Annotated in this window: 56 protein-coding genes (1 of these 56 cut by a window edge); 30 read left to right on the forward strand and 26 right to left on the reverse strand. The window is 70.9% G+C overall.

What is annotated here, in order from left to right; translation table 11 throughout:
- Positions 1-217 precede the first annotated feature (217 nt).
- Positions 218-1,042, reverse strand: a complete 825-nt coding sequence (locus AC067Z_RS22005; RefSeq protein ID WP_478791266.1) for a transglutaminase family protein — start codon at positions 1,040-1,042, stop codon at positions 218-220.
- 17 nt (positions 1,043-1,059) lie between these two features.
- On the reverse strand, positions 1,060-2,055 hold the full coding sequence (locus AC067Z_RS22010; protein WP_478791267.1) for a GNAT family N-acetyltransferase: 996 nt from the start codon (positions 2,053-2,055) through the stop codon (positions 1,060-1,062).
- 114 nt (positions 2,056-2,169) lie between these two features.
- On the opposite strand from AC067Z_RS22010, the gene fdxA reads away from it, so the two are divergent.
- Positions 2,170-2,490, forward strand: coding sequence for a ferredoxin (gene fdxA / locus AC067Z_RS22015; protein WP_003985062.1), 321 nt, complete (start codon positions 2,170-2,172; stop codon positions 2,488-2,490).
- Positions 2,491-2,620: 130 nt separating this feature from the next.
- Positions 2,621-3,715: a bifunctional succinyldiaminopimelate transaminase/glutamate-prephenate aminotransferase gene (locus AC067Z_RS22020; RefSeq protein ID WP_478791268.1), complete on the forward strand. Its 1,095-nt coding sequence runs from the start codon at positions 2,621-2,623 to the stop codon at positions 3,713-3,715.
- A 76-nt stretch (positions 3,716-3,791) separates the two neighbouring features.
- Here AC067Z_RS22020 and AC067Z_RS22025 read toward each other — a convergent pair whose 3' ends face one another.
- Positions 3,792-4,220: an ATP-binding protein gene (locus tag AC067Z_RS22025; protein WP_478791269.1), complete on the reverse strand. Its 429-nt coding sequence runs from the start codon at positions 4,218-4,220 to the stop codon at positions 3,792-3,794.
- A gap of 310 nt (positions 4,221-4,530) precedes the next feature.
- Entirely contained in the window at positions 4,531-5,484 is a 954-nt protein-coding gene (locus AC067Z_RS22030; RefSeq protein WP_478791270.1) for a VldE C-terminal domain-containing protein, read from the reverse strand.
- A 39-nt stretch (positions 5,485-5,523) separates the two neighbouring features.
- On the opposite strand from AC067Z_RS22030, the gene dapE reads away from it, so the two are divergent.
- Both dapE and AC067Z_RS22040 read left to right on the forward strand, forming a co-directional pair.
- Positions 5,524-6,603: a succinyl-diaminopimelate desuccinylase gene (gene dapE / locus AC067Z_RS22035; protein WP_478791271.1), complete on the forward strand. Its 1,080-nt coding sequence runs from the start codon at positions 5,524-5,526 to the stop codon at positions 6,601-6,603.
- Between the two features lie 133 nt (positions 6,604-6,736).
- A complete protein-coding gene (locus AC067Z_RS22040; RefSeq protein ID WP_478791272.1) occupies positions 6,737-7,489 on the forward strand; it encodes an LOG family protein in 753 nt (250 codons plus the stop codon).
- Positions 7,490-7,605: 116 nt separating this feature from the next.
- Here AC067Z_RS22040 and folP read toward each other — a convergent pair whose 3' ends face one another.
- On the reverse strand, positions 7,606-8,466 hold the full coding sequence (gene folP, locus AC067Z_RS22045; RefSeq protein WP_478791273.1) for a dihydropteroate synthase: 861 nt from the start codon (positions 8,464-8,466) through the stop codon (positions 7,606-7,608).
- 119 nt (positions 8,467-8,585) lie between these two features.
- On the opposite strand from folP, the gene AC067Z_RS22050 reads away from it, so the two are divergent.
- On the forward strand, positions 8,586-8,939 hold the full coding sequence (locus AC067Z_RS22050) for a hypothetical protein (protein ID WP_478791274.1): 354 nt from the start codon (positions 8,586-8,588) through the stop codon (positions 8,937-8,939).
- On the forward strand, positions 8,936-9,520 hold the full coding sequence (locus AC067Z_RS22055; RefSeq protein WP_478791275.1) for a DNA-3-methyladenine glycosylase I: 585 nt from the start codon (positions 8,936-8,938) through the stop codon (positions 9,518-9,520). The genes AC067Z_RS22050 and AC067Z_RS22055 overlap by 4 nt, the downstream gene beginning before the upstream one ends.
- On the opposite strand, the gene chcB is transcribed toward AC067Z_RS22055, so the two are convergent.
- Complete coding sequence (chcB, locus tag AC067Z_RS22060; protein ID WP_478791276.1) at positions 9,517-10,317, reverse strand: 2-cyclohexenylcarbonyl CoA isomerase; 801 nt, start codon at positions 10,315-10,317, stop codon at positions 9,517-9,519. The two genes, AC067Z_RS22055 and chcB, sit on opposite strands and share 4 nt — an antisense overlap.
- Positions 10,318-10,626: 309 nt before the next feature.
- On the opposite strand from chcB, the gene AC067Z_RS22065 reads away from it, so the two are divergent.
- Positions 10,627-10,794, forward strand: coding sequence for a DUF3117 domain-containing protein (locus AC067Z_RS22065; protein WP_003966491.1), 168 nt, complete (start codon positions 10,627-10,629; stop codon positions 10,792-10,794).
- 204 nt (positions 10,795-10,998) lie between these two features.
- Here the strand turns inward: AC067Z_RS22065 and AC067Z_RS22070 are convergent, their stop codons facing one another.
- Positions 10,999-11,676, reverse strand: coding sequence for an O-methyltransferase (locus AC067Z_RS22070; protein ID WP_478791456.1), 678 nt, complete (start codon positions 11,674-11,676; stop codon positions 10,999-11,001).
- A 130-nt stretch (positions 11,677-11,806) separates the two neighbouring features.
- On the opposite strand from AC067Z_RS22070, the gene sigE reads away from it, so the two are divergent.
- The 5 genes from sigE to AC067Z_RS22095 all read left to right on the forward strand — a co-directional run bounded on the left by sigE (position 11,807) and on the right by AC067Z_RS22095 (position 16,735).
- Positions 11,807-12,577: an RNA polymerase sigma factor SigE gene (sigE, locus tag AC067Z_RS22075; protein WP_478791277.1), complete on the forward strand. Its 771-nt coding sequence runs from the start codon at positions 11,807-11,809 to the stop codon at positions 12,575-12,577.
- A complete protein-coding gene (locus tag AC067Z_RS22080) occupies positions 12,574-13,533 on the forward strand; it encodes an anti-sigma factor family protein (RefSeq protein ID WP_478791278.1) in 960 nt (319 codons plus the stop codon). The genes sigE and AC067Z_RS22080 overlap by 4 nt, the downstream gene beginning before the upstream one ends.
- 105 nt (positions 13,534-13,638) lie before the next feature.
- Positions 13,639-15,351, forward strand: coding sequence for a S1C family serine protease (locus tag AC067Z_RS22085; protein WP_478791279.1), 1,713 nt, complete (start codon positions 13,639-13,641; stop codon positions 15,349-15,351).
- 111 nt (positions 15,352-15,462) lie between these two features.
- Positions 15,463-15,924 carry a sec-independent translocase gene (locus tag AC067Z_RS22090; protein ID WP_478791280.1) on the forward strand — a complete coding sequence of 154 codons (462 nt, stop codon included), beginning with the start codon at positions 15,463-15,465 and terminating at the stop codon, positions 15,922-15,924.
- A 199-nt stretch (positions 15,925-16,123) separates the two neighbouring features.
- Positions 16,124-16,735, forward strand: coding sequence for a hypothetical protein (locus AC067Z_RS22095; RefSeq protein WP_478791457.1), 612 nt, complete (start codon positions 16,124-16,126; stop codon positions 16,733-16,735).
- Positions 16,736-16,829: 94 nt separating this feature from the next.
- Here AC067Z_RS22095 and AC067Z_RS22100 read toward each other — a convergent pair whose 3' ends face one another.
- From AC067Z_RS22100 to AC067Z_RS22110, 3 genes are read right to left on the reverse strand one after another with little or no spacing between them, the layout of a single operon-like run.
- Positions 16,830-17,963 (reverse strand): Mrp/NBP35 family ATP-binding protein, encoded by a 1,134-nt coding sequence (locus tag AC067Z_RS22100; protein WP_478791281.1) that lies wholly within the window; start codon positions 17,961-17,963, stop codon positions 16,830-16,832.
- A 44-nt stretch (positions 17,964-18,007) separates the two neighbouring features.
- Positions 18,008-18,598: a DUF1003 domain-containing protein gene (locus tag AC067Z_RS22105; RefSeq protein WP_478791282.1), complete on the reverse strand. Its 591-nt coding sequence runs from the start codon at positions 18,596-18,598 to the stop codon at positions 18,008-18,010.
- Positions 18,591-19,853, reverse strand: coding sequence for a magnesium transporter MgtE N-terminal domain-containing protein (locus AC067Z_RS22110; RefSeq protein WP_478791283.1), 1,263 nt, complete (start codon positions 19,851-19,853; stop codon positions 18,591-18,593). The genes AC067Z_RS22105 and AC067Z_RS22110 overlap by 8 nt, the downstream gene beginning before the upstream one ends.
- 178 nt (positions 19,854-20,031) lie before the next feature.
- Between AC067Z_RS22110 and AC067Z_RS22115 the strand changes: the two genes are divergently transcribed.
- Positions 20,032-20,799: a hypothetical protein gene (locus tag AC067Z_RS22115; protein WP_478791284.1), complete on the forward strand. Its 768-nt coding sequence runs from the start codon at positions 20,032-20,034 to the stop codon at positions 20,797-20,799.
- Between the two features lie 72 nt (positions 20,800-20,871).
- Here AC067Z_RS22115 and AC067Z_RS22120 read toward each other — a convergent pair whose 3' ends face one another.
- Together AC067Z_RS22120 and AC067Z_RS22125 are read right to left on the reverse strand one after the other, a co-directional pair.
- Complete coding sequence (locus tag AC067Z_RS22120; RefSeq protein ID WP_478791285.1) at positions 20,872-21,384, reverse strand: hypothetical protein; 513 nt, start codon at positions 21,382-21,384, stop codon at positions 20,872-20,874.
- 28 nt (positions 21,385-21,412) lie between these two features.
- On the reverse strand, positions 21,413-22,528 hold the full coding sequence (locus AC067Z_RS22125) for a magnesium and cobalt transport protein CorA (RefSeq protein WP_478791286.1): 1,116 nt from the start codon (positions 22,526-22,528) through the stop codon (positions 21,413-21,415).
- A gap of 444 nt (positions 22,529-22,972) precedes the next feature.
- On the opposite strand from AC067Z_RS22125, the gene AC067Z_RS22130 reads away from it, so the two are divergent.
- Positions 22,973-23,563 (forward strand): suppressor of fused domain protein, encoded by a 591-nt coding sequence (locus tag AC067Z_RS22130; RefSeq protein ID WP_478791287.1) that lies wholly within the window; start codon positions 22,973-22,975, stop codon positions 23,561-23,563.
- Between the two features lie 53 nt (positions 23,564-23,616).
- Here the strand turns inward: AC067Z_RS22130 and AC067Z_RS22135 are convergent, their stop codons facing one another.
- Complete coding sequence (locus tag AC067Z_RS22135; protein WP_478791288.1) at positions 23,617-24,867, reverse strand: MFS transporter; 1,251 nt, start codon at positions 24,865-24,867, stop codon at positions 23,617-23,619.
- A gap of 161 nt (positions 24,868-25,028) precedes the next feature.
- On the opposite strand from AC067Z_RS22135, the gene AC067Z_RS22140 reads away from it, so the two are divergent.
- The 3 genes from AC067Z_RS22140 (at position 25,029) to AC067Z_RS22150 (ending at position 27,325) form a co-directional block, all read left to right on the forward strand.
- Positions 25,029-25,667, forward strand: coding sequence for a DUF6758 family protein (locus tag AC067Z_RS22140; protein ID WP_478791289.1), 639 nt, complete (start codon positions 25,029-25,031; stop codon positions 25,665-25,667).
- A gap of 132 nt (positions 25,668-25,799) precedes the next feature.
- On the forward strand, positions 25,800-26,672 hold the full coding sequence (locus AC067Z_RS22145) for a PHP domain-containing protein (protein ID WP_478791290.1): 873 nt from the start codon (positions 25,800-25,802) through the stop codon (positions 26,670-26,672).
- Between the two features lie 47 nt (positions 26,673-26,719).
- A complete protein-coding gene (locus AC067Z_RS22150) occupies positions 26,720-27,325 on the forward strand; it encodes a MarC family protein (RefSeq protein ID WP_478791291.1) in 606 nt (201 codons plus the stop codon).
- 83 nt (positions 27,326-27,408) lie between these two features.
- Here the strand turns inward: AC067Z_RS22150 and AC067Z_RS22155 are convergent, their stop codons facing one another.
- On the reverse strand, positions 27,409-27,561 hold the full coding sequence (locus AC067Z_RS22155; protein ID WP_478791292.1) for a hypothetical protein: 153 nt from the start codon (positions 27,559-27,561) through the stop codon (positions 27,409-27,411).
- A gap of 175 nt (positions 27,562-27,736) precedes the next feature.
- On the opposite strand from AC067Z_RS22155, the gene AC067Z_RS22160 reads away from it, so the two are divergent.
- Positions 27,737-28,636 carry an NYN domain-containing protein gene (locus tag AC067Z_RS22160; protein WP_478791293.1) on the forward strand — a complete coding sequence of 300 codons (900 nt, stop codon included), beginning with the start codon at positions 27,737-27,739 and terminating at the stop codon, positions 28,634-28,636.
- On the opposite strand, the gene AC067Z_RS22165 is transcribed toward AC067Z_RS22160, so the two are convergent.
- Both AC067Z_RS22165 and AC067Z_RS22170 read right to left on the reverse strand, forming a co-directional pair.
- Positions 28,627-29,481 (reverse strand): alpha/beta fold hydrolase, encoded by an 855-nt coding sequence (locus tag AC067Z_RS22165; RefSeq protein WP_478791294.1) that lies wholly within the window; start codon positions 29,479-29,481, stop codon positions 28,627-28,629. The two genes, AC067Z_RS22160 and AC067Z_RS22165, sit on opposite strands and share 10 nt — an antisense overlap.
- A gap of 148 nt (positions 29,482-29,629) precedes the next feature.
- Positions 29,630-31,651: a DEAD/DEAH box helicase gene (locus AC067Z_RS22170; RefSeq protein WP_478791295.1), complete on the reverse strand. Its 2,022-nt coding sequence runs from the start codon at positions 31,649-31,651 to the stop codon at positions 29,630-29,632.
- Positions 31,652-32,153: 502 nt separating this feature from the next.
- On the opposite strand from AC067Z_RS22170, the gene AC067Z_RS22175 reads away from it, so the two are divergent.
- On the forward strand, positions 32,154-32,879 hold the full coding sequence (locus tag AC067Z_RS22175; RefSeq protein WP_478791296.1) for a ferritin-like fold-containing protein: 726 nt from the start codon (positions 32,154-32,156) through the stop codon (positions 32,877-32,879).
- 114 nt (positions 32,880-32,993) lie between these two features.
- Here the strand turns inward: AC067Z_RS22175 and AC067Z_RS22180 are convergent, their stop codons facing one another.
- The 4 genes from AC067Z_RS22180 to AC067Z_RS22195 form a co-directional block, all read right to left on the reverse strand.
- Entirely contained in the window at positions 32,994-33,263 is a 270-nt protein-coding gene (locus tag AC067Z_RS22180; RefSeq protein WP_478791297.1) for a hypothetical protein, read from the reverse strand.
- Positions 33,264-33,490: 227 nt separating this feature from the next.
- Positions 33,491-33,718, reverse strand: a complete 228-nt coding sequence (locus AC067Z_RS22185) for a DUF3107 domain-containing protein (RefSeq protein ID WP_478791298.1) — start codon at positions 33,716-33,718, stop codon at positions 33,491-33,493.
- A gap of 119 nt (positions 33,719-33,837) precedes the next feature.
- Entirely contained in the window at positions 33,838-34,479 is a 642-nt protein-coding gene (locus AC067Z_RS22190) for a TetR/AcrR family transcriptional regulator (RefSeq protein ID WP_478791299.1), read from the reverse strand.
- 183 nt (positions 34,480-34,662) lie between these two features.
- Positions 34,663-34,881, reverse strand: coding sequence for a hypothetical protein (locus AC067Z_RS22195; protein ID WP_478791300.1), 219 nt, complete (start codon positions 34,879-34,881; stop codon positions 34,663-34,665).
- Positions 34,882-35,017: 136 nt separating this feature from the next.
- Here AC067Z_RS22195 and AC067Z_RS22200 point away from each other — a divergent pair, with 136 nt between their 5' ends.
- The 7 genes from AC067Z_RS22200 to moeZ all read left to right on the forward strand — a co-directional run bounded on the left by AC067Z_RS22200 (position 35,018) and on the right by moeZ (position 43,797).
- Positions 35,018-35,983, forward strand: coding sequence for an alpha/beta fold hydrolase (locus AC067Z_RS22200; RefSeq protein ID WP_478791301.1), 966 nt, complete (start codon positions 35,018-35,020; stop codon positions 35,981-35,983).
- Positions 35,984-35,991: 8 nt separating this feature from the next.
- A complete protein-coding gene (locus tag AC067Z_RS22205; RefSeq protein ID WP_478791302.1) occupies positions 35,992-37,293 on the forward strand; it encodes a DUF3152 domain-containing protein in 1,302 nt (433 codons plus the stop codon).
- 220 nt (positions 37,294-37,513) lie between these two features.
- Complete coding sequence (locus tag AC067Z_RS22210; protein ID WP_478791303.1) at positions 37,514-39,184, forward strand: DUF3492 domain-containing protein; 1,671 nt, start codon at positions 37,514-37,516, stop codon at positions 39,182-39,184.
- Positions 39,181-40,713 carry a hypothetical protein gene (locus tag AC067Z_RS22215; protein ID WP_478791304.1) on the forward strand — a complete coding sequence of 511 codons (1,533 nt, stop codon included), beginning with the start codon at positions 39,181-39,183 and terminating at the stop codon, positions 40,711-40,713. The genes AC067Z_RS22210 and AC067Z_RS22215 overlap by 4 nt, the downstream gene beginning before the upstream one ends.
- 133 nt (positions 40,714-40,846) lie before the next feature.
- A complete protein-coding gene (locus AC067Z_RS22220; protein WP_478791305.1) occupies positions 40,847-41,806 on the forward strand; it encodes an NAD-dependent epimerase/dehydratase family protein in 960 nt (319 codons plus the stop codon).
- Positions 41,794-42,555 carry a spherulation-specific family 4 protein gene (locus tag AC067Z_RS22225; RefSeq protein WP_478791306.1) on the forward strand — a complete coding sequence of 254 codons (762 nt, stop codon included), beginning with the start codon at positions 41,794-41,796 and terminating at the stop codon, positions 42,553-42,555. The genes AC067Z_RS22220 and AC067Z_RS22225 overlap by 13 nt, the downstream gene beginning before the upstream one ends.
- Before the next feature lie 63 nt (positions 42,556-42,618).
- The gene (moeZ, locus tag AC067Z_RS22230; protein WP_478791307.1) at positions 42,619-43,797 is read left to right on the forward strand and encodes an adenylyltransferase/sulfurtransferase MoeZ; all 1,179 of its coding nucleotides are present in this window, start codon (positions 42,619-42,621) and stop codon (positions 43,795-43,797) included.
- A 326-nt stretch (positions 43,798-44,123) separates the two neighbouring features.
- On the opposite strand, the gene AC067Z_RS22235 is transcribed toward moeZ, so the two are convergent.
- On the reverse strand, positions 44,124-44,414 hold the full coding sequence (locus tag AC067Z_RS22235) for a hypothetical protein (protein WP_478791308.1): 291 nt from the start codon (positions 44,412-44,414) through the stop codon (positions 44,124-44,126).
- Positions 44,415-44,800: 386 nt separating this feature from the next.
- On the opposite strand from AC067Z_RS22235, the gene AC067Z_RS22240 reads away from it, so the two are divergent.
- On the forward strand, positions 44,801-45,568 hold the full coding sequence (locus tag AC067Z_RS22240; protein ID WP_478791309.1) for a hypothetical protein: 768 nt from the start codon (positions 44,801-44,803) through the stop codon (positions 45,566-45,568).
- A gap of 315 nt (positions 45,569-45,883) precedes the next feature.
- Here the strand turns inward: AC067Z_RS22240 and AC067Z_RS22245 are convergent, their stop codons facing one another.
- Together AC067Z_RS22245 and AC067Z_RS22250 are read right to left on the reverse strand one after the other, a co-directional pair.
- Entirely contained in the window at positions 45,884-46,105 is a 222-nt protein-coding gene (locus AC067Z_RS22245; RefSeq protein ID WP_478791310.1) for a hypothetical protein, read from the reverse strand.
- A gap of 17 nt (positions 46,106-46,122) precedes the next feature.
- The gene (locus tag AC067Z_RS22250; protein ID WP_478791311.1) at positions 46,123-46,671 is read right to left on the reverse strand and encodes a hypothetical protein; all 549 of its coding nucleotides are present in this window, start codon (positions 46,669-46,671) and stop codon (positions 46,123-46,125) included.
- On the opposite strand from AC067Z_RS22250, the gene AC067Z_RS22255 reads away from it, so the two are divergent.
- Positions 46,658-46,828 carry a hypothetical protein gene (locus tag AC067Z_RS22255; protein WP_478791312.1) on the forward strand — a complete coding sequence of 57 codons (171 nt, stop codon included), beginning with the start codon at positions 46,658-46,660 and terminating at the stop codon, positions 46,826-46,828. The two genes, AC067Z_RS22250 and AC067Z_RS22255, sit on opposite strands and share 14 nt — an antisense overlap.
- A 105-nt stretch (positions 46,829-46,933) precedes the next feature.
- On the opposite strand, the gene AC067Z_RS22260 is transcribed toward AC067Z_RS22255, so the two are convergent.
- From AC067Z_RS22260 to AC067Z_RS22270, 3 genes are all read right to left on the reverse strand, one after another.
- Complete coding sequence (locus AC067Z_RS22260) at positions 46,934-48,529, reverse strand: alpha/beta hydrolase (protein ID WP_478791313.1); 1,596 nt, start codon at positions 48,527-48,529, stop codon at positions 46,934-46,936.
- A 75-nt stretch (positions 48,530-48,604) separates the two neighbouring features.
- On the reverse strand, positions 48,605-50,164 hold the full coding sequence (locus AC067Z_RS22265; protein WP_478791314.1) for an alpha/beta hydrolase: 1,560 nt from the start codon (positions 50,162-50,164) through the stop codon (positions 48,605-48,607).
- Positions 50,165-50,323: 159 nt separating this feature from the next.
- Positions 50,324-53,164, reverse strand: a complete 2,841-nt coding sequence (locus AC067Z_RS22270; RefSeq protein WP_478791315.1) for a lysylphosphatidylglycerol synthase domain-containing protein — start codon at positions 53,162-53,164, stop codon at positions 50,324-50,326.
- Positions 53,165-53,370: 206 nt separating this feature from the next.
- Between AC067Z_RS22270 and AC067Z_RS22275 the strand changes: the two genes are divergently transcribed.
- Complete coding sequence (locus AC067Z_RS22275; protein ID WP_478791316.1) at positions 53,371-53,793, forward strand: MGMT family protein; 423 nt, start codon at positions 53,371-53,373, stop codon at positions 53,791-53,793.
- A 158-nt stretch (positions 53,794-53,951) separates the two neighbouring features.
- Positions 53,952-55,849: the 5' portion of an ATP-dependent helicase gene (locus AC067Z_RS22280; protein ID WP_478791317.1), read on the forward strand. It continues 1,756 nt past the right edge of the window; only the first 1,898 of its 3,654 coding nucleotides appear in the window; the start codon lies at positions 53,952-53,954; the stop codon falls past the right edge of the window.

Consider the following 55,849-nt stretch of genomic DNA (forward strand, 5'->3'; position numbering starts at 1 on the left):
CCCTCAGGAATCGTGTACCCCACGACGCAACCGCCCCCGTTCCCACCTGCAAGCACAAAATCCGACGATCACCCTTTCATGTGACGCGCCGTCGGCATCAAGTGGGTCCAGAGAGCTGTCAGTTGGGGGTGCGAGGAGAGCGGCGAGTTGTCGGCCGCGTATCCCGAAGATGCCCGTCCCCATGGCGAAGGGCCGACGGCGCCGCTTTGTCACTCGCTCAGTTCAGCATCGCGCGCGCCGCCCGAGCCCGCCCTCTGATCGCCTCGGCCGTGGTCGGCTCGACCGCCGAGACCACTTCCGCATAGGCGTCCATCTCTGCCGCGCCCGAGGTGAACTCGCCCCTTTGCACGAGCAGTTGGGCCCGCTCATAGCGAAGCCGGGCGGGATGCGAGGGCAGGAGCAGCAGCAGGTCGATCGCCCACAGGGCGACCTCTGAGCGCTCGGGACGCGGTGCGGCCCAGGCACGAATGTTGTTGAGGATGCGCGAGACCACGGTGAGCGCGTCCGCCGGGCTCAGCATCGACGGGGTCAGAGACGCACCCGTCGTGCTCGCGACCAACAGCTCGGTGTCCTCGGCGGACAGCAGTCGGCCCGCCGCGAAGGGGTCCGCCAGCACCTGGGCGTCAGGGTCGCCGAAGCCGACGACGAAGTGGCCGGGCAGGGCGACCCCGTACACGGGCCCGCCGGCCCTGCGGGCCACCTCCGTCCAGATCACGGAGAGCAGGATCGGCAGACCCCGGCGCCGCTGCAGCACGGTGTGCAGCAGCGAGGACTCCAGGTGCTGGTAGGCGCCGGGCGTGCCGTGGAAGCCTTCGCGGCCGCCGAGAAGATCCGACAGCGCGGTGGCCCATGCGCGTGGTGTGCGCAGCCCGTACGGCAGCAGCCCCGCGAGGCGGTCCAGCTCGATCTGGGCCGCGTCGATGCCCGCCTCGTCGAGGTCCGGGTCCGCCTGTGTACCGACCAGCAGGCACAGCAGCGCCAGGTCGGGGCGTTCGGCGCGGGCCTCCTCGGCGAACCGCTGCCGCCAGGACTCGTTGTGCATACGCCTCTCGTACCCGCCTACGCCGCGCGGAAGTGGTGATAGTGGTGATGGACCGCGAAACCCATGCCCGCGTAGAGGGTGTGCGCCACCTCGTTGTCCGTCTCCACCTGCAGCCAAGCGGCAGAAGCGCCCTCGTCCAGCGCCTGCCGGGCCAGAGCGGTCATGACGGCCTTGGCGAGCCCCTGGCGACGCCGGTCCGGGTCGACCTCCACGGCCATGAATCCCGCCCAGCGTCCGTCGACCACACATCGCCCGATGGCGGCAGGCACCTCGCCCTCCCCGGCCACGGAGGCGAACCACACGGAAGGACCGCTTCCGAGGACGGAGAGCACATGTGGTCCGGGCACACTGAACCGCTGGTAGCGCCGGAGCCACGCCGCGTCGAGGGAGCGTGAGAGCGTCACCCGCGCCACGTCCGCGTCCAGATCACCCACCGGTGCCAGCCCCGCGATCTGCACCTCGGCGGACACCTCGCGGCGCCAGCCGCGCGCCTCCAGCCCGGCGCACAGCGCCTCCTGCGTCCCCGCCGCGCCCGTCGCCGTCTGTACGTACGCCGGGAGATCGCGCCGCGCGTACCACTCGCGTACCCGAGCCAGGGCGTCGTCGAGCGGTATGCCGGGGTCACCGAGCGGCAGCACCGAATTGGCCCGGCGGGTGAACCCGGCGGCGGCCCGCAGCTCCCAGTCGCCGAGCCGGTCGCTCTCCACCGGCTGCCACGCTCTCGCGGTCACCCGCGCGAGCTCCTCGAAACCGGCCGCCGGCCCGCGCCGCCGGGCGGGTGCGGCGGGCACTTCCTTCCCCGCGACCAGGGCGGTTTCCGCGATGTGGACGCTCTCACCGTTACGGCGTGTGATCACCAGCACACCACCGTTCCAGGATGTGAGAACACCGATCGTGTCGGTGAACTTCTCACCCGGGGCGCCGGACGCGCCCAGGGCCCGCACGGACACTCGTTTTCCCACGTCAGTGGGTGTAATACGGACCTTGAGTCGTCCGCCGGCAATGAATTCCACGGCTCTGCGCGCCCCTCCTGTTCGGATCGTCCCCGGGAACGGAGATACTAGGGGCGGGCATCGACGACGCCGCGCTCCCGCGCAAGCCAGCCCTTACCGAGGAGGAACGACAGCGTGACCTACGTCATCGCGCAGCCTTGTGTCGACGTGAAGGACAAGGCGTGTATCGAGGAGTGCCCCGTCGACTGCATCTACGAGGGCTCCAGGTCCTTGTACATCCACCCGGACGAATGCGTCGACTGCGGTGCTTGTGAGCCGGTCTGCCCGGTCGAGGCCATCTTCTACGAGGACGACACCCCGGAGGAGTGGAAGGACTACTACAAGGCGAACGTCGAGTTCTTCGACGAGCTCGGCTCGCCCGGTGGTGCCTCCAAGCTCGGCCTGATCGAGCGGGACCATCCCTTCATCGCCGCCCTGCCGCCGCAGAACGGCTGATCCGACGCAGGACAGCCGGTCCGCCGCAGGACGGTGGATCCTATCCGCACGCCCCCGGTCCCGTACGGCTCGTCGTCCGTACGGGACCGAGGTGTTTCGACGCCTCACGCACCAGAAAGCGAGCGCCGCCGTGGCCAGTGTCTCTTCGCGCCTCCCCGTGTTCCCCTGGGACAAGCTCGAGCCGTACAAGGCGACGGCCGCGGCCCACCCCGACGGCATCGTCGATCTCTCGGTCGGCACCCCCGTCGACCCGGTGCCCGAGCTGATCCAGAAGGCGCTCGTCGCGGCTGCCGACTCGCCGGGCTACCCGACCGTGTGGGGCACCGCCGCGCTGCGCGACGCGCTCGTCGGCTGGGTCGAGGGACGCCTCGGCGCGGTGAACATGGCCCACACCAACGTCCTGCCCGTCGTCGGCTCCAAGGAGCTGGTGGCCTGGCTGCCGACCCAACTGGGCCTGGGCGCGGGCGACAAGGTCGCCCACCCGCGCCTCGCCTACCCGACCTACGAGGTCGGCGCCCGCCTGTCCGGCGCCGAGGCCGTGGTCTACGAGGACCCGACAGAGCTCGACCCGGCAGGGCTGAAGCTGCTGTGGCTCAACTCGCCCTCCAACCCCACGGGCAAGGTGCTGCCCAAGGACGAGCTGACCCGCATCGTCGCGTGGGCGCGCGAGCACGGGGTGCTGGTGTTCACCGACGAGTGCTACCTGGAGCTGGGCTGGGAGGCCGAGCCGGTGTCCGTCCTGCACCCGGACGTGTGCGGAGGCACCTACGAGGGCATCGTCGCCGTCCACTCGCTCTCCAAGCGGTCCAACCTGGCCGGCTACCGCGCCGCGTTCATCGCCGGTGACGCGGACGTGCTCGGGGAGCTGCTCCAGATCCGCAAGCACGGCGGCATGATGACCCCGGCGCCGGTGCAGGCGGCAACGGTCGCCGCTCTCGGTGACGACACCCACGTGGGCGAGCAGCGCGCCCGTTACGCGGCCCGGCGCGCGGCGCTGCGCACGGCGCTGGAGGCGCACGGTTTCCGGATCGAGCACAGCGAGGCCAGCCTCTATCTGTGGGCGACGCGGGACGAGCCGTGCTGGGACACGGTGGCCCACCTGGCGGAGCTCGGCATCCTGGTCGCGCCGGGCGACTTCTACGGGCAGGCGGGCGAGCATTTCGTACGAGTGGCGTTCACGGCGACCGACGAGCGGGTCGAGGCGGCTGTGAAGCGCCTGGGCTGAGCCCCCTCGCACACGGAAGGGCCCCGGGAGCCGAAGCTCCCGGGGCCCTTCTTTTTCACCTGTGGTGCGGCTCGGGTCAGCCCCCGAGCGGCAGGCCGCCGCCGACCGCGCCGGTGGGCAGGCCACCGCCGCCGAGGGAGTCGGTCGGCAGACCGCCCTTGGCCGCGCCGCCGACCAGGTCGCCTGCCTGGCCGGCCGTGTCACCGGCCGCCTTCTTGGCGAGCGGGGTCGCCGTCTTGGTGGCCTTGCCGACGGCCTTGGTCGCTGCGGGGGCGGCCTTCTGGACCGACTTGCCGCCGACCTGGCCTGCCACCTTGGTGGTCTCCTTCGAGACACCGCCGACCGTGCCGTCGACGCTGTCCGTGTCCAGGGCCGTCAGACCGCCGACCGGCGCCTTGGGAAGTTCCATGGCGCCTGCGGAGCCGGCCGCACCGACCACGGGAGCTGCTCCCGCCGCGATGAGCAGCGCGGCACGGGCGATCCGACGGGTCAGGGGGAGGGACATGATGCTCCTTGAAGCGAGAGGACGTTCGGAAAGTGTGTGGTGCGAGATGGTGCCGTCCGGCGTTCGGACGCCATGACAACCGCCGCAAGGGAGGGGGAAGTTGCGGTGCCCCGAGGTAAAGAATTGGTAACGCGTCGCATTATCGGCCTCGTACGAAAACGGGCAAACATTGCCATGTCCGGTCAGCTGGCGAACCGTCACTTCCCTGTGCACGCAAGGGATTCGAAGGGGATGCGCACCGGCTCGGAAAAGCGTGTCGGCGACCGATACTCAAGGGGATCGGATTGCCTCGTTCGAGTGGTGTGTCGGGCTACTGTGCGACAAGAATCCGTACGTCGCCGGTGCCCGGATCGGCGGTCTTCCCGTCGGCCGCGCGCTGTTCCCGGTCCGCGCGCGCCCTGCGCCAGCCCTTGTCGGACTCCTCGGCGCTCCACACCCGGCCCTCGTACGAGACCTCCGCGATGCGCAGCACTTCCGCCCGCGCCACCGCCCAGTGCGCCAGCTCCCAGCCGCGGCCGGTCGCCCCGGCGCGGTCCGTGTCCACCGCGGAGGGCACCGGTACGGACAGCTCGGCCGGGTTCGGAGCGCCCGCGCTGCCGCGTCCCGCCCCGCCCTTGGGCAGCACGTCGGACCCGAACGCCCGCACCAGCTCGGTCCGCACCTTCGCCGGATCGCCGGATGCGCCGCCGTCCCGCGCGTCACACGTCAGAGTCGCCGGCGCACGCCCGGTGAGCGCGGCCGCGAGCAGCGTGGCGTCCGGCTCGTGCTTCGCGTATGCCTGCGGGAAGCCGCTGCGCTGGACCCGCTGGGCGGCGACGGTCAGCGGCAGCCGCGAGTAGCCGGGGACCTCGGCGAGACGGTCGTAGAACTTCGCCGACGCGTAGACCGGGTCGAGGATCTGCTCCGGCTTTCCCCAGCCCTGGGAAGGGCGCTGCTGGAACAGGCCGAGGGAATCCCGGTCACCGTGCTCGATGTTGCGCAGCGCCGATTCCTGAAGGGCGGTGGCCAGCGCGATCGTGACGGCTCGCTGCGGCATGCCGTGGGCCGAGCCGACCGCGGAGATCGTCGCGGCGTTGTCCGCCTGCTCCGCCGTGAGCTCGTACGAGGCCCCGCCGCCCTCCGCGGTGCGCACGACGCACCGCGGCGATCCGCCTCCGGTGACGTACTGCACGACGACGTAGCCGATGAGGGCCAGCAGCACGAGAAGCGCGGCCGCGTTGCGCAGGGGGCGGCCGCGCCGGACGGGGGAGGCGGTCTCGGACACGACGCACACGGTACTGGAGGGGGCGTTAAGGTCGGGGCCATGCCCGAAACCGTGCTTGACCTCACCCTTGACGGCCCGGCGCTCACCGCCGAGCTGGTCGACTTCCGCTCCGTCAGCGGCGAGGAGAAGCCCCTCGCCGACGCCATCGAGCAGGCCCTGCGCGCCGTGCCGCACCTCACCGTCGACCGGTACGGCAACAACGTCGTGGCCCGCACGAACCTGGGCAGGGCCGAGCGGGTCGTGCTCGCGGGGCACATCGACACGGTTCCGATCGCCGACAACGTGCCCTCGCGACTGGACGCGAACGGGATCCTGTGGGGCTGCGGCACCAGCGACATGAAGTCCGGTGTCGCCGTCCAGCTGCGCATCGCGGCGACCGTGCCCGAGCCCAACCGCGACCTCACCTTCGTCTTCTACGACAACGAAGAGGTTGCCGCACACCTCAATGGGCTCGGGCATGTGGCCGACGCCCATCCCGACTGGCTCGAGGGCGACTTCGCCGTCCTCCTCGAACCGTCCGACGCCCAGGTCGAGGGCGGCTGCCAGGGCACGCTGCGCGTCCACCTCCGTACTCAGGGCGAGCGCGCACACTCCGCGCGCAGCTGGATGGGCTCCAACGCCATTCACGCCGCCGGACCGATCCTGGCCCGTCTCGCCGCGTACGAACCGCGCCGACCGGTCATCGACGGCCTGGAGTACCACGAGGGTCTGAACGCGGTCGGCATCGAGGGAGGTGTGGCCACCAACGTCATCCCCGACGCATGCACCGTGGTCGTCAACTACCGGTATGCACCGGACCGCAGCATGGAGGAGGCCGAGGCCCATGTCCGCGAGGTCTTCGCGGACTGCGGAGTGAGCGAGTTCGTGGTGGACGACCACACAGGCGGTGCGCTGCCCGGTCTCTCCCACCCGGCCGCCGCCGCGTTCATGGCAGCAGTCGGCGGCACCGCTCAGCCCAAGTTCGGCTGGACCGACGTCTCACGCTTCAGTGCGCTCGGCGTGCCGGCTGTCAACTACGGGCCCGGAGACGCCCTCTTCGCCCACAAGCGGGATGAGCACGTCGCCGTCGAGAGGATCACCCACTGCGAGAACCGGCTGCGGGAGTGGCTCACCGCCTGACCTCCTCCCCAGGGCACACGACGTGCCTTCCTGACATCGCACCTTGCCGGATCGCCCTGATTTCGCCATTCGTAACGTTCACCGACCTACCCTGACCCAAAGCACCATGATGTTCGGCGGAGGGAGCAGGTCAATGAGCAGCAACTCCGAGGGTTTGCGCGAGCTGGAGGAGCAGCGACTGGGACCGGTACTGCGCCGCAGGGAACAGATCCGGCCGGGCACCACCGACCAGCGGCTGCTGGACACCGAGGGCGACTCCGAGTGGGTGCACACCGACCCCTGGCGGGTCATGCGCATCCAGTCGGAGTTCGTGGAGGGCTTCGGCGCCCTCGCCGAACTGCCGAGCGCCATCAGCGTCTTCGGTTCGGCCCGCACCCAGCCCGGCACACCCGAGTACGAGACGGGTGTGCGGCTCGGCGGAGCGCTCGTCCAGGCGGGCTTCGCGGTGATCACCGGTGGCGGGCCCGGCTCCATGGAAGCGGCGAACAAGGGCGCGCGGGAGGCCAAGGGCATCTCCGTCGGCCTCGGCATCGAGCTGCCCTTCGAGCAGGGCATCAACCAGCACGTCGACATCGGAGTGAACTTCCGCTACTTCTTCGTCCGCAAGACGATGTTCGTGAAGTACGCGCAGGGCTTCGTCGTCCTGCCAGGCGGACTGGGCACGCTGGACGAGCTGTTCGAGGCCCTCACACTCGTGCAGACCCGCAAGGTCACGCGGTTCCCGATCGTGCTCTTCGGCACGGAGTACTGGGGCGGCCTGGTCGACTGGCTCCGCCACACCGTGGTCGCCCAGGGCAAGGCATCCGAGCGTGACCTGCTGCTCTTCCACGTCACCGACGACGTGGAAGAAGCGGTGGCCCTGGTCACCAAGGAGACCGGCCACTAGGGCGATGCCGGCCCTACCGGACGGACCCTGACCCACCCACCGGACGGGCCGTGCCGCCCTTCCCCGTCGTGCGCGTGCCCGCGGCCCCGGACGTCTCCGGGGCCACGGGCACGGCGTCAGGCCAGGCCCCGGCGCGCGACCTTCGGCGGGCGGTGTCCCGCGATCGACGCCACCATGTCCAGCACCTGCTTCGTCTCCGCGACCTCGTGCACCCGGTAGACCTGTGCGCCCAGCCATGCGGACACCGCCGTCGTCGCCAGCGTGCCGAGGACCCGCTCCTTGACCGGCTTGTCGAGCGTCTCGCCGACGAAGTCCTTGTTGGACAGGGAGACCAGCACCGGCCACTGCGTCCGCGTCATCTCGTCGAGGCGGCGGGTGGCCTCCAGACTGTGCCGGGTGTTCTTCCCGAAGTCGTGGCCGGGGTCGATCATGATCCCGTCCCGGCGTACGCCCAGTTCCACGGCCCGCTCGGCCAGCCCCACGGTCACCCGCAGAATGTCCGCCATCACGTCGTCGTACGTGGTCCTGTGCGGGCGCGTCCGCGGCTCCACACCGCCCGCGTGGGTGCACACCAGGCCGGCGCCGTACCGCGCGGCGACCTCCGCCAGCTTCGGGTCCACACCGCCCCACGCGTCGTTCAGCACGTCGGCGCCCGCCTCGCACACCGCCGCGCCCACGTCGTGCCGCCAGGTGTCGACGCTGATCACCACATCCGGATGGCGCCTGCGGACCTCGGCCACGAAGCCGACCGTGCGCCGCGCCTCCTCCTCGGCGGTCACCTCGTCGCCGGGTCCGGCCTTCACCCCGCCGATGTCGATGATCGCGGCTCCCTCGGCCACGGCCTGCTCGACCCGGGAGAGCGCAGGCTCGTCACGGAACGTGGCGCCCTGGTCGTAGAAGGAGTCGGGCGTCCGGTTCACGATCGCCATGATCACCGGCTCGTGCGCGTCGAACTCGCGCCGTCCCAGCCGCAGCATCCGCAGTTTCCTCCTCAGATCGTTCGCCTGCGACCCTACTGTCAGTCTCCCGTGGCACGATCGGCACGGGACGGTTTCCGCTCGGGGAGTTCCCGAGGTCTTCGGGGAGAGGGTCGCTCGTGTTCTTGTTCTTGCTGATCGCGATGGTCGTGGTCGTCGCCGCGGTCACGTTCGCCGTGATCGGCGGCGGCGACAGTGCGGCGCTGCCCGATGCTGCGCCCGAGCAACTGGTCGACCCCCTGCCGCAGGACCGCCCTGTGGGCCGCGCCGACATCGACGCCATGCGACTGCCCGTGTCCCCACGCGGCTACCGCATGGACGACGTGGACGAGGTGCTGTCCCGGCTGGGCGCCGAACTCGCCGAGCGGGACGCGCGGATCGCCGAGCTCGAATCGGCGCTGGCCGGCGCACAGGCGACCGCGTCCGGCCACCGCGACCTGTTCACCAAGCCGGGTGAGGAGACGGATCAGTGACCGGCGTCGTCCCCGGCCCGGACGGCAGGTTGCGCTGCCCCTGGGGCCTGTCGGCCGATGACTACGTGGCGTACCACGACGCGGAATGGGGCCGTCCTGTCCACGGCGACGACGCCCTGTTCGAGCGGCTGTGCCTCGAGGCGTTCCAGTCCGGGCTCTCGTGGATCACGATCCTGCGCCGCCGTGAGGGCTTCCGCAGCGCCTTCGACGGCTTCAAGATCGCTTCGGTCGCGGCCTTCACCGAAGCCGACAAGGAACGTCTTCTCGCCGACGCCGGGATCATCCGCAACCGCGCCAAGATCGAGGCGACCCTGGCCAACGCGCGCGAGCTCGCCGGCTGGCCCGCCGGCGAGCTCGACTCGCTCATCTGGTCGTACGCCCCCGATGCGGCGCCCCGCCCCGCCCCGCGCACCATTGCCGACGTCCCCGCCGTCACGGACGAGTCCACGGCGCTGTCCAAGGCGCTCAAGAAGCGTGGTCTGCGATTCATCGGGCCGACTACGGCATACGCGCTGATGCAGGCGTGCGGCCTGGTCGACGACCACCTCGCGGACTGCTTCGCCCGCGGCGGCCGGACCTAGCGGCCGAGGTAGCGGGGCTTCTCCTTCGCCAGGAACGCCTGCACGGCGATCGCGTGGTCCTCGGAGGCGCCCGCCTTGGCCTGCAGCTCCTCCTCCTTGTCGAGCGTCTCGCTCAGCGACCGGTCCGCGCCGTACGCCAGCGACTCCTTGAGCGCGCCGTACGCCACGGTCGGCCCCTCGGCCAGCGCCCGGGCCAGCCTGTCCGCCTCGGCGGCCAGGTCGTCCGCCGGCACGATCCGGTTCGCGATCCCCCACTCGTACGCCTCCTGGGCGGAGAACGAACGCGGGAACAGCAGCAGGTCCGCGGCCCGGCTGGGGCCGACGAGCCGCGGAAGCGTCCACGAGACGCCGGAGTCCGCGGTCAACGCGACACCCGCGAACGACGTCGTGAACTTGGCCGTGTCGGCCACGACCCGGTAGTCCGCGGCGAGCGCGAAGCCCAGGCCCGCGCCAGCCGCCACGCCGTTCACCCCGGCCACCACCGGCTTCGGCATCCCGGTCAGAGCCCGGACGATCGGGTTGTAGTGCTCCCGCACGGTGCTCATGGTCTCCCCGCTGCCCGACTCGCGGTCGTGGGCGAGCAGCTCGACGTGTTCCTTGAGGTCCTGCCCCACGCAGAACGCCTTGCCCGTCGCCGTGAGCAGCACCGCCCGCACGGCGGAGTCGGCGGCAGCCGCCTGCACGGCGTCCCGCAGGGCGACCTTCGCCTCGACGTTCATGGCGTTCATGGCCTCGGGCCGGTTGATCGTGATCGTCGCAAGTCCGTCGCTCACGTCGTACAGCACGGTGTCGGCCATGGTGGGTCCCCTTTGCTCTGACAGCAGTGTCGAGGCCCAGCATGGCGGAGATCACCTGGCGCGGACATGTGACCTGCGTCAAACAATCTTCGTCGGGGCGGCTGCCGACGGCGGCGAAGTATCGCAGGCGGATCGCCGAATTGGGTGGTTTTGCGAGAGCGCGTTGCGTAAGCGATGCCGACTGATGTTGGTCTTTGGGTCCCGCCATGCGGGATAATGACCTGGAAGCAATGTGTTCGATGCCGGTGACACAGCACCTCTCATGGGGCCGCCGGCTGCGATGAGCTGGTTTCAGGAAGGGGAACGAGCATGGCGGCCATGAAGCCGCGGACGGGCGACGGCCCGCTCGAGGTGACAAAGGAGGGGCGGGGCATCGTCATGCGCGTTCCGCTCGAAGGCGGCGGTCGGCTTGTCGTCGAGCTGACTCCGGACGAAGCCGACGCACTGGGCGACGCCCTGAAGAAGGTCGTCGGCTGACGCGCCCCTGTATTTCCACTGCCCCGGCACGGATGTGCCGGGGCAGTGCGTTTTCGTCGGCTTGCGGTCCGTGCGTGGTTGCGGGCTCGGGCTCGGGGGAGTCCCCACGCGCCACGCCCGGACCGGGCCGTGCGCGAGCGAGCGCGCAGCGCCAGGGCCTCTCGTTCGGATCAGGCCGGATCAGCCGGATCGAAACGAAAGACCCTAGGCGCGGCGCACCGCGCAGAGCAGGCCGTCGCCCACCGGGAGAAGCGTCGGGAGCAGCATCGTGCTCTCCCTGACCGTGCGCAGCAGTTCGCGCACCCGCAGCACCTCCGACGGCTGCGACGCCGAGTCCACCGTGCGCCCGTCCGCGAAGACGCCCTCGAAGCAGACCAGGCCGCCCGGTCGCAGCAGGCGCAACGATTCAGCGAGGTATTCGAGCGACTCCGTACGGTCCCCGTCGCAGAACACGAGGTCGTATCCGCCGTCCGCGAGCCGCGGCAGGACGTCCAGCGCGCCGCCCGGGATGAAGCGTGCCCGGTTCCCCGCGAAGCCGGCCGCGCGGAACGCCTCGCGGGCGAACTGCTGGCGTTCCGGTTCCAGGTCCACCGTGGTCAGGACGCCGTCGGGCCGCATGCCCTGCAGCAGATAGATCCCCGAGACACCCGTCCCGGTCCCGATCTCCGCCACCGCCTTGGCGTCGGCTGTGGCGGCCAGCAGGCGCAGCGCGGAGCCGGTGCCGGGCGACACCGAGGACAGCCCTGACTCCCGGGCCCGCTCCCGGGCCCAGCGCAGAGCGTCGTCCTCGGCGACAAAGGCGTCGGCGAACGCCCAGCTCGTCTGCCGGTTGGCGGTAATGACCCTCTCCTGTCCCCGTAGTTGGCGCGACGCTGACTGTATCCGCTGCACCCGGGAACCCGCAGATGGGACCAGGCGTTGTGAAAGAGCGGGAGAGCACATGGATCAGGGCCGGAAGCCGGCCCCAAATCCGCGTAAAGATTCTTATCCGGAGCTAACGGGCGAGGTGGCTATGGTAGGGGCTCCGCTGGACACCACCAGAGCTGACAGGGGAGGTGCGGCTGCACCTGCGGATCGGGGAGGAGTGCTCAGGCGCCTTCTCAGGTCGGTGGGTGAGCCCAAATCCGTGACCAAGAATGCTGACCGTTCCGTGCCCTCCGACTCCGTGGCCACAGCGACCTTCGCATCGGATGCGGAATCGCAGGCGTGGACCCCTCCCACCTGGGAGGAGATCGTCAGCACGCACAGCGCTCGGGTCTACCGCCTGGCCTACCGCCTCACGGGCAATCAGCACGACGCCGAGGACCTCACCCAGGAGGTCTTCGTCCGTGTCTTCCGCTCGCTGTCGACGTACACCCCGGGGACCTTCGAGGGCTGGCTCCACCGCATCACGACCAACCTCTTCCTGGACATGGTCCGCCGTAAGCAGCGGATCCGTTTCGACGCCCTCGGCGACGACGCGGCCGAGCGTCTGCCCAGTCGCGAGCCGTCGCCCCAGCAGGTCTTCAACGACACCCATTTCGACGCCGATGTGCAGCAGGCGCTGGACACTCTCGCCCCCGAGTTCCGCGCCGCCGTGGTCCTCTGCGACATCGAGGGGCTGTCCTACGAGGAGATCGCCGCGACCCTGGGCGTGAAGCTCGGCACCGTCCGCAGCCGGATCCACCGCGGTCGCTCCCATCTGCGCAAGGCGCTGCAGCACCGGTCCCCGGAGGCCCGCGCCGAGCAGCAGCGTGCGCTGGCCGGCGTGGTCGGCCTCGCCGGGGAGGGCGGACCGGCGTGAGTGGCACCAGTCCGACCCCGGCGGAGCAACACCTGGGGGACAGGCTCGCCGCGCTGGTCGACGGCGAGCTGAACCATGACGTCAGAGACCGTGTGCTGGCCCATCTGGCGACCTGCCCCAAATGCAAGGCGGAGGCGGACGCCCAGCGCCGTCTGAAGAACGTGTTCGCGCAGTCCGCGCCGCCGCCGCTGTCCGAGGGACTGCTCGCGCGGCTTCAGGGGCTGCCGGCGGACCCCGGTGCGGACGACGACAGGGGCGGGCCGTTCGGCGGCCGCCCCGCCGACGGCGTCTTCGGAGCTCTGAACGCGTCCGCGGGACATACCCGCGAATCCCGCCGGGAGACGTTCGGATACGTCCCCGGGGGTACGCACGCGGCTGCCCTCCCGGGCACCGACAGCGGCTTCCGTATCCACGAAGTGGGCCGGGCGGAGGCTGAGCGGTCGCCGTGGCGTGCCAGGAGGTTCGCGTTCGCCGCTGCCAGCGCCGTGTCGTTCGCCGCCATCGCGCTCGGCGGAGCCGTGCCGCTGGACCTCTCCCCGGAGAGCAGCACCCGGGGCCAGAGCGGCGGCAACAAAGTGACCCCGGTGCGCCCGACGGGCCCGTCCGCGGCAGCGAGCGGCCCGTCCTCCGCCCCCACGACGAACGGCGGTGCCACCTCCGTCCGCACGACGGAGGGCGACCGCCGCCGCTCCGGCAGCGGGCTGACCAGGTCGAACAACACCCGCCCGTTCCTCGACGCCACGCCCGCGGCCCCGCCGCACGCGCAGCAACAGCCGCACCCCTTCCTGGCGTCGCTCATGCTCAACGATGCTTCCACGCTGCCGCCGATGGTGCGGCCGCAGGGGCCGGCGTTCCAGTTCGCCACCGCATCCGTGGTGCCGCCGACCGCCTCCGCGGTCCCGACACATCTGGCCGCTTCGACGGCCTCGGCTCCGCATCGGACGCCTCCGCGCTGACGGGGAGCATGCGCGGGCCCCTGCGCAGGGATTCGCAAACCTGGTTGAATCCAGGGTGCGTGCCCCGCGGGGGTACCGCAGTGGTCGGCAGTTTGCGGGGAGAGCATGGACGACGGGAAGCCCACCGGACCGAAGGCGAAGTGGTGGAGCCGCCCCAGTGCGGTACGGAGCACGCACTCCGAACCCCAGGGCACCGCATCGCCCGACGCGCAGCAGCCCGCCGCTGAGCACGAGGCGCACGACGGCACGGCGGCCTCCGCCGCCCCGGCCGATGCGCATCCGCGGACATCCGAACCGGTCGGTGTGACGGCGTCGGCCGGCACGGCCGCCGCAGCCGCCGATCAGCAGCCGCCGAGGCCGGCGGCGCCGCTGCACGAGCCCGATCCCTACAGCACCCCGCCGTACGGCGGCCCCGGCCCCTGGGCTCCCGCGCCTCCGGTGCAGCATCCGGCGGCGACCCCGGCCCAGGGCACGCCCGTACCGCCGCAGTACGCCTCGGCGCCGCAGCCGGCACCGGTCCTCCCGGTGCCCGAGCCGCACGTTCCTCACCAGCCGGTCCCGCCGGCCCCCCAGCACCACCACCCCCAGCCGTCGGCGCAGCCGTACCAGGCCGAGGAGCGGCCCCAGCCGCTGAATTCGGTCTGGCTGCAGTACGACCCGTGGAGCGCACCGGGCAGGCCGCTCACCGAGCACGGTGAGCCCGTGGCCCGCAAGCGCCGCGGCCCGCTGCTGATCGGCGCGGTCGTGCTGGCCCTCGTCGCGGGCGGCACGGGCGGCGCCATCGGCGCCTATGTGGAACGCAACGGCGGCATCGACCGGTTGGAGCTTCCCCAGGCGGGACGGGCAAGCGCCGACCGTGCCCCCGACAGCGTCGCCGGTATCGCGGCCAGCGCGCTGCCGAGCGTCGTCACCCTCCATGTCAGCGGCGGCGGTGAGCAGGGCACGGGCACCGGGTTCGTCCTCGACCGGCAGGGCCACATCCTCACCAACAATCACGTCGTCGACCCGGCCGGCACGTCGGGCGACATCACGATCACCTTCAGCGGCGGGGAGACGGCCGAGGCCACCCTGGTCGGCAAGGACAGCGGCTACGATCTCGCGGTCGTCAAGGTCTCGGGGGTCTCCGGGCTGAAGCCGCTGCCGCTCGGCAATTCCGACAACGTCCAGGTCGGGGACCCCGTGGTTGCCATCGGAGCCCCGTTCGACCTCCAGAACACCGTCACCTCCGGGATCATCAGCGCCAAGGAGCGCCCGATCACCGCCGGCGGCGAGAAGGGCGACGGCAGCGACGTCAGCTACGTCGACGCGCTCCAGACGGACGCCCCGATAAACCCCGGCAATTCCGGCGGCCCGCTCGTCGACGACAAGGCACAGGTCATCGGCATCAACAGCGCCATCAGGGCGGCCGACACCGGTGCTGGGGGCGAAGGCAGCCAGGCGGGCTCGATCGGGCTGGGCTTCGCGATCCCGATCAATCAGGGCAAGCGCGTCGCCGAGGAGCTGATCAACACCGGCAAGGCGACGCATCCGGTGATCGGTGTCAGCCTCGACATGAAGTTCGCCGGCGACGGCGCCCGTGTCGGGGAGAAGGGCAAGGACGACACCCCGTCGGTCACGCCCGGTGGTCCCGCGGCCAAGGCCGGGGTCGAGCCCGGTGACGTCATCACGGAGGTCGACGGCCAGCGGGTGCACAGTGGCGAGGAGCTGATAGTCAAGATCCGTGCCCACCGCCCCGGCGACCGGCTCGAACTGACGCTGAAGCGCGGGGCGAACGAACGGACCGTGACGCTGACGCTGGGATCGGCCGACAACTCATGACCATCTGCCCGGTGCCCCGCCGGTACCGGGCAGACAACTTGGCCGGGTACCGTGGATCGGGCCCGGACCCCATCCGACCTGCGGGCCGCAGAGAACACGAGGAGCAGCAGGGTGTTCAATGACATAGGCGGACTTGAGCTGATCGCTCTCGTGATTCTCGCCGTGCTCGTTTTCGGCCCCGACAAGCTGCCGAAGGTCATCCAGGATTTCACCCGTTTCGTCAGGAAGGTCCGCGCGTTCTCCGAGAGCGCGAAGGAGGACATCCGCAGCGAGCTGGGTCCCGAGTTCAAGGACTTCGAGTTCGAGGACCTCAACCCGAAGGCGTACCTCCGCAAGCAACTCGCGGAGAACGACGACCTGAAGGAACTGAAGGAGCTCCGCAGCAGCTTCGACCTCAAGAAGGAAATCAACGAGGTCACGGACGCCGTCAACGGCAAGGAGCCCTCCGGCGTGTCCGACAGCTCCGTCCCCGCCGCGGTGAACGGCTCCCCGTCCGGTGGCCCCGACCTGCTGAAGAAGCGGGAAAACCCGGCCCGTGACGAGCGCCCGCCGTTCGACGCCGACGCCACCTGAGGACTGTCAATCCCTGCGCACAGGGAACGGGTGGCTATTCTCTCCATCTGTCCGGCAGTGAGGACGCCCGAGGGGGGCGGGCCGCTGAAGGCGTGGATGACAGAAGGAGGCGGCCGGATAGATGGCGACGACGAGTCGGTTGACGGCGCAGAGTACGGCCGGTGCCGCGTCGGCCCCGGGCGGCAACGGCCCCGGCACGATGCAGGGGGGAACGGCTGCGCGGCGTACGGCCGACGGCTTCATGAGCGCCACCTTCCCCTGGTACGGACTGGACGAGGCCTTCACAGGCCCGCGCCGGCTGATGCAGGTGGGTACCGCCGCGGACGGCACCGTCCAGCACGGTGCTGTCGGCCACGGTGACGAACCGTCGATACGGTCCGAGGCGGCCGGAGCGGACAAGGAACGCTTCGCCGTGGTCGTGACGGTGGTGGCGAGCCCTGTCAGACGCAGCGCCGACGGCACGGGCGTGCTGGATGCCACCACGGTCTCCTCCGCGGCCTGGCTGGCCGGGTCGGGCCTCCTGGCCCACACCTGGCCCCCGCAACTGGACCATTCGCTGCGCGACGACTGGCTGGACCAGCAGACGGAAACCGCGTTCGAGCTGGCCGACGACCTGAACGGCGCCGAGTGGTCGACGCTCTCGCTGCCCGTGGACGGGGTGCCGACGCCGTTCCACTACCGCGAGTCGGAGTTCGGGTGGGTGCTGGCGGGCACGACCGGCACCGGCGTGCACATCGGGGCCTACGGGCGGGGGATGAGCGCGTACGGTCTGGGGTTCTCGGCCATCGGGGACGTGTCCGCGTACGTGTAGCCCTGTGCGCGGGACCGGAACGCCTTCGTTGGTGTCCTTGGAAACGCCGGACGGGCCGACTTCGCCCCGCGAAGTCGGCCCGTCCGCCGAGCTGTCAGAACTTGTTGCGCGGCGTGATGCCCAGCGACATGCCGGACAGGCCGCGCTGACGGCCCCCCAGCTTGCCCGCGATCGTGCGCAGAGCGGAGCCCGCGGGCGAGTCCGGGTCGGACAGCACGACCGGCTTGCCCTCGTCGCCACCCTCGCGGAGGCGGACGTCGATCGGGATCTGGCCGAGCACGGGCACGGTGGCGCCGGTCGTCTTCGTCAGCCCCTCGGCGACGCTCTGGCCGCCGCCCGTGCCGAAGACATCGACCATCTCGTCGCAGTGCGGGCACGGCAGGCCCGACATGTTCTCGACGACGCCCACGATCTTCTGGTGGGTCTGCACGGCGATGGACCCTGCGCGTTCGGCGACCTCGGCCGCCGCCTGCTGCGGGGTGGTGACGACGAGGATCTCCGCGTTCGGGACGAGCTGTGCGACCGAGATCGCGATGTCGCCCGTGCCCGGGGGCAGGTCGAGCAGGAGGACGTCCAGGTCTCCCCAGTACACGTCCGCGAGGAACTGCTGCAGTGCGCGGTGGAGCATGGGGCCGCGCCACACCACCGGGGCATTGCCCGGCGTGAACATGCCGATGGAGATGACCTTCACGCCGTGCGCGGACGGCGGCATGATCATGTTCTCGACCTGGGTGGGACGGCCGTCCGCACCCAGCATGCGCGGCACGCTGTGGCCGTAGATGTCGGCGTCCACGACACCGACCTTCAGCCCGTCGGCGGCCATGGCGGCCGCCAGGTTCACGGTCACGGAGGACTTGCCGACGCCGCCCTTGCCGGAGGCAACGGCGTACACCCTGGTCAGCGACCCGGGCTGGGCGAACGGCACCTCGCGCTCGGCGGTCGTGCCGCGCAGCGACGCGGCGAGATCCTTGCGCTGCTCGTCGCTCATCACGTCCAGCGAGACGTCGACGCGGCTGACACCGTCGATCCGCGCGACCGCGTCGGTCACGTTCTTGGTGATCGTCTCGCGCATCGGGCATCCCGAGACGGTGAGGTACACCGTGACGGCGACCGTGCCGTCGTCCCCGATGTCGACCGATTTCACCATGCCCAGATCGGTGATCGGTCGGTTGATCTCGGGGTCGTTCACTGTCGCCAGTGCCTCGAGCACCGCGTCTTCCGTAACCATACCGACGATGGTACGGCGCCCATGCCCGCCTCCGGAAAGCCCTGTCAGCGGTCGCCTTCGTCACTGTGCCCGGAGGGTTCGGACGGGAATAGCGCCTGCCGCTCCTCCAGCTCCTTGATCAGGTCCTGGAACTCGGACCGGATCCAGTCCCTCGTCGCGACCTCGCCGAGGCCCATCCGCAGCGCCGCGATCTCCCGGGTCAGGTACTCGGTGTCCGCGATCGACCGCTCGTTCTGCTTGCGGTCCTGCTCCAGATTGACCCGGTCCCGGTCGTCCTGACGGTTCTGGGCGAGCAGGATGAGCGGCGCCGCGTACGACGCCTGCAGCGACAGGACGAGGGTGAGGAAGATGAACGGGTACTCGTCGAAGCGGAGATCTTCCGGCGCGCTGACGTTCCACACCACCCAGGCGATGATGGTCAGCGTCATCCAGACGAGGAAGCGTCCCGTCCCCAGGAACCGGGCGATCTTCTCCGAGAGCCGCCCGAAGGCCTCCGGGTCGTAGTCCGGCAGCAGGCTGCGGCGCGGGGCGCGCGGCTGGTCCAGCCGTACGCGGGGGCGCGACGCCGCGCTGGCCCCGGACAGGACGCGGGGTTCGCCACGCTCGGTCGAGCCGAGTTCCCCGCCGCTACCCATGGGCGGACTCCTCGAACTCGGTCTCGCGCCAGTCGTCGGGCAGCAGGTGGTCCAGCACGTCGTCGACGGTGACGGCTCCGAGCAGCGATCCGCTCTCGTCGACGACCGCCGCGGCGACGAGGTTGTAGGCGGCGAGATAGCTGGTGACCGCGGGCAGCGCGGTGTCGGGTGACAGGGGCGGCAGACCGCTGTCGACGATCGAGCTCACCAGGGTGAAGGGCGGGTCGCGCAGCAGCCGTTGGAAGTGGACCGTGCCCAGGTACTTGCCCGTCGGCGTCTCGTCCGGCGGCCGGCACACGTAGACCTGGGCGGCGAGCGCGGGCGAGAGGTCCGCCTGGCGCACCCGGGCGAGTGCGTCGGCGACGGTGGCATCCGGGCGCAGCACGATCGGCTCGGTGGTCATCAGACCGCCGGCGGTGCGTTCCTCGTACGACATCAGCCGGCGCACATCGGCGGCGTCGTCCGGGCGCATCAGCGTCAGCAGCCGTTCCTTGTCCTCCTCGGGCAGCTCGGACAGCAGATCGGCGGCGTCGTCGGGGTCCATCGCCTCCAGGACGTCGGCCGCCCGCTCCTCCTTCAGCTTGCCGAGGATCTCCACCTGGTCGACGTCCGGGAGCTCCTCCAGTACGTCGGCGAGCCGGTCGTCGTCGAGGGCGGCGGCCACCTCTGCGCGCCGCTTCGGCGACAGGTGGTGCAGCACATTGGCCAGGTCGGCCGGGCGCAGCTGCTCGAAGGTGGCGAGCAGGCTCTCGGCCCCCTGCCCGTGCTCCTCGAGGGAGAAACCGGTGACTGCCGACCATTCGACGGTGAGCGCCTCGCCCTTGCGGCGCAGCGCACCGCCCTTGCCCTTGCGGACGAAGACCTTGTCGATCTCCCAGTCGCGGCGCGCCGGCAGCTGCTGGATAGACACATCGAGGACGGTGACCTCCTCGTCGCTCTCCACCAGCCGCACCCTGCGGTCGAGCAGTTCGCCCAGCACCAGACGTTCGGTGGGGCGCTGCTCGAAACGGCGCATGTTGAGCACACCGGTGGTGATGACCTGACCCGATTCCATGCCCGTGACACGGGTCATGGGCAGGAAGATGCGGCGGCGGCTGATCACCTCGACGACGAGCCCGAGCAACCGGGGCGGACGTCGTGCGACGCGCAGCATCGCCACCAGGTCCCGCACCCGGCCGACCTGATCGCCGTTGGGGTCGAAGACGGGCACACCCGCGAGATGCGAGACGAAGACGCGAGGGGCGCCTGCCACCATGCCGCGCCTCCTTCCGCCGGGAACTTTGCCGGAAACGCTGCTGTTCGATCGGTTCAGGCTAGCCCGTACCGTTCCGCACCGCCCTGGCTCACGTCCGTCCGGCTCTCTGCCAACCCGTGCACCGAGCCCAGGTACGCTGCGGTCTGCCATCCCCCCACAGATGAGAGGCAGGGCGCTGGTGACTCCCCTTCCTTCGGCCGGCAGCGCCCGTCGCGCCGCGCTCGCCGTGGCGCTCTGCGCCGGGCTGACCGCCGGGCTCACGGCCTGCGGCGAGGATCCGGATGCCGGCACGAACGGGATCGGCAGACTGGGCGCCCAGGAGATCGAGACGAAGGCGCGCGCTGCCGCGGACGCCGCCACCTCGGTCCGGCTGTCCGGCACCCTGCTCAGCAAGGGCGGCACGTACAAGCTGAACATGCGACTCAAGCAGGACGGCGGGTCCGGGTCCGTCACCTCGAAGGACAACACCTTCGAACTGCTGCGGATCGGCGACACCCTCTTCCTCAAGGCCGACGCCGGCTTCTGGAGCCATTCGGACGCCAAGGACGGCAAGGAGCCCAGCAAGTCGGACGCGGAGGCGGCGGACAAGCTGGAGGACAAGTACGTGAAGGTCCCCAAGGGCGACCCCTCGTACAAGCAGTTCCGCGGCTTCACGGACATGGACGTGCTGCTCGACGGGCTCCTCGGGATGCAGGGCGAGCTGAGCAAGGGCGACCGGACGCGGGTCGGCGGCACACGGACCATTCAGGTCGTGGCCGCCAAGGGCACCGGCGGCATACTCGACGTGTCACTGACGGGCAAGCCGTATCCGATGCGGTTCACCCGGGCGGGAGGCGCCGGCCTCCTGACGCTCGGGGACTGGGACAAGGACTTCACCCTGGCCGAGCCGGCGAAGGGCGAGACGCTGGACTACGGCGGTCAGCTCCCGAAGACCTCGGGCGGCTGAGACGACCGGGCGCGCCCCGCCCGCTCGGCCTCCCGCGCGATCAGCAGTGTGAACAACGCTGCGGGTCGGAACCTAACGCCGCTTTCCGCGCCGCTTCAGCAGCAGGCGGGGGAGCGCGGCAGGTGCCGGTTCACGGGTGATCGCGGCGCTCGGCAGCGGCGGCGCCGCCAGAGAGGTGGCGGGCAGCTCGGTGACCACGTCCTGTGGTTCGAGCCGCAGCACCCGGCACTCGCGTGCCCAGCGCTCGGTCATCTGCTCCGCGTCCGGCGCGTTCAGCCGCTTGCCCTTGAGCTCGCCGACGGCCGCCGTCCACTCCTCGGAGCGCGGCTGGAGTTCGCTCACACGCGCCGTCCAGGCGACCAGCCGGCCGCCCTTGTCCTTGCTGCGGACGGTGACTTCGGCAGCCTGGCCGGCCACCAGACCGGGCAGCGGCTGCTCGCCGGGGCCGTCGCCGACGACATGCGCGGCACCCTCGTGCCAGACATGCCACAGGGCGCGCGCAGGGCCGTCGCCGCGCACCCAGATGAGACCGGACTTCTTGGTGGCCTCCTCGACGAGAGCCTGGTCGAGCAGTGGGGATGTCATGCCCGCAGCCTACCGAGAGCCGTCGGTGTCACAGCCAGCCGTTGCGCTTCAATGTGCGGTGAATGGCCAGGCAGACTCCCAGGATGCCCACCATCACCATCGGGTAGCCGTACTTCCACTCGAGCTCGGGCATGTGGTCGAAGTTCATGCCGTAGACGCCGCAGACCGCCGTGGGCACGGCGATGATGGCCGCCCATGAGGTGATCTTGCGCATGTCCTCGTTCTGGGCGACCGTCGCCTGCGCCAGATTGGCCTGGAGGATGGAGTTCAGCAGCTCGTCGAAACCGATGACCTCCTCCTGCACCCGGGCGAGGTGGTCGGCGACATCGCGGAAGTACTTCTGGATGTCGGGGTCGATGAGCCGCATCGGGCGCTCGCTCAGGAGCTGCATCGGACGCAGCAGCGGGGAGACGGCCCGCTTGAACTCCAGCACCTCGCGCTTGAGCTGGTAGATCCGTCCCGCGTCGCCGCCGCGTGTGCTGCCCTTGGAGGGTGCGGAGAAGACGTCGATCTCGACCTCGTCGATGTCGTCCTGCACCGCCGCGGCCACCGCGATGTATCCGTCCACGACATGGTCGGCGATGGCGTGCAGCACCGCCGAGGGGCCCTTGGCGAGCAGTTCGGCGTCCTTCTGCAGACCGTGCCTCAGCGCGCGCAGCGAGCCCTTGCCGCCGTGCCGGACGGTGATGACGAAGTCCCGGCCGGTGAAGCACATCACCTCGCCGGTCTCCACGACCTCGCTGGTCGCGGTGAGCTCGGCATGCTCGACGTAGTGGATCGTCTTGAAGACCGTGAACAGGGTGTCGTCGTAGCGCTCCAGCTTGGGCCGCTGATGGGCGTGCACCGCGTCCTCGACGGCCAGCGGGTGGAGGCCGAACTCGGCGGCGATACCCGCGAATTCGGCTTCCGTCGGCTCGTGCAGTCCGATCCACGCGAAGCCGCCGCCCTCGCGCACCCGCAGCATCGCCTCGTGCGGTGTCTGGCAGGCGTCGGTCTCCAGACGCTTGCCGTCGCGGTACACGGCGCAGTCGACGACGGCGCTGGAGGCGGAGGGGTCGCGAGTGGGGTCGTACGTGCTGTACGGCGCGCTGCTCTTGCGCAGGGAGGGACGGACCGCTGCACGCAGGTCACGGATCATCGACATGGCTGGCTCCTTCACGGAGAGGCCGTCGGTGCATGGCGTGGCACAGCCCGGAATGGGGACGTGAGAGCTACGTCCGCAAAGCGGGCGGCACCGCGGGCGCGCGGTGACGGCGTTCGCTACAGACAGGCAAAAACGAAATGCTCTTCCGTCGTGCGAAATGCCATGGGCCCTATAGGAGAAGGCCTCGGTTCACCGGTCGCGGAGCGCCTGATCAGACGTGGCGTGCGGAACGGTGCCGTACGGAAGAGCTGCTGGTACTGCCCGATCGACTTCGGTCCACCGCAGCCTCACCTCCTCCGGCCGGTCCCCCGTGGGGGACGATGTGTCATCGGGACGTGGAGACGCCACTGTCTGCCTGCAGTCCCGACCAGCGGCCAAGCCTATCAGCCGACTACGGACCAATCCCTGTGTTTGCCCGTTCCTTACGCGTTTTATGCTCGCGACATGGAAGACGTTCTTGCACTGGTCGAGGCCCGGCTGCACACCGCGCTCGGCGAACCGGACGCGCGCGCCGCGGTGACGTTCCTCGGTACGGACCGCATCGAGGTCCTGCGCTTCCGGGGAGACGACGGCGACCTCGTGCGCTACGCCACCCTGGGCATGTCCGCCCACCCGATGACCGACCCCACGGCGGCCTTCGCCGATCCGGTCGCCGGCCCCCGCGCGGAACTGGTCCTGTCCGTACGGGCCGGGCGCGCCGAGACCGACAAGGTGCTGCGTCCGCTCGCCGTGCTGGGCGCTTCTCCTCAGGTCGAGGGCGTCGTCGTCGCGCCGGGCGCCTCGCTGGACGTGGGTGAACCCCTGTGGCCCGGTGCGCCGTTCAGCTCTGTGCTGGTGGCAGAGCCGGGCGGTCTGGTGGAGGACCTCGAGCTGGACGACCCGATGGACCCGGTGCGTTTCCTTCCGCTGCTGCCGATGACGTCGAACGAGGCCGCGTGGAAACGGGTGCACGGCGCGGCGGAACTGCAGGAGCGCTGGCTGACGCACGGCACGGACCTGCGCGATCCGCTGCGCAGGTCCGTGCCGCTCGACTGACGCCCCCGTGGCCCCAGGTCCTGTCCGGCCCGACAAGGTCGCCCGGACAGGGCCTAGTTGGCGAAGACCGTGACCCCGTCCTGCGTGGCGTGGCGCGGTTCCAGTGCCGCTGCCTCGCGGGTGAGCGAGGTGCGCCGCGCCCAGACGATGCCTGCGCCGGCCGCCGCCGCGATGCCCGCGACCACGAACGGCATGTGGATGTTGCTCCATTCCTCGATCTTCGGCGCCAGGAAGGGCGCGGCGGCGGCCGCGAACCAGCGCACGAAGTTGTATCCGGCGCTCGCGACGGGCCGCGGTGCGTCCGAGACGCCGAGGGCCAGTTCGGTGAAGACGGTGTTGTTCACGCCGATGAAGGCGCCGGACAGGACAGTGCACACGATCGCCGTCGTATGGCTGCCGTAGCCGAGCACCACGACGTCCACCGCGAGCAGCACGAGCGATCCGCCGAGCACCTTGAGCGAGCCGAGGTGTTTCTGCAGGCGTGGGGCGACGAGGACCGAGAAGACGGCGAGGAGCACGCCCCAGGCGAAGAAGACCGCGCCCGACTTGTACGGCGTCATGTTCAGCACGAACGGGGTGAACGCCAGGACCGTGAAGAACGCGTAGTTGTAGAAGAACGCCGACGCCGCCGCCGATGCGAGGCCGCCGTGCCCGAGCGCCCTGATCGGGTCGAGCAGCGACGTCTTGCGCGCGGGCTTCGGCTGTTCCTTGAGGAACGCGGCGATGCACAGGAATCCGAGCGCCATCAGCGCGGCGGTGCCGAAGAAGGGATAGCGCCAACTGGCGTCGCCGAGCAGCGCCCCCAGCAGCGGCCCGCAGGCCATGCCGAGGCCGAGCGCCGATTCGTAGAGCAGGATGGCGGCGGCGCTCCCTCCCGCCGCGGCGCCGACGATGACGGCGAGCGAGGTCGACACGAACAGGGCGTTGCCGAGGCCCCAGCCGGCCCGGAAGCCGACGAGCTCGCCCACCGATCCGGAGGTCCCGGACAGCGCGGCGAAGACGATCACGAGCGCGAGCCCGGCCAGAAGCGTCCGGCGGCCGCCGATGCGGCTCGACACGAAGCCTGTGAGCAGCATCGCGACGGCCGTGATCAGGAAGTACGACGTGAACAGCAGGGAGACCTGACTGGGCGTCGCGTCTAAGCCCTGGGCGATCGACGGCAGGATGGGGTCCACCAGGCCGATGCCCATGAAGGCCACGACGGACGCCCCGGCCGTGGCCCAGACGGCCTTCGGCTGCCGCAGGATGCTGCGCCCTCCTTCGTCGAACGGATCGTCTCCGTGGTCGTGTTCCTCTCCGCGCATGAGGGGTCCTCCGCTTTCCCGTCCCGATGAGTGCTGGGTACACACAATAAGTTAGACAGGCTAATGAATGCAAGTTACATCTACTTTCTTCCGGTGGAGGCGCGCTCCGGACGGGTGATCGTCCTTGACGCGGCGTCGACCGGGGAGGACCGTTGACCCCTATGAGGGGCGAACCCAGTTGCCCGAAGTGCGGTGGCCGGGTGAGGGCGCCCGGACTCTTTGCCGACTCCTGGCAGTGCGATGTGCACGGTGCCGTGCACCCGCTGCAGCCGGTGATCCCGCCCAGTGTCGAGGCCCTCGGTGTCGTCGTGCACCGCACTCAGGTCCCCGTGTGGATGCCGTGGCCGCTACCCGTCGGCTGGCTCTTCACCGGCGTCGCCTATGCGGGCGACGACCGCAGCGGGGGCCGTGCCACCGCAGTGGCGTGCTCGGGCCCCGGACCGCTCGGCGGCATTGGTGAACTGCTGCTGGTGGCTGAGGAACTGAGCGTCGGACTCGGCGCGCGGTACGCGGGCATCGACGGCCCCGACCCGGGCCCGCACATCCAGGTCGAGAAGCCCCCGGAGGCCAAGGTGCTGGCCGCAGGCCGCCCCACCCCGCTGTGGCATCTGGCCGGCGCCCCGGACGACCGCGCGGTCTTCGCGGGCGAGGCGCGGGGGCTGTGGCTGTGGGCGATCGTCTGGCCGGAGCAGACCGGGCTGCTGATGTACGACGAACTGGTGCTGACGGACCTGCGCGACGCGGGTGCGGAGGTCGAGTTGCTGCCGTGCGGGGCGCTGTCACCGAGGCTCTTGTCGTAATCGGCACTCGTAAGGGGCCGAGTGGGGTTGGTCACCTTACCGTCGATGGCGGGTGAATGGCCGGGGCGGGGAGCATACGCCGGTTATCCTGGAGCGTCCCCCTGTCCGCCCCGAGCCCCGGAGTCACGCGTCGTGCGCATCGACCTGCACACCCACTCCACGGCCTCGGACGGCACGGACACCCCGGCCGAGCTGGTGCGGAACGCCGTCGCCGCCGGACTGGACGTCATCGCCCTCACCGACCATGACACCACCCGCGGTCACGCCGAGGCCGCGGCCGCCGTCGCACCGCTCCCGGCCGGGTTCACCCTCGTCACCGGCGCCGAACTCTCCTGCCGCCTCGACGGGGTGGGCCTGCACATGCTGGCGTACCTCTTCGACGCCGAGGAGCCGGAACTGCTGCGCGAGCGGGAGCTGGTGCGCGACGACCGGGTGCCCCGGGCGCAGGCGATGGTCGGCAAGCTCCAGGAGCTCGGTGTGCCCGTGGCGTGGGAGCAGGTCGCCCGTATCGCCGGGGAAGGCTCCGTCGGCCGCCCGCACATCGCCGAAGCCCTCGTCGAGCTCGGCGTCGTGTCCAGCGTCTCCGACGCGTTCACCCCTGCCTGGCTCGCCGACGGCGGCCGGGCATACGTCGAGAAGCACGAACTCGATCCCTTCACGGCGATACGGTTGGTCAAGGCCGCCGGCGGGGTGACCGTCTTCGCCCATCCGCTCGCCGTCAAGCGCGGACGCACGGTGCCCGAGAGCGCCATCGCCGAACTGGCAGCGCATGGCCTCGACGGCATCGAGGTCGACCACATGGACCACGACGAGGCGACGCGCGCCCGGCTGCGCGGCCTCGCCGGCGAGCTCGGTCTGCTGACGACCGGCTCCAGCGACTACCACGGCAGCCGCAAGACCTGCCGGCTCGGTGAGCACACCACCGACCCGGAGATCTACGGCGAGATCATCCGCCGCGCCACGGGCGCGTTCCCGGTGCCGGGCACGGGCGGGGTCCGTTCGTAGGACCTGCCACCCTCTTCGTTCACCCCTCTCCCGCAAGGCCCTTCACTGTGTTCGACGTTGCCGTTTTCGGCTCTCTGTTCCTGACCCTTTTCGTCATCATGGACCCCCCGGGGATCACCCCGATCTTCCTCGCGCTCACCTCCGGGCGCGCCACCAAGGTGCAGCGCCGGATGGCCTGGCAGGCCGTCGCCGTTGCCTTCGGTGTCATCACCGTCTTCGGCATCCTCGGCCAGCAGATCCTGGACTACCTGCATGTCTCCGTCCCCGCGCTGATGATCGCCGGCGGACTCCTTCTGCTGCTGATCGCCCTCGACCTGTTGACGGGCAAGACCGACGAGCCCAAGCAGACCAAGGACGTCAATGTCGCTCTGGTCCCGCTGGGCATGCCGCTGCTCGCCGGTCCGGGTGCGATCGTGTCGGTGATCCTCGCCGTGCAGCACGCCGACAGCGTGGGCCAGCAGGTGTCGGTCTGGGCCGCGATCGCCGCGATGCATGTCGTGCTCTGGCTGACCATGCGCTACTCGCTGCTGATCATCCGTGTGATCAAGGAGGGCGGTGTGGTGCTGGTGACCCGGCTCGCGGGCATGATGCTCTCCGCGATCGCCGTGCAGCAGATCATCAACGGCGTCACGCAGGTGATCCAGGGCGCCTGACGCCCGCCCGGCCGTCCTCGGACGCACCGCGCCCCCGTACGGATCTTCCGTACGGGGGCGCGGCGCACGCGGGCCGGTAAGGGCTATGAAGCCGAGGTTTCGGCGGGCCGGATGAGGATGCGCTGGCCGATCGAAGCGGCCTGCTGCACGATCCGGTTGACGGAGGCGGCGTCCACGACGGTGCTGTCCACGGCGATGCCGTCGACGTCGTCCAGTCGCATGATCTCGAAGCGCACGGCTTCTCCCTTCGTCTGATCCTCCTGATGGAGAACTGGTGACAGACGGAATTCTCCGTCCGGGTACTGAGGTTCTCAACGCGATGCATCCTGCAAACATTCCCTACGCTAAGGAAAATTTTTGGATGCCTAACTACTGGCGGGTAGTGCCCGGGGCACGGACAATGAGGTCCGTATGAACGACGAAGAGAGCACCAACATCGCCGCCCGCCTCGAGCGCACCAATGAGCTCCTGCAGCGCATGCTCGCCGAGGTCGCCAAGACCCCGTCGACACACGCCATCTTCGTCGACGCCGGTTACGTCTATGCGGCGGCCGGGTTGCTTGTGGCGGGTACCGAGGACCGGCGCTCCTTCGACCTCGACGCCGAAGGCCTGATCGAGGCTTTCATCGACAAGGCACGGACGATCTTCGCCGACAGCCGTCTGCTGCGCGTGTACTGGTACGACGGCGCACGGCGCCGTATCCACACCCCCGAGCAGCAGTCCATCGCCGAACTGCCCGACGTCAAGGTGCGGCTGGGCAACCTCAACGCCAACAACCAGCAGAAGGGCGTCGACTCCCTGATCCGCAGCGACCTGGAGTCGCTCGCTCGCCATCGCGCCATCAGCGACGCGGCACTCATCGGCGGCGACGAGGACCTCGTCTCCGCGGTCGAGGCGGCCCAGGGCTACGGCGCTCGCGTGCACCTGTGGGGCATCGAGGCCGCCGACGGGCGCAATCAGGCGGAGCCGCTGCTCTGGGAGGTCGACAGCCAGCGCACCTTCGACCTCGACTTCTGCCGCCCCTACATCACGCGCCGACCCGTCACCACGTACGAGAACGAGGGTTCGCCGCCGCCCTCCCGGGACGAGGTGCGCTTCATCGGCGCACAGATCGCCGCGACCTGGCTGGCGGAGCGGGGCCGCGCAGCGATGGCCGAACTGCTGCCCGGCCACCCCTATCTGCCGGGCCCGGTCGACCAGGACCTGCTGATAGAGGCGGAAGGGCTCCTCCAGCGCTCACTGCGCGGGCACGCGGTCCTGCGGCGCGCGCTGCGGGACGGCTTCTGGCAGCACCTGCAGTCTCAGTTCTGATCCCAGAACCGCGCCAGCGCGGCGGCCGTCTCCAGCGGACGGTCGGTGTTCGGGGAATGCTCGGCACCCGCGACAACGGTCCGGTGTGCCCCGAGCCGCAGCGCCATCTCGTCCAGCAGCGGCACGGGCCAGGTGTCGTCCCGTTCGCCGGACAGCACATGCTTCGGCAGCGGCTGCACAGCGGCGAGTTCCTCGACGCGGTCCGGTTCGACGGTCAGCTGCCGTCCGGTCGTGATCAGCTGGACGGCGTTGTGGCGCAGCCAGCGATCCCGCAGATCCGTGCGGTCGCCGTCGGCCGCCGCGGTGTCCTCGGGGGTGGGGGCGTCGAATGCCCTCATCGCCGCCCAGACCTCCGCCATCGTCATCACGGCGAGCGCGTCGGCCAGCAGCTTCACCTTCTCCCGCTGCGCCGGGCTCACCTGGGCGGGGCCCGAGGACATCAGGGTCAACGTCGTGAACGGAGCGGCGTCCAGCAACACGGCCGCGCGGGCGATCTGCCCTCCGAGCGAGTGCCCCACCAGATGCACCGGCCCGCCGACGGCCTCGGCCTGCGCCAGTACATCCCTGGCCAACTCGTCCTGGGCGTAGGCCTGTCGGTCCTCGGGACCGTCGGACTCGTACTGCCCGCGCCCGTCGACCGCGACCACCCGATAGCCCGCATCGGCGAGCGGCTCGAGCAGGGCGATGAAGTCCTCCTTGCTCCCGGTGTAGCCCGGCAGCATCAGTGCGGTGCCGCGCACCCGAGCCGCGGGGCGCGCGTCGAGTACGGCGAACTCCCCGCGGGAGGTGGGCAGTAGGAAAGACCGCGCGCAGGGGGGCGGTACGAAGGTGGGCGGCCGGCTCATGCGGACGAGGCTAACGCGCCGCCGCGCCGGGCGGGACCGGGACTCCCGGGCGGCCGGGGGAAGGCCGTCCAGCGCGAGGACGGGTGGAGGGAACAGACGCCGATGGCCCGGCCCCCTGTGGGGGCCGGGCCATCCGGTCGTGCGAGCGTCAGCTCTCGGGCTGCGCGGCGGCGCGCGTACGGCGACGACGCGGCGCGGCCTCCGGCTCCGCCGCGACGGCTTCCGCCGTCTCGGCCGCCTTCGGCGCCCTGGTCGTGCGGCGACGCGGCTTCGCCTCGGCGCCGGCGTCGGTCTCCGCCGTCTCCGTGGCCTTCGCCGCCCGCGTCCGGCGCGGCTTGGTCACCGTCTCGGTCGCTTCGGCGGCCTCGGCCGTGTCGACGGCCTTCGCGGCACGCGTGCGATGGCGGGGCTTCGCCTCGGCCTCCGGCTCGGCGACCGCTACGGCCGCGCTCTCGGTGGTCTTGGCAGCCCGCGTCCGGCGCGGCTTGGTGACCGTCTCGGTCGCTTCGGCGGCCTCGGCCGTGTCGACGGCCTTCGCGGCACGCGTCCGGCGGCGCGGCTTCGCCTCGGCGGCTTCCGCCGACGGCTCCGCCGTCTCCGGGGCCACGACCGCGGACGAGGTCTCGTTCACCGTCTCGGCGACCTGTGCGGCACGCGTCCGGCGGCGGCGCGGCTTCGCCTCGGTCTCCGTCGGTGCCTCGGCCGTCTCCACCGCCTCGACCGTCTCGACGACAGCCGTCGCCTCGGCGGGCGCGGAGCCGGACGCCTGCGCGCCGACACGAGTACGACGACGGCGGCGCGGCGTGCGCGGCTGCGTGGCCTCCTCTGCGGTGGCCTGCTCCGGCACGGCCGTCAGCGCTTCGTTCTCCGCCGCCTCGGCACCGCCGCGCGTTCGCCGACGCTGACGGGGCGTGCGCGTACGGACGGGACGCTCCTCGCGCACCGCCGTCGCGGATGCCGACCGACGGCCGCGGCCGCCCGTCTCGCCCAGGTCCTCGACCTCTTCCGCGGCGAGGCCGGCGCGGGTGCGCTCGGCGCGCGGCAGGACACCCTTGGTGCCCGCGGGGATGTTCAGCTCCTCGAACAGGTGCGGCGACGTGGAGTACGTCTCCGGGGGGTTCGGGAAGCCCAGGTCCAGCGCCTTGTTGATCAGCTGCCAGCGCGGGATGTCGTCCCAGTCGACCAGCGTCACGGCGGTGCCGGAAGCGCCCGCGCGGCCGGTGCGGCCGATGCGGTGGAGGTAGGTCTTCTCGTCCTCCGGCGACTGGTAGTTGATGACGTGGGTCACGCCCTCGACATCGATACCGCGCGCGGCGACGTCGGTGCACACCAGCACGTCGACCTTGCCGTTGCGGAAAGCGCGCAGCGCCTGCTCACGCGCGCCCTGGCCCAGGTCGCCGTGGACCGCGCCGGAGGCGAAGCCGCGCTGGGCGAGCTGGTCGGCGATGTCCGCGGCGGTCCGCTTCGTCCGGCAGAAGATCATCGCAAGCCCGCGGCCCTCGGCCTGCAGGATGCGGGAGACCATCTCCGGCTTGTCCATGGAGTGCGCGCGGTAGACGCGCTGTGTGGTGTTCGCCACGGTCGCGCCCTGGTCGTCCGGCGCGGTGGCGCGGATGTGCGTGGGCTGCGACATGTAGCGGCGGGCGAGGCCGATGACGGCGCCCGGCATGGTCGCCGAGAACAGCATGGTCTGCCGCTTGGCCGGCAGGAACTGGATGATCTTCTCGACGTCGGGCAGGAAGCCCAGGTCGAGCATCTCGTCGGCCTCGTCGAGGACGAGGGCACGCACGTGCGAGAGGTTCAGCTTCTTCTGGCCCGCCAGGTCGAGCAGACGCCCGGGGGTGCCGACGATCACGTCGACGCCCTTCTTGAGCGCCTCGACCTGCGGTTCGTAGGCACGGCCGCCGTAGATCGCGAGCACGCGGACGTTACGGACCTTGCCGGCGGTGAGCAGGTCGTTGGTGACCTGCGTGCACAGCTCGCGGGTGGGGACGACCACGAGTGCCTGCGGGGCGTCGGTCAGCTGCTCGGGCTGCGCCCGGCCGGCCTCGACGTCCGCGGGGACGGTGACGCGCTCCAGAAGCGGCAGTCCGAAACCGAGCGTCTTGCCGGTGCCGGTCTTGGCCTGGCCGATGACGTCGGTGCCGGAGAGCGCGACGGGGAGCGTCATCTCCTGGATGGGGAAGGGGGAAACGATACCGACGGCCTCGAGGGCCTCGGCGGTCTCGGGAAGGATCCCGAGATCCCGGAAAGTCGTGGGCTGCTGCGTAGTCAGGGTGTTGCCTCTTCTGTGAGACGCGGCGCGAGGCGAACGCTGGGGGTCGTACCGCACCTGGGTACTGGGCCGACCGTGGGTTGGCCGGATGGTGCGGGACCACTGCCGTCGCTCGAGCGTCGTGCCGCTGAGGGGCCCCTCATCTGCGGTCCTACGCACCTGTGCGTTTGATCCGCGTGGAGGGCGGGCGGGTCGGAGCCGATCGGGCCACCGACCGGGCATCCTCATTCATGAGACGGCCCACCGAGCAGATCTCACTGACGCTGATGCTCAGCAGGCGCATTACCACTGTACCCCGGATTCGCGCATGTGTGTTGGGCGAATTCACGGGAACCCCGCTCGCGGCATGGCTGACCAGGCCCTTCCGCAGACTTGCGGGCGGGCTATTGTGCGCTTCATGGAGACGCCTGACAACGCCACTGAACACACCGGGATCGCCGCCCAGGACTGGGCCGCGGCCTCCTCGGACCCCCAGTACCGCGCCGCCGTCGTGGACCTGCTGGGCGCGCTCGCGTACGGCGAGCTGGCGGCCTTCGAGCGGCTTGCGGAGGACGCGAAGCTCGCACCGACGCTCGGCGACAAGGCCGAGCTGGCGAAGATGGCCTCCGCGGAGTTCCACCACTTCGAGCAGCTGCGCGACCGGCTCGCGGCCATCGAGGCGGAGCCGACGAAGGCCATGGAGCCGTTCGCCCAGGCGCTGGACGACTTCCACCGCCAGACCGCACCGTCCGACTGGCTGGAGGGCCTCGTCAAGGCTTACGTCGGCGACTCGATCGCCAGCGACTTCTACCGCGAGGTCGCCGCGCGCCTGGACGGCGACACGCGTGCCCTGGTGCTCGCGGTGCTCGACGACACGGGCCACGGGAATTTCGCCGTCGAGAAGGTGCGTGCGGCGATCGAGGCCGATCCCCGGGTCGGCGGCCGGCTCGCGCTGTGGGCGCGCCGGCTCATGGGCGAGGCGCTGTCCCAGGCACAGCGGGTGGTCGCCGAGCGCGACGCGCTGTCCACGATGCTCGTCGGCGGTGTCGCGGGCGGGTTCGACCTGGCGGCGGTCGGCGAGATGTTCTCCCGGATCACCAAGGCGCACACCAAGCGGATGGCTGCCCTGGGACTTGCTGCCTGACGGTATGTCACGAGGTGTTGCCCGGCCCGGAGCGGATACGCCTCCCGGCCCGGTGCACGGAGCGGTCGGCCCGCTCTTCCGGGCGTCCGCTCCGGGCCCGTTCGTTGCGTCGGCTCAGAAAGGGAACGCGCGGTGCAGCCTTCGCGGTGAGGGCCTCAGCAGCAGCGAGAGAAGCACGGTCCCGATCGCTGCGGATCCGATCAGCACCGCGGCCGCATGGCCGGGGCCGAGCGCGACATGCGTCACATACGCGCCGAAAAGTGCGCCGAGCGCTCCCGTCGTGAAGACCGTCCGACGGGAGGGGAGCCGTTCGGAGAAGTGTCGGGTCGCGGCCCAGGACAGGGCCAAGCCGATCAGGACGGAACCGAGGGCTTCCAGGAGCACTGCTGATCACCTCGCAGACGCCGGCGCGGACAGGGACGGTCACAGCCCGTACTACCCGTCACCAACGGATCACAACCCTCCCCGAGCGGGCGAAAGCGGCCCCTGAACAGCGAAATCCGGCAGGGACCGAAAACGGCGAGGGCCCGGCGGACAATCCGCCGGGCCCTCGCCGTGCGATGCTTCACCGCGCCGCTCCCGGGCGTACCCGGGAGCCTGCGCCGCGCCCTCTAGAGGGCGCCGAATCCCACTCGTCGTGTCGTCGACTCGCCGATCTCGACGTAGGCGAGACGGTCGGACGGCACCAGGACCTTGCGGCCCTTCTCGTCCGTGAGGCTGAGCAGCTGCGCCTTGCCGGCCAGCGCATCGCCCACCGCGCGCTCGACCTCCTCGGCGGACTGCCCGCTCTCCAGAACGATCTCCCGGGGCGCGTGCTGCACGCCGATCTTGACCTCCACGGCTATGTCCCTCCGAACGGTCCGTGCGTTGCGCGATCAACCGCGCCGTACGCAGCACACATTAGCCCGGCGACCGGACGCGGCAGGCGCCTGTGGGAAACGCCAGGAGCGAACAGTGCTCAGTGCTGTTCGCTGCCGTGCAGCGGGAAGCCCGCGATACCCCGCCACGCCAGCGACGTGAGGAGCTGCACCGCGGTGTCCCTGGGGATGCCGGACTCGCTGGAGAGCCAGTACCTGGCGACGACCTGGGAGACGCCGCCGAGGCCCACGGCCAGCAGCATCGACTCGTCCTTGGACAGCCCGGTGTCCTCGGCGATCACGTCGGAGATGGCCTCCGCGCACTGCAGCGACACCCGGTCCACGCGCTCGCGGACCGCGGGCTCGTTGGTCAGGTCCGACTCGAAGACGAGCCGGAACGCGCCGCCCTCGTCCTCCACGTACGCGAAATAGGCGTCCATGGTCGCCGCGACGCGCAGCTTGTTGTCCGTCGTCGACGCGAGCGCCGTGCGGACGGACTGGAGCAGGGCCTCGCAGTGCTGGTCCAGGAGAGCGAGGTAGAGCTCCAGCTTTCCGGGGAAGTGCTGGTAGAGCACGGGCTTGCTGACGCCCGCCCGCTCGGCGATGTCGTCCATGGCTGCGGAGTGGTACCCCTGAGCCACGAAGACTTCCTGGGCCGCGCCCAGGAGCTGGTTTCTGCGGGCTCGGCGTGGCAGGCGTGTGCCCCGCGGGCGCGCCGCCTCTGTCTGCTCGATGGCTGTCACGCCGCCTCCCAATGTGTTGAACAAGCACAGCCGTTCCGTCGCGCTGTGCACCGCGCCCGCCATCGTACTTTTCGGTAACCCGGCTGTGCGTGGTGCGATCGCAGAATTTCACGGACCGGACGGTCGCGGTAGCTGCCTGCTCAGGGGTGATACGGGGACATACCGGTGGCAAGCGCCGGCGCCTCACCTATAGTCGTCCTCGTCCTGGGTGACCACACGTGCCTGTTCGGCCGCGTCCGCTTCGTTCGCGGCGTCCGGATCGGTGCGGTTCACGGGATCGTCGCGTTCGGAGCGGAGGTCCTTGTGCTGCTCGGCGGCGTCGGCCTCGGGGACCTCCGAGTCGTTCGTGGCGGTGTCGTCGTCCTCGGTGAAAGTGTCCGGGTCAGTGGGATCGACTGTCATACCGCACCGCTTTCCCTGGAATGCGCCCTTTAGTACGAGCCTAGGAGTTCCTGGTGGCAGGCGCTACGCGGTACGGGTGACATCTGTGACACCGAACACACGAGCCACGGCGTGATCGTCTCGTAACATTGCCCGCATGTCTTCGACCGAGCTGCCGGGAGCCCAGGCCGTCAATGCCGCCGTGGCGCCCAAGGTCGCGACCGTACGGGTTGCCGAGGGCGAGGAGCTGCGCTCCGTGTCGCTGCCCGGCCTCACCCTGACGGTCCGCTCCCGTCCGCCCGCCACCACGGGGCTGCCGCCCGCGCTCTTCGTGCACGGCCTCGGCGGTTCCTCGCAGAACTGGTCCGCGCTGATGGCGCTGCTCGAGGACACGGTGGACGGCGAGGCGATCGATCTGCCCGGCTTCGGCGACTCGCCGCCGCCGGACGACGGCAACTATTCCGTCACGGGACACGCCAGAGCGGTCATCCGTTTTCTCGACGCGAGCGGCCGCGGCCCCGTCCACCTGGTCGCGAACTCACTCGGCGGCGCCATCTGCACCCGGGTCGCGGCCGTGCGCCCCGACCTCGTGCGCACGCTGACCCTGGTCTCGCCCGCGCTGCCCGAGCTGCGCGTCCAGCGCTCGGCGGTGCCGACCGCCCTGCTCGCCGTGCCCGGCATCGCTCTGCTCTTCGCCAGGCTGACCAACGGCTGGGGCGCCGAGGAACGCACCCGGGGGGTACTCGCCCTCTGTTACGGAGACCCCGCACGGGTGACGGACGAAGGGCTGCGCAACGCCGTCGAGGAGATGGAGCGGCGCATGCGGCTCCCGTACTTCTGGGACGCGATGGCCAGGTCGGCGCGTGGCATCGTGGACGCCTACACGCTCGGCGGACAGCATGGGCTGTGGCGTCAGGCGGAGCGTGTGCTCGCACCCACTCTGCTCGTCTACGGGCGCAAGGACCAGCTCGTCTCGTACCGTATGGCGCGCAAGGCGGCAGCGGCGTTCCGGGACTCCCGGCTGCTGACGCTCCCGGACGCCGGGCACGTTGCGATGATGGAGTACCCGGAAACGGTCGCCCAGGCATTCCGGGAACTGCTCGACGACTGCGGTAGGAGCTGATCCGGGGCGTGGGACGACACAGCCGCAAGGGCCCCGCACGCAAGGGCGCCGAGACCGGGGGAGTACCCGGGCCGGCGCCCGGCGAGTGGGAGCCCGCCGCGGCATCGCCCGGCGGACGGCGCAGGCGGCTCGGCGACTCCGGGCCCGACCAGCACACCCCGGCGGCCACCGGCTACGGCACCGGGCAGGCCAGGGGCGGACATCCCGAGCACTACGAGGCCGGCGGCGGCTGGGGCGACTGGGAGACCGGAAGCATGCCGACCGTGGCCCCGCCCCAGCAGGTCCGTACGGCGCCGCCGCGCCCGGCGGCCGGGGGCGCCCGGATACCGGGCCCGCGCCGGGAGTTCGTCGAGGCCTTCGACGAGCCGGCGCCGCGCGATGACTATTCCTCGGTCACCGACTGGGACTCCGGGCACGGCAGGCCACCCGAGATCGCGGCCGACACCGAGGCGGACGACGCCGGGGACGAGGCCGACGAGCGGCCGTCCAAGGGCGGCAAGGGGCGCACCTTCACCGGGATCGCGGCAGCCGCGGTGACCACCGTCCTCGCGGTCGTCGTCGCCGGTCAGGTCGCCGCCGACGGCCCCGGCGGCATCGGTGCCCAGTCCGCGGACCAAGACCGCGGTGCGGTGCAGGAGCGGCCGGACCGTTCCGAAGGCAGGGCCACGCCGCCGCAAGGGGCGGCGCCCGAGGCACCGGCCGCGCCCCCGACGTACCAGCAGTTGATGGTGAAGCAGTTCCCGATCGACCCGAAGCTGAAGGGCTCGGGGGACTTCGAGGCCGTGGCGGGATTCGACAAGGCGCCGGGCAAGGGCCGCAAGATCCGCTACCGGATCGACATCGAGAAGGGTCTCGGGCTGGATGCCGGGCTCTTCGCCAAGGCCGTCCAGGAGACGCTCAACGACGACCGCAGCTGGGCGCACAACGGAGAGATGACCTTCGAGCGCATCTCGTCGGGCGAGCCGGAGTTCGTCATCACCCTGGCGAGCCCCGGGACGACCGGGGTCTGGTGCGCCAAGTCCGGACTCGACACGACCGTCGACAACGTCTCGTGCGACTCGGCATCGACGGAACGCGTGATGATCAACGCCTTCCGGTGGGCGCAGGGCGCGAAGACGTACGGTCGGGACGCGATGTTCCCCTACCGGCAGATGCTCATCAACCACGAGGTCGGACACCGGCTCGGGTACAACCACGTGAACTGCAGCACGCCCGGTGCGCTCGCCCCGGTGATGCAGCAGCAGACGAAGTCGCTGGATGTCGGCGGCATCGAATGCCGCCCGAACCCCTGGGTGCACCCCGGGAGTTGACGGGCGTCAGGGGCTGGCCGCAGCATCACTCCACGTAACGGAATGACACCGTAGCGCCACGGAACGCTACCTGGGTGGGAAAGTTACGTGCATTCACCCCTTCCGGTGGCGCAATGGACAACCGTCCGTCGTGCCCCCGCCGCATCCGCATAACGTCGTCCCGCTGTGAGTCGCCGGAAATCAACGGCGGCCGCCCACTAGGGAGATCGGGGGTGCACTCGTGCGGATCGGACTGCTCACGGATGGTGGTTATCCGTATGCGACGGGTGAGTCCAGGCTCTGGTGCGACCGGCTGGTGCGCGGGCTCGCGCAGCACGAGTTCGACGTCTACGCGCTGAGCCGCAGCGCACAGCAGGAATCCGGCGGCCGCCTCCCGCTGCCGCCCCAGGTGCGCCAGGTGCGCACCGCTCCGCTCTGGGCGCCGGCGGACGACGGTGCACAGTACGGACGGCGCGAACGGCGCCGCTTCGCGGAGCACTTCAAGGACCTCGCGGCCGCCCTCTGTGCCGGCGGGGACGGCTTCGCCGACGGCCTCTACGGTCTCGCGGCACTCGCTCGCGAGCACGGCGGACTGTATGCCGCGCTGCGTTCCGAGGTGGCCCTGCGCGCCCTGGAGTCCGCCTGCCGGATGCCGGGCGCGCATCGCGCGGTGCAGGGCGCCCGCGTCCTCGACCTGCTGGCTGTTGCCGACCGCCTCGAGCGGCACCTGCGCCCGCTCTCCCTCGACTGGTACGAGGAGGATGCGCTTGCCGCAGTCGACCTCTGCCATGCCGCATCCGGCGGACCGGCGGCTCTGCCCGGGCTGGTGGCCAAACGCTTCTGCGGGATTCCGCTGCTGGTCACCGAGTACGGCGTCCAGTTGCGCGCGCAGTATCTCGCCGGGCGCGAAGAGGAGTTGAGCGCCCCCGTGCGCGCCCTGCTCGCCGCGTTCCACGGGCAGTTGTCCGCCGAGGTGTACCGGCAGGCCGCCGTCATCACCCCCGGGAACACGCATGCACGACGTTGGCAGGACAAGTGCGGCGCCGAACGCGCCAAGCTGCGCACCGTCTACCCCGGCATGGAGGCGGAGCGCTTCGCGGCCGTCGGCGAGAGCGGCGACTGCGGTGACGAGCACACCCTTGTCTGGGTCGGCAGGATCGAGCCGTCCAAGGACCTCATCGCGCTGCTGCACGCCTTCGCCGAGATCCGCAAGGAGGCGCCGACGGCGCGGCTGCGACTGTTCGGCGCACCCGTGCAGGGCTCCGAGGCAAGCACGTATCTCGCCCACTGCCGGGCCCTGGCCGCGCAGCTCTTCCCCGACGAGGCGGCGGACGCCCACGCCGTGGGCGACAATCCGGTCTCCTTCGAGGAGATCGGCGGCCCGGAAGCGCCGGCCCTCGCCGACGCGTACGCCGCCGGAGCCGTCGTCGTCCTCTCCAGCGTCGTCGAGGGCTTCCCCATCAGCCTGGTGGAGGCGATGTTCTGCGGCCGGGCGACGGTCTCCACGGATGTGGGCGCAGTCGTCGAAGTCATCGGCGGCACCGGGCTCGTGGTGCCCCCGCGCAATCCACGGGCCCTCGCCGACGCCTGCCTCGCGCTGCTTGGCGACCCCGAGCGCCGTGCGCGCCTGGGCGCGGCAGCCCGAGCCCGTGCCCTCGAACTGTTCACCGTCGAACAGAACCTGACGGCATTTCGCGGCATTTACCTGGAGCTGATCTCGCACTCCCCGGTACAGCGGGACGCGGAGGCCGTCGACGCGGACGGTGAGCCGCGGCCGTTCGCCCACCCCGCCGAGTCGCACGTGCCGGGCCGTCTGACGGGCACGGGAGCGCACACACCCAGCTGGGCCGGGGGCGCGGAACCGATCGGGGCGGGAGCGACACCGGAAACCGCGAAGGAGGCACGCCGATGAACGCGGCACACGTCACGAGGAAGGCGGCCCCCGAGGAGCCGGCGGTCCTCCCGGACACCATCGGCCGCTTCGAGGGCGACGGCAGCGCCGGCGCCGAAGGCGACACCGACGCCGAACACGTCCGTGCGGTCTGGGCATTGGCGGCTCTCACCGCACTTGACGGCATCCGCCACGAGCCCTCGCCCCAGGCTGTCGACGCCTCCGGTACCGCCGGAGCGCAGCCGCCCGCGCCGGGCGACGACGAGTCGTACATCCCTGGCGCAGCCCCCGCAGCATCGGCGACCGTGCCAGGCCCTGTGCCAGGGGACGAGCGAGCCCCGGACGTGCCGCAGCCGGCGGATGCCCCGGAGGCGGCGGCCGCTGACGGATCGGATGCCGCTGACGGATCGGATGCCGTGGCGGCCGAGAAGCCTGGCACGGAGCATCGTGTGCCGTCCGGTGGTGACCCGCAGAACCGTCTTTCCCCCACCAAGGGGGCGGCACGGCGCGGAGGCGATCCCGTGAAGGCGCTCATCCACCGGCACCGGGAACTGTGCGAGCAGGCCGTCGATCCCCTGGAGATCGCCGCCGGGCTGGAGGCGCACGGCCTCACCGACCGCACCGCCGCCCGCTTCCGGCACCGGGACGTCTTCTCGCTCGCCGAGGAGATGTTCGCGCGGGCCGAGCGCGCCACCCCCACCGACGACCGTCCGGCGCGCGCCGCCGATCCGCGCGCCGGACGGGCGCTGCTCCACCCGCGCACGGTGTTGCCGGGGGCGGTATGTGTCCTCACCGTGGTGGTCGCGTCGGCCACCGAAGGAGGAGTGCGGCTCGCGGCGTGCGGACTCGGGGCGCTCCTCACCACTCTCGCGCTGATGCGGGCGCTGCGACGCGGACCGCTGCGCGCCGGCGGCCGTTCGCTCCCCGCCCTGCGGCTGTGGACGCTCTGGCTGCTCGCCTACGCGGCCTGCGGCCAGGGCCTCCTCGGCGAGATCATCGACGGCGGCCCGGACACGCTGTGGCCCCTGGACCCCGCGCCGTTCGTCGCCCTCGCCCTCGCCGTCGTGCCCGCGGCGTGGTGCGCGCATCTCTTCGCCGTACGGACCCGCCGCCGGCTCGACACCAGCCGGGGGCTCGAGGAGTTCGCCGCCGGGACGCGTCCCCTCCTGCTCGCCGTCCTGCTGCTGTACGCCGCGTCCGTCGGCGCGCTGGTCGCCCTGACCGGGCTCGTCATGCCCGGCAGTGAGGCCCTCGCGGCAGCCGCGGTCCTCGGCATCCTGCTCTTCCTGGCCCGGTTGCTCGTCGTCCACGGGTTCCCCGAACCCGCGTCGGCGGCACTGGCCGCCGCATGCGCGGTCGAGGTGGCCGCCCCCGCACTGCTGCTGTCGGGCCGGTTGCCCGGCCTCGGCCCGATCGCCCGTCCGGTCGAACTGCTCGTCATGTCCTGGGGCGTCGCGGCCGTGCCCGTACTCGCTTGTGGGACCGCAGCCGCCGGACTCCTCGTCCACGCGTTCGTCGTCCTCCCCCGGGCCTCGGCCCACACCCACTGACCAGGCCGTCCCCTCCGCGGAGCCGACACCGCAGAGCAACGCCATCCATGGCATCGCCGGCCACACCCCGAAGGAGAACACGCATGACCCCTCAACACCCGGATACGGCCCGTCGGTCCAGAGGAGCCACGCGATGAGGGTGCTTCTCCTCGGGGCCAACGGTTTCCTCGGCCGCTTCGTCGCCGACCGGCTCCTCGCCGACCCGGCCGTGCACCTCACCGCACTCGGCCGCGGCGACGACGCCGATGTGCGCTTCGACCTCTCCGGGGGCAGCCCGGGCGCGCTGACCCGCTTCCTCGGCGCCGTCCACCCCGGAGTCGTCATCAACTGCGCGGGCGCCACCCGTGGCGGCGCCCGCGAGCTGACCCGGCACAACACCGTCGCCGTCGCCACCGTCTGCGAGGCGCTGCGCCGCAGCGGCTGCGGCGCCCGGCTCGTGCAGATCGGGTGCGCCTCCGAGTACGGCCCGTCCCAGCAGGGTTCGTCGACGGCTGAGGATGCCGTTCCGCGTCCCGGCGGCCCCTACGGGGTCAGCAAGCTCGCCGCCACCGAACTCGTCCTCGGCTCCGGACTCGACGCGGTCGTCCTGCGGGTCTTCTCGCCCGTGGGCCCCGGCACACCCGCCGGTTCGCCGCTCGGCAGGCTGGCCGAGGCGATGCGGCGTGCGATGCAGTCCGGAGACGGCGAACTCAAGCTCAGCGGTCTCGGCGTGCAGCGCGACTTCGTCGACGTACGGGACGTGGCCCGCGCCGTGCACGCGGCCTCGCTGTCCGCCGCGCAGGGCGTCGTCAACATCGGCACCGGCCGCGCCGTGAAGCTGAGGGACGCCGCCTCGGTGCTCGCCCGCGTCGCCGGGTACGCGGGAGCCCTGCACGAGCTGGATGTGCCGACGGGTCGTCCCGTCATCGGCGCCCCTCGCTCCGAATCGATCGTCGAGCACATGGCCGCCACGCCCTCCCCGTACCCCGACGGCTGCGGCAGCTGGCAACAGGCCGATGTGCGCACGGCACGGGACCGGCTGGGCTGGCGGCCCCGTATCAACCTCGAGGAATCCCTCGCCGACATCTGGATGGAGGCGGCATGCCGCATCTGACGAGCACCGGGACACAGCTCTCGGCGACCGGTGCGGAACATCTCGGCCTCGGTGTCCCCGGACATGCCCATCCGCTGCTGGCGCAGGCGGAATGGACGGAGCTCACCAGACCGGGGACCCCGCTGCACTGGGTGGTCCTCAATGTCGCGGACGGCCCCGGCGCCCGCCCCGACCCGCACTGCCTGGAGGCGGCGGGCCGGCTGCGGAACGCCGGGGTGCGGGTGCTCGGGCATCTCGACCTGGCCCACGGCTCGCGCAGTTACGGCGACATCGTCTGTGACGCGCAGCACTTCTGCGACTGGTACAAGATCGACGGCTTCCTGCTGGACCGCTGTCCGACGGACCGGACCGACCTCGCCCGGGTACGGCGTACGACGGCGACGCTGGACGCGATCTCGGACGGCGGGCACCTGGTGCTGGGGCACGGGACGCACCCGTATCCGGGATACGCCGAGGCCGCCGACCAGCTGGTCACGTTCTCCGGTCCGTGGGCCGACTACCGCTGGTCGCAGGTGGCGGAGTGGACGGCCGACCACCCGCCGGAGCGGTTCGCGCACTTCGTCCACGGTGTGCCGCGCACCCATCTCCAGGAAGCCACCCGGATCGCGCGCTGGCAGGGCGCGGGGACGATCTTCTTCACCGACCGGGGACGCCACGACGGCGGAAAGGGGCAAAGTGGCCCATTCGAGGCACTGCCCGGCTACTGGGACGAAATCGTCTCGCAGATCGGACCGGGTGTCTCGGAATGAGGAGGGCCGTGGCAGTGTTACGGGGAGAACAACCGTACTGACTTACCGACCAACGGAGCCCCCGTGTCGCTGCCACCCCTGGTCGAGCCGGCTGCCGAGCTCACCGTAGACGAGGTCCGCAGGTACTCCCGCCACCTGATCATCCCCGATGTCGGGATGGACGGGCAGAAGCGGCTGAAGAACGCCAAGGTGCTCGCCGTCGGCGCGGGCGGCCTCGGCTCGCCGGCCCTCATGTACCTGGCCGCGGCCGGTGTCGGCACGCTCGGCATCGTGGAGTTCGACGAGGTCGACGAGTCGAACCTGCAGCGTCAGATCATCCACAGCCAGGCGGACATCGGCCGTTCCAAGGCGGAGTCCGCCCGCGACACGGTCAAGGGCATCAACCCCTACGTCGATGTGGTCCTTCACGAAGAGCGGCTCGAGGCCGAGAACGTGATGGAGATCTTCAGCCAGTACGACCTGATCGTCGACGGCACGGACAACTTCGCGACCCGCTACCTGGTCAACGACGCCTGTGTGCTGCTGAACAAGCCCTACGTGTGGGGCTCGATCTACCGCTTCGACGGCCAGGCATCCGTCTTCTGGTCCGAGCACGGCCCCTGCTACCGCTGCCTCTACCCCGAGCCCCCGCCGCCGGGCATGGTCCCCTCCTGCGCCGAGGGCGGCGTGCTGGGCGTGCTGTGCGCGTCCATCGGCTCCATCCAGGTCAACGAGGCGATCAAGCTGCTCGCCGGCATCGGTGAGCCCCTGGTCGGCCGACTGATGATCTACGACGCCCTGGAGATGCAGTACCGCCAGGTCAAGGTCCGCAAGGACCCCAACTGCGCCGTCTGTGGCGAGAACCCGACCGTCACCGAGCTCATCGACTACGAGGCCTTCTGCGGCGTCGTGTCCGAGGAGGCCCAGGAGGCGGCGGCCGGTTCGACGATCACTCCCAAGCAGCTCAAGGAGTGGATCGACGACGGCGAGAACATCGACATCATCGACGTCCGCGAGGTCAACGAGTACGAGATCGTCTCGATCCCGGGCGCGCGACTGATCCCGAAGAACGAGTTCCTGATGGGCTCGGCCCTGCAGGACCTGCCGCAGGACAAGAAGATCGTCCTGCATTGCAAGACGGGTGTCCGCAGTGCGGAGGTCCTCGCGGTCCTCAAGTCCGCGGGCTTCGCCGACGCGGTGCACGTCGGCGGCGGCGTCATCGGCTGGGTCAACCAGATCGAGCCCGAGAAGCCGATCTACTGAACAGCCCCTTCGCCGAGCTGCGGAAGGCGAGGCTGACGCCTCGCTGACCAGCGCAGTCGTGGTCACCAGTCGTCGACGTCGGTCGGCACTGGTCCACGTTCCACGGCCCAGAGACGGCCCCGGTTGCATGCCGGGGCCGTCTCCCGTTGGGGCGATGGTCAACCACGGCAGTGAGTAACGGGCCGTAGCCTCAGGGCGGGGACTGGGTGGTCGGCTGCGGCCACCCATCGGACAGTGCACATGATGCCCTTCGCGTGAAGCGGGCCTCGGCGAAGAACTGTCATTGCCACGGCGCGATGAACACCCCTGCGGTTCAGAACGATCGTTCAGTACACGAATTCCGGCCGCTGGTAGGGGGTCCACCAGCTGGTGAGTCCCCACACTCCCAGTGCGAGCGCGGCCACGGCCGCCAGCGTGGCGACCCACGGACGCTGCAGCCACTGCAGAGTCAGCAGCCATGCGGCGAGCGGCACAAGGGCGCCGCCGACCGCGATGACCGGAAGGTCGATGTAGAGCACGCTCAGATCCCGGTGCTGCTGTTCGAACCCGCCATCGATGCTGATGCGCGCCAGCGGGGCCCAGGCCAGCAAAACGAACGTGGTGCCGAGGGCCGACACGAGGAATCCTCCGCATCCTTTGGTCCCCTGGCTCACGCCCGTATCCCGACTCGCAGTCGTCTCATGACTCACGCCCACGACAGACGCGCCGTCGACGCCGCCAGTTCCCTGGGCCGGCGGCGGCCTGAGACCCGCCCCCAAAACGCATTGCGGGTCTCACCGAGGTATGTGGGGACGGTCCCGTAGCGGCAACGCCGGATACAGCTCGGCGATGAGATGGCGACCCGGTTCACCGACTCTCAGATCCAGGCGCCTCGGCTCTTGAGCTGGTGCTGGGGTGCCTCGACGCGCTTGGCCGGCCGAGGTGGTGTCACGCGGCTGGCGTACATCCATTGGGCCTGATCGACCGTCCTACAAGAAGGCGAGCAGAACCCGAGGGAGCATGGATGGACACGTCCACGCGCGAGCCCGATCGCGGACCCGACAGGAACGACAACACTCCCGCACTTGGGACTCAACCGTCGGCCAGGACAGTTCTTGCGGTCAGGGCCGCCGGTTGCCTGGCCCTCGTCGCCGGCATGCTGGCACTGTGCGGAGCCGGCCACTTCGCCCACGAGTTCTCGGCCTCTCTCACCGACCAACGCGCCCTCCGCTCCGCTCACGAATGTGGCTTCGGCGAGACCAGCCGGAATTGCCTGCGCCGCATCGACGCCACAGTCGCGGAGGGGCACCCGGACGGGTTGGTGTTCACTCTCGACGGACCGGACGCCGTCGCCGGGGAGTACCGCCTGGGCACCCCGCCCAGCACTTTGGAGGGCCTGAGGTCCGGGGAACACGTCACCGTCACCGTCTGGCGGGGCCGCCGCACCGCCATAACCAGGGAGAGCACGAGTGAGACCCGCCTCCTCCCGGACGCCCCGCAAGCCAGGCTGCCGCTGCACTCGGCGTTGGTCCTGATCTTGCTCAACGTGGCCGGCTGCGCCCTGTCCGCCACCTGGTCGTGCCTGTGGCGGACCCACGAGCTCATCAGACCCCGCGGTACACGGAAGCTGTGGATCGTCGCTCGGACAACGCTGAGTCTGGCCCTGGTGACAGCTGCGATCGGCTACATCGCCCGGGAACACGGAAGTCTCGTACCCCTCTTGATCTTCTGGCCGGTCGCGGCGGTTCTCTTGGTCTCCTGGAATCGCCGGCGCTCTCTCGACACCGGCTGAGTGCCTGTTGGCTGGGTGTCCTCGATGCCGTTGACCCTTCGTCCCGAACTACCGGCGGGGCGGTCGCTGAGGTCAATACGGCTGATCAGTCGATGTCTGAGGGCCCATGACCGTCGGCAGCGGTCGCGGTGGTTGCTGTAGTCCGCTGCTGTACAGCACGTCCACTGACCATCGCCTCAGGAGTTCAGCCGGACGGCCGTCGCACCTGGTCACGCCATGGGCATCCACGCTGCCGAGGACGCCGGAGGCTGCGTCCATCCGCATTCGTTGATGTCGGTGTTGGATGTGGCGACCAGGTGCCTTCCAGCCGACCCGTCAGCTCCTGCGCCCGGCTGCCTTCGCCCGGCCGCGCGCCCAGCCCGCAACAACCGCGCCGATACCGACGGCGACAACATGGACGGTGATGCCGGCCGTGAACCCGCCTGGCAGCCAAGCGAGTAGGCCGGCGTTGCCGTGGTCGACGAGCTGACGGATCGCTCCCTGCCCCCCAAGGACAAGGAGAGCCATACCGAGGATCTGCAAGAGGTCGTACTTCACGTGATGCCCTCCGATGCTCAAGACGTCGCTGTCACGGGAGAAGCACCGTGGAAGGCGGTGGTGAACCAGGTGTAAACGGGGGCGAGAGTCGGGGATGCGGGCCATCCATTGACCGTCGCCAAGAGCTGCCAGTAGCGCGTGGCGTGTGGGTCGGTGGTCATCTGCAGGCGGGCGAGGAGCCAGCGGCGCAGATCGCCGTCGCCGGCACGCTCGAATGCGTGGCCGTAGAGGCCGCCCAGTGCGTCGTCAAGGGGTGCGGTTGAGACGGAGGACGGAAGGATGCCGACGGATACGGCTTCGTCGATTCGTTCACGCATCGATTGGTTGAGACCGTCGTGCAGACTGCTGGCGTCCTGCGGGGAAGGCTCTTCCGCCTGTTCCTCAGCGATGCGTCGCACCACCGTATGGAAGTCCGCGTTCTGGCAGAGTTCGGCGAGTTCCACCCAGGCCCCGACCTGATCGGGCGTTGGGTCGTCGGGGAGCTCGGGCATGGCGGATCGCATCAGGGTCACGAACTCGGGGTTGGTGCCCAGATCCCTGAAGGTGTCGTCGATGAAGTCGGCCACCAGTCGGCGTCGTTCGGCCCGGGAGCCCCACGTGTTCGCCGCCTACCTCGTCGTCACCCTCCTCGCCTCGGTCGTCAACGGAGTGGCCTGGTTCGTGTTCTTCTGCCTGCCCGCGGCCGCTCTGGCCGTGAACCTGGCCTATCACGGCCACTGGTGAACCGGTTGCGCCGTGCCGTACGCCGGTGCTGCGACAGAACTCGGCGAGTGGGATCTGGACAACCGTGGCCCCGGACCGCAGAAGCGGTCCGGGGCCACGTCCGTTTCACGAGGTGCAGGTCGTGCCGTCCGCCGGAACCCTGCCGTCGAGCAGATACGCGTCCACCGTGCGCGTCACACATGTCGCGGTGCCGTAGGCCCCGTGCCCCTCGCCCTTGTTGGTGACCAGCACACCGACTCCCGCGCCCAGTTCGTCGGCCATCCGCCGTGCACCCTCGTACGGGGTCGCCGGGTCGCCCGTGGTGCCGACCACCAGGACGGGGGCCGCGCCCCGCGCGGAGACCTCAGGGGTGTCGGACTCGCCGGCCACCGGCCAGTCTGCGCACCAGCCCGCCAGGTCCCAGGCAAGGTACGGGCCGAACACCGGGGAGACCTCGGTGAACTCGGCGAGATGACGGGACCGCACCTCCTCCGGCGTCACCCGTCCCTTGGCGTCGGCGCAGGATATGGCGCGCTGGGAGTGGTTCTGCGTGCCGTAACGGCCGTTCTCGTCACGGTCGTTGTAGGAGTCTGCCGTCTGCAGCAGAAGGCTGCCGTCGCCGTTCTCCGCCGCGTCCAGCGCCGAGGTCAGGAAGGGCCAGTTGTCCTCGGAGTACAGCGGCATGATGATCCCGGTCAGCGCCAGACTCTGGGTGAGCGTGCGGCCGCCCGTCGCGGGCAGCGGCTTCCGGTCCAGTTCGCCGAGCAGCTTCACCACGCGCGCGGTGCCGTCCTTCGCGCTGATGCCCCGGCTCTTGGAGTAGTTCTCCAGCGCGCGCTGGAAGCCGCGTGCCTGGTTGCGCGAGTGCCCGGCGTAGTCGGCCGTCGGGTCGACCACCGCGTCCAGGACGAGCCGGCCGGTGTTCCGCGGATACAGATGGGCGTACACACCGCCGAGTTCGGTGCCGTAGGAGAAGCCGAGGTAGTGCAGCTTGTCGTCGCCGAGCACCTGGCGCATCAGATCCATGTCGCGGGCCGCGGAGACCGTGCCGACGTGCGGGATCACCCGGCCCGACCGCTCGTCGCACCCGGCGCCGAACGCCGCCGAGTCGTCCATGTACGCCTTCTCCTCCGCCGCCGTGTCCGGGGTGGAGTCCAGCGCCAGGGACTTCGCGGTCTCCGCGTCACCGCGGCACACGACCGCCGAACTCTCGGCCACGCCCCGCGGGTCGAAGCCGACGAGGTCGTACCGCTCGTGCAGGGTGCGGTAGCCCGCGGCGGCGGTGGGCAGCGAGGCGACGCCCGAGCCGCCGGGCCCGCCGAAGTTGAAGAGCAGTGAGCCGATGCGCCGGTCGGACTCCTTCGCCCGGGACCTGATCAGCGCGATGCCGATCGTCTCCCCGGCCGGGTCGCCGTAGTCGAGGGGTGCCCGGAGCGTGGCGCACTGCCACTGGGTGCCGGGCGGCCGGGCGAGGCTGCCACGCGCCTTGGTGGGCGCCGTGCACGCTTTCCAGTCCAGTTGCTGCCCGGTGAGGGAGCCGGGCAGGACCGGAGCCTTCGGCGTCCCGTTCCCGCCGTCCTTCCCGTCCGCCTCCCCCGGCGAACCGGCGGAGGCGGACGGCTTGCCGCCGCTCCCGGCGCCGCCGCCCGCGCTGTCGCAACCGGCCCCGGCCACCAGCAGGACCGCGGCGGCCAGCGCGCCCGCGCGTATTCGGTTCCTCATCCCGGCCCCCACAGCGCTCGAAGACAGTTTCGACATCCTAGGGAGTGTCCTGGGTGGTGTGCGCCCGGCCGCGGCCTACCGGCAGACCGTCCCGTCGGCCGGAACCCTGCCGTTGAGCAGGTAGCCGTCGACCGCCCGCTTCACGCATGGGCTGCTGCCGTACGCGCCGTGCCCCTCGCCGCGGTACGTCATCTCGATGCCGACCCCCTCGCCCAGGCTGTCGGCCATCACCTTCGCGCCCTCGTAGGGGGTGGCGGGGTCGCCGGTGTTGCCGATCACGACGATCGGGGGAGCGCCCGCGGCGGAGACGTCCGGATGGGTCCACGTGCCCGGTACCGGCCAGTCGGTGCAGCCCATCAGGCCCCAGCCGAGATACTCGCCGAACACGGGGGACGCTTTGCGGAACTCCGGAAGCTTCGCCTTGGTCTGTGCCAGCGTGTAGCGCTCCTTGGAGTCGACACAGCCGATGGCCGCGCCCGCCGCCTGGATGTTGCTGTAGTGGCCGTTCTCCGAGCGCCCGGTCATCGCGTCCGAGAACGCCATCAGCAGAGCGCCGTTGCCGCCCTCCGCCTCGTCGAGTGCCTGCTCCAGCAGCTCCCAGTACTCGCGCGAGTACAGCGTCTGCGCGATGCCGTTGGTGGCCTGGCTCTGCGTCAGCATGCGGTCGCCGATGCCCCGGATCGGCTTCGCGTCCAGCCCGTCGAGGAATCCGATGATCCAGTCCTGGATCTCCGCGACGGTGGAGCCGGGCAGCGCGCAGTCGTCGCCGCGGGCGACGCAGTCCTTCAGGAAGTTGGTCAGCGCCAGCTGGAACCCCTCGGCCTGGCCGAGAGACCCCTGCTCGGACGTCTCGCCGGGGTCGACCACGGCGTCGAACACCGCGCGCCCCACCTTCGTCGGGTACAGATGCGCGTACACGCCGCCGAGTTCTGTGCCGTACGAGATGCCGAAGTAGTGCAGCTTGTCGTCGCCGAGCACCTGTCGCATGAGATCCATGTCGCGGGCGGCGTTGAGGGTGCCGACATGAGGGAGCACGGCACCGGACTTGTCCTCGCACGCGTCGGAGAACGACTTCAGGCTCTCCTCGAACGTCTCCTCCTCGGCGGCGTCGTCGGGCGTCGCGTCCTCGGCGATGTACTCGTCCATCTGCTGGTCGTCCAGGCACTCGACGGGCGCGCTGCGGCCGACGCCGCGCGGGTCGAAGCTCACCAGGTCGTATCGGGTCCGCAGGGTGCCGTAGTCCGCGGCTGCGGCGGGCAGGGTGGCGACGCCCGAGCCGCCCGGGCCGCCGAAGTTGAAGATGAGCGATCCGATCCGCTTGTCGGGGTTCAGGGCGGGGGCGCGGATCAGCGCCAGTTCGATGGTCTCGCCCTCGGGGTCGTCGTAGTCGAGCGGCGCGTCCATGAACGAGCACTCCCAGGCCGTGCCGCCCGGCAGCGGCGACGGCTTTGGGCCGCCGCCCTCCGCCTCGGAGGGCGCGGGGCACGGCTGCCAGGCCAGCTTCTGGGCGGCGAGATCCATCGGCCGGTCCTCGGCGCTTCCGTTCCCGCCGTCCGAGCACCCGCCGACGGCCAGCAGGACGGCGGCGACGGTGGCGGCGGTGGTTGAGCGGGCCGTGGCGGATGTGGTCGGCATGCTGCCATCGTGCGCCGCGCCGGCTTAGTCCGCACGGGCGACGAGTCCATGCGGGTGGCGGTGCGCCCGCTCCTTCGTACGGGTGGGGATGCCGCGCCGAACGGGTGGTTCCGGTGTTCTCCGCGCGTGGCCGTCATTCCGGCGTGCGCGCGGGAACGCTCAGAGCGCCCCCTTGCGTGTCAGGTGATTGAACGCGAACCACCCGGGAAGCACCGGCAGCCAGAGCGTCATCGTCCGGTACAGCAGCACCGCGGGGGCGGCGATCTCCGTGGGTACACCGACCAGGAGGAGACCGCCCACCAGGGCGCCCTCGACCGCGCCCACACCGCCGGGGGTCGGCGCGGCCGAGCCCAGCGCGTTGCCCGCCAGGAACACGACGGCGATGCTCGCGTAGCTCAGCGGCTGGTGACCGCCGTCGAACGCCCGGATCGAGGCGTCCAGACACATCACGAACACGCCGGTCAGCAGCAGCATCCCGCCGATGCCGGTGAGCAGCTTCATCGGCCGCTGCAGCACGTCGAGCATGCGCGGCACCACACCGGCGAACAGTGACCGCAGGCGGGTGGAGACGAATTTCCGCAGGAACGGGATCGCGGTCACCACCAGCACCAGCACGGCGACGGTCAGCAGGCCCGCGATCACCGTCCTCGACGGGGTGAACGACGCCGTCCGCTCCGTACCCGTCAGATAGCCGAACGACAGCAGCAGCAGGATGTGGCAGCCGAGCCCGAAGAGCTGGGAGGCACCCACACTGGCCACCGCGAGGCCGGGCCGCACCCCCGACCGCTGCAGGAAGCGGGTGTTGAGCGCCACGCCGCCGACCGCCGCCGGAGCCACGATCTTGACGAACGAACCGGCGACCTGGGCGAGCACCGTCTGCCGGAAGCCCACCCGCTCGGGCACGAAGCCGAGCAGGCTCATTGCGGCGGCGAGGTAGCTGAGCGCGGAGAAGGCGGCCGCGGCGGCCACCCAGCCCCAGTGGGCCTTGTCGAAGACCGTGCGGAAGTCGATGCCGGCGATCTGCGAGAGCAGGAAGTACGCGGCGACCGCACCGGCGATGAAGCTGACGAGCGTACGGGGCCTGATGCGTTCCAGCCGGACCGGTTCCACCGGCGCCTGCGGCCTGATCAGCAGCACCTGGCCGCGGATCTGGGAGAGCAGATCCTCTTCACGGGCCTCGTCCATGGCCTCGTCGAGGGCCCGCTTGTCGGCCTGCTTCTCGGCACGTTCGACCTTGCGCGCTGCCTTGCGGTCGTCGGTGGCCGCGGTCTCGTCGGTACGGGCGTTCCGGGCCTCCGCCGACGCCTCCAGAACCGCCTCGCGCTCGCGCTGTGCCCGTTCGCGAGCCTGCTGGCGCAGCGTCGCCCGGGTGGAACGGCTGAGTGCGATCGGCTGGAGCAGCGGCAGACAGTCGGCCACCGTGTCCGGGCCGAGCACCTCGACCGCGGCCGCGACCGAGCGCTCCGCGCCGACACGCAGGCCCAGGGTGGTCAGCAGCTGGGCGATGTCCATCCGCAGGACCACGTCACCGGCCGCGATCTCGCCGCCGCGCAGATCGGTCAGGATCACCCGGCCGGCCTCGTCCACCAGGATCGCGTCCCCGGCCAGCCTGCGGTGTGCGATGCGCCGGGACTGAAGGGCCTTCACCTGACGCCAGGCGCCGAGCACCACGTCGTCGGTGATGTCCGCGTCCTCCAGCGCGTCGAGCACCCGGCCGCCCTGGTGCTCGTAGACCAGCATCACCGCGTCGGGGCCGAGCTCGGAGGTGGCGATCAGTTTGGGAGCGTTGGCGCCGGCGGCGATCGCCGCGTACGCGAGCAGTGCCTCCTGCTCCAGGGCCTGGCGCAGCGACTGGATGGAACGCCGGGTGGTGATGGAGCGCAGCGTCAGCCGCCGCCACACCCGGTAGAAGAAGCCCTGCGCCTGCTGTTCGCGGTCGACGACGGTGACGTCGAGCGGAGGGCCGTCCTCCAGGGAGACCAGATAGCGGCGGCCGCGGTCCTGGTCGGTGAACTCCGACGTGTCCTCGGCGCGCATCGCCGTCACGGGACGGAAGCCCACGTGCCGCAGTCCGGCGAGCAGGGTCTGGCCGGTGGGGCGGACATTGGGCGAACCGACCGCGTAGAGCGTTCCGTAGGCGACGGTCCAGCCGAGCAGGATGGTGAGGATGATCGAGAACGGTGTCGTGTAGCCGGCGACCAGCATCGCGAACGCGTCGAGCAGCAGCACCATCCACAGGACCACGCGCCAGCGTGGTCTGCGGGCCATGCCCACGGCCGTCATGTACGCGATGACGGGCGCGAGATAGCCGTGCACGGGATCGGTCAGGCCGTCCGTCTGGGGCTGGGTCAGGGCGTCCTGGAGGCTGCCGGGCGCGCCGCGGGACACCCAGAGGTCGGTGGCGAGCGTGACGCCGTGCGCCAGGACCGCGGCGAGCACACCGTCCGCGATCCGCAGGCCGTCGCGTTTGACGAGCCGCTCGATGGCGAAGGCGACCGGAACGAGCAGCACCGCGATGCTGGACACCAGGCCCGCCATCTTGACCAGCAGGTCGGGTGCCTGCCCGGTGCCCTTGTTGATGTCGGACTCGAGGCCGGTCGTCGTGCCCTGGGCGAACGCGGCGACGGCCAGGACGACGGCGATCACGAGAATGCCGATCAGCAGCCGCATCAGGTCCGAGGGGCGGTGGACCCGGGCGGCGAGCAGTGGTTCGTCTCCGGAGACCCGGTCGGCTCGGATCACCTCGTCGCCTTCCCCGCTCTTCGGGGCACCGGTGTGTGTCGGCCCTCCGGGCCGGCGTGCCGGGGCGGCAGTTCCGGAGTCGGCGGGGTGCTCCGACGCGGCCTGGCGTTCCTCGCCTTCCGCGCGCTCCTGGCCGGCCGTGTGCTCCTCGCCCTCCGGGTGCTCGGAGCCTTCCGAGCGCTCCCCGGCGGCGTCAGGAGAGGGCGTTTCCGGGCGCGACTCGGACCCAGGGCTGCCTGCCGCCTTCGAAGGCTGCACGCCCTGCTCCTTCGTCGTCTCGGTCTCTTCTTGATCTCGTATCACCAGTCACCGCCCGCACGATGGTGGCACGACCCGGCGACAGAGGTGGGCATCAGGGTGTAACGCGGAGGCGCGGGGTGCGCGAGATGAGCCGCTTTGTCGTCGATGAACCGATTCGCCCCCTGTCTGGGGCGCTGTCGGTGGCGTGCGGCAGGATGGGTCGGATGGACGATCCGACGGGCGAGCTGCCCGCATACGCCGAGCGGGTCCTGGAGGTCGCCGAGCTGATTCCGCCGGGCCGGGTCATGACGTACGGCGACGTGGCGGAATGGCTCGGCGAGGCAGGCCCCCGCCAGGTCGGCCGTGTGATGGCGCTGTACGGCGGCCCCGTGCCGTGGTGGCGCGTCGTGCGCGCCGACGGCGTCGTGCTGCCCGGTCACGAGCTGCGAGCTATGGAGCACTACCGCGCGGAAGGGACACCGCTGCGCGAGGCCCCGCGCGGCGCCGAGGGGCACGTGCCGCGTCTGGACATGAGGCGGGCGCGCTGGGACGGCGTCGACGCAGGTGCGCAGCCGAGCGGCGGCGACGCCGGCGCGGGCGGTGCCGCTCGGGGAGATGTGCCTCACAGCGACGGGGCTCACATATGACAGCTTCCGCCAAGCGGCGGCCGGGTGGGCGGTCCGGCGACCGTACGGGGTATGTGACCGGGCCGCTGCCCGCGCGCCACGGCCTGGCGTAGCGTCGCCAGCGCGCGGCACACACCGCACCCTCACCATCAGCACACCCACCAGGACCGGCGATCCACGTGAGTTCCTCCTCCACCACCGGGCGCACGCCGTACCCGCACCAGGTACGGCAGGGGGTTCCCCCACGCCCGCAGGGGCGAGGAGGGAGGTCCCCGGGCGCGTACCGACTGGTGCGCACCGCGCCGGTTCCCGTGGAACCCCCTCACCTTGACGCAGCACAGCGCACGGTGGTTGACCATGGCGAGGGGCCGCTGCTGGTTCTCGCAGGGCCGGGTACCGGCAAGACCACCACGCTGGTGGAGGCCGTCGCCGCGCGTATCGCCGCGGGTACGGACCCGGCGCGCATCCTGGTCCTCACGTTCAGCCGCAAGGCCGCCGTGGAGCTGCGGGACCGTATGGCGCTGCGGCTCGAGGGGGGCGAGCGCGGAGCGCCCTCCGGCACGGGGGGTGAGGGGCGGCGGATGCGAGGGTCGCACTGGCCGCAGGCGACCACGTTCCACTCGTTCTGCTACGCACTCGTCCGTGCCCACCAGGACGCCGACCTGTTCCGTGAACCGCTGCGGCTGCTGTCCGGACCCGAGCAGGACGTCGCCGTACGCGAACTGCTCGCCGGCCAGATCGGTCTGGAGCGCGACGGGATCTCCACGGTGCGCTGGCCGGACGAACTGCGGGCCTGCCTGACCACACGCGGGTTCGCCGACGAGGTGCGCGCCGTGCTCGCGCGCAGCCGGGAGCTCGGGCTCGGCCCTGACGCCCTGGGCCGTTTCGCGGCTCGCACCGGCCGCCCGGACTGGGCGGCGGCGGCCGCGTTCCTCGCCGAGTACCTGGACGTCCTGGACATGCAGGGCGTGCTGGACTACGCCGAGCTGGTGCACCGCGCGGTGCTGCTGGCGGAGCGGGACCTGTCGCCGCGCGACCTCCCGTACGACGTGGTGTTCGTGGACGAGTACCAGGACACGGACCCGGCCCAGGTGCGGCTGCTGCAGGCCCTCGCGGGCGGTGGGCGCACGCTGGTCGCCTTCGGCGACCCCGATCAGTCGATCTACGCCTTCCGCGGCGCGGACGTGAACGGCATCCTCGACTTCCCCGACGCTTTCCGGCACACGGACGGCAGCCCCTCGGACGTCGCGGTCCTGACGACGTCCCGGCGCAGCGGGGACGCGCTGCTGGAGGCGACCCGGCTGCTGACCCGCCGAATGCCGCTGCACCGCCTCCCCGCCGACAAGGTCCGTGCACACCGGGACCTGGCGGCGGTCCGGGACGGTGGCCAGGTCGAGGCGTACACCTATCCGACGGCGTCCACGGAACTGGACAACATCGCGGACATCCTGCGCCGCGCGCATCTGGAGGACGGCGTTCCGTGGCAGGACATGGCGATCCTGGTCCGCGCGGGCGGCCGTACCATCCCGTCGCTGCGCAGAGCGCTGACGTCCGCGGGAGTCCCCGTGGAGGTCGACGGCGACGACGTCCCCCTGCGCCACGAGCCGGCGGTGTCCCCCCTGCTGACGGCTCTGCGCGCGGCGGCGACGGCGGCGGTGTCGGTGGCGGTGTCGGTGGCGCCGGGCGACACCGACGGTGCACCCTCCGCTGCCGTGGACCCGTCTGCAGATCCGGCCGCGGCTCGCGAGGAGGCCCGGCCGGCGGGCGATGCCGAGCCCGGGGCTGAGGAGTCGGGCGTTCCTCAAGCAGACGCAGATGCAGATGCTGCTGCTGTCCGCGATGCAGACGCCTTTCCCGATGCCGACGCCGTCAGCAACGCCCTTCCGGAAGCCGATGTCGACGCCGAAGCAGATGCCGACGCCGACGCCGACGCCGTCCTCGCGAGCGGTCGCCCCGTTGGCGCCCGGCTCGACACCGAGACCGCGATCGAGCTGCTCACCTCACCCCTCGGCGGCATGGACTCCGCCGACCTGCGACGGCTCGGGCGTGCCCTGCGGGACGAGGAGCGTGCCGGGGG

It is taken from the genome of Streptomyces sp. NPDC043812, assembly GCF_056436245.1.

What these genes read in the sequence shown, in the direction of transcription:
- AC067Z_RS22005 (WP_478791266.1), bottom strand. Translation starts at nt 1,042, where the DNA reads ATGCACAACGAGTCCTGGCGGCAGCGGTTCGCCGAGGAGGCCCGCGCC.
- AC067Z_RS22025 (WP_478791269.1), bottom strand. Translation starts at nt 4,220, where the DNA reads ATGTCCCTCCCCCTGACCCGTCGGATCGCCCGTGCCGCGCTGCTCATC.
- dapE (WP_478791271.1), top strand. Translation starts at nt 5,524, where the DNA reads ATGCCCGAAACCGTGCTTGACCTCACCCTTGACGGCCCGGCGCTCACC.
- AC067Z_RS22040 (WP_478791272.1), top strand. Translation starts at nt 6,737, where the DNA reads ATGAGCAGCAACTCCGAGGGTTTGCGCGAGCTGGAGGAGCAGCGACTG.
- folP (WP_478791273.1), bottom strand. Translation starts at nt 8,466, where the DNA reads ATGCTGCGGCTGGGACGGCGCGAGTTCGACGCGCACGAGCCGGTGATC.
- chcB (WP_478791276.1), bottom strand. Translation starts at nt 10,317, where the DNA reads ATGGCCGACACCGTGCTGTACGACGTGAGCGACGGACTTGCGACGATC.
- AC067Z_RS22065 (WP_003966491.1), top strand. Translation starts at nt 10,627, where the DNA reads ATGGCGGCCATGAAGCCGCGGACGGGCGACGGCCCGCTCGAGGTGACA.
- sigE (WP_478791277.1), top strand. Translation starts at nt 11,807, where the DNA reads ATGGTAGGGGCTCCGCTGGACACCACCAGAGCTGACAGGGGAGGTGCG.
- AC067Z_RS22085 (WP_478791279.1), top strand. Translation starts at nt 13,639, where the DNA reads ATGGACGACGGGAAGCCCACCGGACCGAAGGCGAAGTGGTGGAGCCGC.
- AC067Z_RS22095 (WP_478791457.1), top strand. Translation starts at nt 16,124, where the DNA reads ATGCAGGGGGGAACGGCTGCGCGGCGTACGGCCGACGGCTTCATGAGC.
- AC067Z_RS22100 (WP_478791281.1), bottom strand. Translation starts at nt 17,963, where the DNA reads ATGGTTACGGAAGACGCGGTGCTCGAGGCACTGGCGACAGTGAACGAC.
- AC067Z_RS22105 (WP_478791282.1), bottom strand. Translation starts at nt 18,598, where the DNA reads ATGGGTAGCGGCGGGGAACTCGGCTCGACCGAGCGTGGCGAACCCCGC.
- AC067Z_RS22110 (WP_478791283.1), bottom strand. Translation starts at nt 19,853, where the DNA reads ATGGTGGCAGGCGCCCCTCGCGTCTTCGTCTCGCATCTCGCGGGTGTG.
- AC067Z_RS22120 (WP_478791285.1), bottom strand. Translation starts at nt 21,384, where the DNA reads ATGACATCCCCACTGCTCGACCAGGCTCTCGTCGAGGAGGCCACCAAG.
- AC067Z_RS22125 (WP_478791286.1), bottom strand. Translation starts at nt 22,528, where the DNA reads ATGTCGATGATCCGTGACCTGCGTGCAGCGGTCCGTCCCTCCCTGCGC.
- AC067Z_RS22130 (WP_478791287.1), top strand. Translation starts at nt 22,973, where the DNA reads ATGGAAGACGTTCTTGCACTGGTCGAGGCCCGGCTGCACACCGCGCTC.
- AC067Z_RS22135 (WP_478791288.1), bottom strand. Translation starts at nt 24,867, where the DNA reads ATGCGCGGAGAGGAACACGACCACGGAGACGATCCGTTCGACGAAGGA.
- AC067Z_RS22140 (WP_478791289.1), top strand. Translation starts at nt 25,029, where the DNA reads ATGAGGGGCGAACCCAGTTGCCCGAAGTGCGGTGGCCGGGTGAGGGCG.
- AC067Z_RS22160 (WP_478791293.1), top strand. Translation starts at nt 27,737, where the DNA reads ATGAACGACGAAGAGAGCACCAACATCGCCGCCCGCCTCGAGCGCACC.
- AC067Z_RS22165 (WP_478791294.1), bottom strand. Translation starts at nt 29,481, where the DNA reads ATGAGCCGGCCGCCCACCTTCGTACCGCCCCCCTGCGCGCGGTCTTTC.
- AC067Z_RS22170 (WP_478791295.1), bottom strand. Translation starts at nt 31,651, where the DNA reads ATGACGCTCCCCGTCGCGCTCTCCGGCACCGACGTCATCGGCCAGGCC.
- AC067Z_RS22175 (WP_478791296.1), top strand. Translation starts at nt 32,154, where the DNA reads ATGGAGACGCCTGACAACGCCACTGAACACACCGGGATCGCCGCCCAG.
- AC067Z_RS22195 (WP_478791300.1), bottom strand. Translation starts at nt 34,881, where the DNA reads ATGACAGTCGATCCCACTGACCCGGACACTTTCACCGAGGACGACGAC.
- AC067Z_RS22200 (WP_478791301.1), top strand. Translation starts at nt 35,018, where the DNA reads ATGTCTTCGACCGAGCTGCCGGGAGCCCAGGCCGTCAATGCCGCCGTG.
- AC067Z_RS22215 (WP_478791304.1), top strand. Translation starts at nt 39,181, where the DNA reads ATGAACGCGGCACACGTCACGAGGAAGGCGGCCCCCGAGGAGCCGGCG.
- AC067Z_RS22220 (WP_478791305.1), top strand. Translation starts at nt 40,847, where the DNA reads ATGAGGGTGCTTCTCCTCGGGGCCAACGGTTTCCTCGGCCGCTTCGTC.
- AC067Z_RS22225 (WP_478791306.1), top strand. Translation starts at nt 41,794, where the DNA reads ATGCCGCATCTGACGAGCACCGGGACACAGCTCTCGGCGACCGGTGCG.
- AC067Z_RS22240 (WP_478791309.1), top strand. Translation starts at nt 44,801, where the DNA reads ATGGACACGTCCACGCGCGAGCCCGATCGCGGACCCGACAGGAACGAC.
- AC067Z_RS22255 (WP_478791312.1), top strand. Translation starts at nt 46,658, where the DNA reads ATGAAGTCGGCCACCAGTCGGCGTCGTTCGGCCCGGGAGCCCCACGTG.
- AC067Z_RS22260 (WP_478791313.1), bottom strand. Translation starts at nt 48,529, where the DNA reads ATGAGGAACCGAATACGCGCGGGCGCGCTGGCCGCCGCGGTCCTGCTG.
- AC067Z_RS22265 (WP_478791314.1), bottom strand. Translation starts at nt 50,164, where the DNA reads ATGCCGACCACATCCGCCACGGCCCGCTCAACCACCGCCGCCACCGTC.
- AC067Z_RS22275 (WP_478791316.1), top strand. Translation starts at nt 53,371, where the DNA reads ATGGACGATCCGACGGGCGAGCTGCCCGCATACGCCGAGCGGGTCCTG.